This is a genomic window from uncultured Pseudoteredinibacter sp., assembly GCF_947500695.1.
GTDB lineage: Bacteria > Pseudomonadota > Gammaproteobacteria > Pseudomonadales > Cellvibrionaceae > Pseudoteredinibacter.
This window is the reverse complement of record NZ_CANMSS010000017.1, coordinates 1-50677: the sequence shown is the minus strand read 5'-3', so window position 1 is coordinate 50677 and position 50677 is coordinate 1. Positions and strand designations below refer to the sequence as shown.

Sequence of the window (50677 nt, the reverse complement as noted above, 5' to 3'; positions counted from 1 at the left end):
ATGGTGGGTCGTACTGGATTCGAACCAGTGACCAATTGGTTAAAAGCCAACTGCTCTACCAACTGAGCTAACGACCCAAAAGAGGCGCATATCTTAATGATTTAACGGCAAAAGACAAGGCCTTTTTTTGAGATTTTTAAGATTTTTTTCACTGAAAAACAATCGCTTATACAAAAGCGGGGCACTAAGCCCGATATAAGGTCGCATCTTCGACGCCAGCATCGATAAAACCTTGGCGACGTAAGCGGCAACTATCGCAGACAGAGCACGCTCTGCCCTGATCGTCAGCTTGGTAACAAGACACGGTGCTGCGGTAATCTACCCCCAAAGCACTTCCCTGCTGAATAATCTCAGCCTTTGTTAGCTCGAGGAGCGGCGTTTGAATGATGACCTTTTGCCCCTCTACTGCGGCCTTAGTCGCCAGATTCGCCATCTGCTCAAAGGCTTTAATATACTCGCCACGACAGTCAGGGTAGCCAGAGTAATCCACGGCATTAACTCCGATAAAGATATCCTGAGCCCCCAAAACCTCTGCCCAACCCAAAGCTATTGAAAGAAAGACCGTGTTTCTAGCTGGCACATAGGTAACTGGAATACCCTCACCCTCTTCTTCAGGAACATCAATAGAGGTATCGGTTAAGGCCGAACCACCGATGGTACCAAGATCAAGACGAACCACCTTATGCTCTTGGGCCCCCATTAGCGCTGAGGTTCGTTCGGCGGCCTGCAACTCAGCTCTATGGCGCTGCCCGTAATCAAAACTCAAGGTATAGCACTCATAGCCCTGACTTTGAGCAATTGCCAACACAGTAGTGGAATCCAAACCACCCGATACCAAAATTACAGCTTTCTTTGCAGTCATATAAAACTCTGATCAAACCCTCTATTCAGCTACCTAGCGGCTACAATCGGTACAGCAATCTCCAAAGAAGATTCCCGCAACACATTAGCTGCATTATGAAGCTGACTAATTTCTTTTAACTTGTCCCAATGCTTCAGGATCGCTCGCTTAGTGGCCGCTTCAATCTCGGCCTTGTTGACTGAGCTCAGGCGAGATAGAAAAACCGAGCCCTGCACGCTATTTAAATATTCTGCGCGCACACCTGGCACCTGCTCAATGCCCAGCTGTTGCAATGCATATTTATAGGCGGGAGCGGTTGTTACCAACATATGCAGGCGCTCACGCCCTAACATCCCCACACCTTGGGCTACCGAATTAACCGTTACCCACTGCTGTGCTTTTACCGGCAGGGAATCCGCACCGTAAAAGCCCAAACGTAATCTCCCCACCTTAAGATTTTGCTTATGTTGCAGATCTTCAAGCGTTAAGTCTTCGCGCATCACCATAATTACGTCGACCTTCGGTAATGGCAAAATACGATGCGCCGCCTCTTCAGAACTAGGGGAGTCAAACAGCACACTAAGATCAGCTTTACCCCGCTCTATATCTCTGGCCACCCTGGCATAGGGCATCACCTTTAGCTGGTAGGCTTTACTCCACTCACGACCAATATCGCGCAACAACTCAACGTGAAGACCTTGAGCCTTACCGTCTTGCAGATATCCCCATGGAGCAATATTGGTGACAACCATTTGCAATGAGTTGTTACCATCTACTGGCGCGACCTCTGATATCTCTTGAGCTCTCGACAAGGAGCTCATTAAAAATAAACAGATAATAGCGGTGAATAGATACGGACTGATCTTCATACTAGCAATAACCTACTTCAGGGCTGGTCGCTTATAAGCGATAGCTTCTTTAGCGAGAACGCGCTTTACTTGATACTAGATCCATCTGGTACGTAGTTTAGGGGCTAAAATCCTGGCTGATCTCCCCACAAAAGCTTATGCAACTGCATTTGAAACCTTACCGGCAAGCGATCAGCGACGATCCAATCGGCCAGATCCCGATGAGGCAATTCCTCGTGGCTTGCAGAGAACAATACCTCAGCAACTCTTTCCGGTAAATTATATTCTGCTAATTTAAAGCGAGCCCACTCATAGTCTTCACGGCTGCAAATCACAAACTTAAGCTGATCATTACTCGTTAGGTGCTCAATATTCTCATAGCGATTGCGATGGGACTCACCCGAAGCTGGGGTTTTAAGGTCCATTACCTTGATAACCCGTGGGTCCACGCTATCTACCGGCATGGCGCCACTTGTCTCCAAAGAGACTTCAAAACCCGCATCGCATAAAACACTAAGCAGCGGCAAACAGTTCGGCTGGGAAAGTGGCTCACCACCAGTCACGCAAACGTGCTGAGCACCATAGGATTCAACCTTATCCACAATATCGGCCAGAGACATTTTTTCGCCACCGAAGAAGGCGTACTCAGAATCACAGTAATTGCAACGCAATGGGCAACCCGTCAGCCGCACGAATACCGTGCGCAGGCCCGCACTCAAGGCCTCACCTTGTAAAGAGTGAAAAATCTCAGTAATTCTTAACTGCTTGGAATCCATACTTCTCGCTGTGCATTTTTTAGCCAGACAAACAAAGGGCGCAGATTCTACAGAAATCTGCGCCCCTATACCAGCTCAATCCGATGCCAGTGCGATGACCGTTTCGGTGCTATTAGCGGAAATTCTTCGCTAGATAAGCCTCAGCCAGCTTGCCAACAGAACCACTGTCTTTGGCAGCCTGCTGCAAATGTGGCACTGCACTGGCATTATCACCAAGCAAATGATACGCCTTACCCAACTTAAACACGGCATCAATATACTTATCGTGATCTGGGAATTGCTCTTTCACGATTAGAAAGCGTTGCTTTGCTTGCTCGTAATCACGCTTGATTAAGTAGATCTGTCCTAACCAGTATTGTGAGTTCGGCAAAAATTTACTATTAGGGTAGTTAGCAATATGTTGCAGAAGTAGCTTTTCACCCTGATCGTAGTCTTGCTTGTGCAATACCAGGTCGATCGCTGCTCTATAATCTTGTAAATCACCCGCCGATACCGCCTGAGTTGCCGCAGAAGCAACATTCGCTACGGTACTGGGAGCACTTACCAATGAACCCGGAGTGCTTGTCGGCGCTGTCTTCGCTAGCGAAGCAAGGCGACGATCCAAATCTAGGTAGTCATCCATGCGCTGCTGCTTGAAGCGCTTAAGCTCGAAGGCCTGCTCTTCCACTAAACCACGTAGTTGCAACACTTCTTGCTGCAACTGCTGCAGCTGATAGAAAACCTGCGCCTGACTGTCAGCGGAGGAATTAGATACAGGAACAGACTGAGAAATAGCTGGGCTGCGGTTATCGACAATAGGCTGAGTATCAACGACCTGAGCCTGAGCAAAGGATAGCTGGGCGGCAGATAAAGAAACCGCTGCAAGAGCAGCGGTTAAATATGGAGCTTTCATCAAAATAACTTACTTAAGTTCAACGCGACGGTTTTGGCCACGAGCATAATCGCTAGTGCCATCTTGTGCAGGACGCTCTTCACCGTAGCTAACAGTCTCTAGCTGGCTAGCGCTAACGCCTTGTAGCAACAAGAAATCACGAACCGCATTAGCACGACGCTCACCTAGAGCCATGTTGTACTCGCGAGTACCTCGGTCATCTGCGTGGCCTTCCAAACGAACATTGTCGCCAGAAGATTTCAAGCGCGCAGCATGGCCAGTCAAAGCTGTGCGAGACTCAGGGCGCAATAAGCTCTGATCAAAGTCGAAGTAGAATACAGTGTCTAGCTCAGCATACTGATCGCTGTTATCGCCACTGCTTAAACCGTTGTTATCCGCAGTACCCGTGGCTACGCCAGAGTCAGCACCATTAGTAGATGTGTTACCAGCATCATCTTCTTTAGTATCACCAGTGCTGCTACATCCAGCCATGGCAGCTACGATAATGGCCAAGCCCAAGCTATTTTTAATTGTTTTAAGTGTCATAGTTAACTCCCAATAATCTTTATACGCTCGCTGCGCAAAAATCAGTCAATTTAGGTACCGCAAAAAAATACATATAATGTCGTGCAATCGGGCCCAAGCCGCTATTTGGTGACAGGAACCTTCTTCTTGTTAGATAGCCACCAATCTATTGGTCAGATATCAGACAATGGGATATTAAACCCTGTCACTATTACGATTCGATTATAGCTCTCAAATCTTCCTATGAATACCGGCTAAAGCAGCTAAGGTCAAGGCCTAGACCACAAAGCTTGCACTTATTAATTAAAATATGGCGACCAAGCGGGTTCTCGCACATCTCCGCGCTGAGATGGCAATCTAAACTTCACCCCTGCATCTAGAGAGACGGCTGCCAAAATACCTTTGCCGCGATGACGAGTGGCGTACATCAGCATGGCGCCATTTGGCGCAATCGTTGGCGATTCATCCAAACGGGTTTCGGTCAAGATGCGCAGATCACCAGTCTCTAAATCCTGTGCGGCGATGTGGAATACCCCATTTTGGCGATTCACTACCACCAGAGTTTTACCATCAGGCGACAATCGCGCGCGCGCATTGTAATCACCTAAGAAGGTAAGACGCTCAACACGGCTTGAGGCCAGTGTCTTTTGATAAATTTGCGGCTTACCACCTCGATTCGAGGTAAAGATGATCCCTTTACCATCAGCCGTCCAGCTCGGTTCGGTATCAATCGCAAAATGATTGGTTACTCGAGTTAATCGGTGAGAGGCAATTTCTAAGACGTAAATCTCAGGGTTACCATCCTTAGATAAGGTAATCGCCAGCTTCTTACCATCTGGCGACCAAGCCGGCGCACCATTCAGACCTTTAAAATTGGTCAGCTGCTCACGCTTAGAGGTCGCCAGCTCCTGGCGGAAAATTGCCGGGCGACCGGTTTCAAAAGATACATAGGCAACCTGCTTCCCATCGGGCGACCAAGCTGGCGACAGCAATGGGTCATCAGACTCCAATAACAAGCTTGGGCGGGCGCCATCGACATCGGCGCGATTCAAACGATAAATCAGCTTGCCCTGGCGATTACGATTCGCTTCTACATAAATCATCTTGGTAGAAAAGGCTCCACGAATACCGGTGACCGCCTCATAAACCTCATCGCTGGCAAAGTGAGCCATATCGCGTAAGCCTTTAGAGGTTACCGTAACATTCTTATTGAGCATGCGACGCTGGCCCAGCACATCAAATAGCTGAAAATCTAAACGATAGCCATTGGTGCCCATAGCAGACAAGCTTGGTTTAATTGAGCCAATGAGTAAAAATTCGGTACCCAAACGCGCCCAATCACGAAACAGGACTTCTGACTCATCTTGTGGGAAGGACAGCATATCCCCTTCAGGAATTGGATCAAACTGGCCGCTACGCAGCAAATCGGCCGATACAATATTGGCGACGTTCTCCGGCAGAGGGCCACTGCCAGACCAAGAAAAAGGCACAATGGCAATTTTTGCTGGGTTATCGACGCCCTGTGTAATTTCGATGGTCAATTCCGCTTTGGCTAGGGCCGTAATGCTCAATAGAATAAGCACTGCCAATGATTTAATGTGTTGATGGATAGTCATCACAATCTCAAGTCCTTAGGATTAAATACCAATCGTAATTGGCGAAAATTTCGTTCAAACACCGCTGGTGGTAATTGCTTAAGTTCTGGGAACTGCTCGGCCTTTTTTACCGCCTGCTCAGCAGAGCGATCAAAGGCCGCATTACCACTGGATTTAACCACGGTTACACTGATTACGCGGCCAGTAGGCACCAACTGAATACGCAGTTCGCATTGCATACCCTTACGAGCTGAAGCAGGGCGAGACCAATTATTTTCTACTCGTTGAGCGATCAAACCAATAAAACTTTGGGCTACCATCTGGTCTTCTTCAGCTTGCTGCTCGGCCAACATAGCCTCTCGCTCAGCTTGCATCTCTTGATCAATTTGACGCTGCAATTCTTGTTCGCGGGCGACCTGCTCAGCTTTTTCTCTAGCCGCCTTTTCCTTTGCCGCTTTCTCGCGAGCAGCCTTTTCACGCTCTTTCTTTTCTTTCGCGGCTTTATCTCTCGCCGCTTTGGCCTTGCGCTCTCGTTCCGCCTTTTCGCGCGCTAAGCGCTTTGCTTTATCACGCTCTTGTTTTTTACGGCGCTCGGCATCACGGCGTTTTTTAGTTAGATCTATAACTTTTTGTTTAGGCTTTGGAGTGGCCTTTGGGGTAGCCTTGGGTTTAATTTCTACCAGTTTTGCCTGCACATACTTAGGGGTCACTCGGCGCTTTTGAGGCTCTTCACTGCTTTCCCAGCCCCACAGAATAACCACCACTAATAAGGCATGTAAAAGCACGCTAACCAAAATGCCAATACCACCAAAGCCGCCTTGACGCTGCTCTAAACCCTTCTGATTAGCGCGCATTGCTCTCCCTTGGGGCCTCAGTCACTAATCCCACCGAAGGTGCGCCAGCTGCTTGCAACTGAGTCATCAAGCCAACAACCAAACCATAATCAACATTATGATCACCCCAGACTAACACAGGGGTATTCGGTTTTTGTCGCAAAATCTTGGCAACTGTATCCGTAATTTGTGCGATAGGCTTGGCAACCTTGTCGTCTTTACCTAGATTCAGATAATAGAGACCGGCCTTATCTACAGAAACAATTAAAGGCTCATCTTGCTTTTCATCCAATGGGGCCGAAGGTGCTTGGGGCAAATCTACTTTTACACCCTGCATCAACATCGGCGCTGTTACCATAAACACGACAAGCAGAACCAACATCACATCGATATATGGCACAACGTTGATTTCCGCCATGGGTTTCTTTTTAACCCTGCGCTTCCAACTCATGGCTATACCTACTTAGCGTGCACTTGGCGATGCAGAATTGATGAGAACTCTTCAGCAAAGGTTTCATAGCTATTGCTTAAAGTCTCTGCTCTGGCTGAATATCGGTTGTAAGCCAATACCGCAGGGATGGCCGCAAATAAGCCCATCGCCGTTGCCACCAAGGCCTCAGAAATACCCGGTGCTACGGTAGCCAAGGTCGCTTGATGGACATTTGCCAGGCCACGAAAGGAATTCATAATCCCCCAAACCGTACCAAACAATCCGATATAGGGGCTTACCGAGGCCACACTGGCCAAGAAAGGTAGGCTTTGCTCTAACTTTTCCTCTTCACGGGCAAGCGCAACACGCATTGCTCTTTGCGTACCTTCCATAACCGCATCAGGATCTGCACTCACCTGCTGGCGCAAGCGAGTAAATTCTTTAAAGCCGGCGCGAAAAATGCTTTCCACACCATCGACCTTACCACTGGCAGAGCGACTATTGCTCTGTCTAAACAGCTGGTTTAGATCGACTCCCGACCAAAATTCGCGCTCAAATTGAACTAGCGCACGCTTAGCTTTGCTCTGATACAAACCGCGCTGCACAATCATGGCCCAAGAGACAACAGAGGCTAAGAACAATAGCGCCATAACAAGCTGAACCAGCAAGCTGGCATTGGCAATTAGGCCCCATATAGATAAGGGTTCGGCAGAGTGCATCTTGTTACTGTTTCCTTATTGTGTATTTAAAATTCGTTGGCCGCCCAAACTGGGAACGGCAATCTTGCCTTAAGCAGATTGCAGACTTAAGTCCGATAAACAGTGTATACCTGCTTAACTACTCGCCCTGACTCAAAGCGTCTTGTATTGCCTGCGGCATCGCTTTGGGCTTCATGTTGTCTGCATCAACACAGGCAACTTTTACCTCGCCCTCACAGAGCACTTCATTACTGCCCTTGAGCCGCACTTGCTGCGCAAATACCAAATAACTGCGACGCAGCTGAATGACCTTTGCGCTTACCTCAAGCTCATCATCTAAGCGCGCAGGCCTGCGATAATTAACATTGGCCGAGTGCACCACCATAAGCTGCCCATCACCACCGACGGCAGCCTTATCAAAGCCTTTAGAACGCATAAACTCGGTTCGCGCTCGCTCCATAAACTTCAAATAATTAACGTAATAAACGATACCACCAGCATCTGTATCTTCGATATAGACGCGCACAGGCAGGGAAAATTCCCCGGATTGAATTTCTTTCAAAATCTCTCCATCCTCGCTAGCGAGAAGCGAGCTAAATTACTCGAACCAAAAGGCCGCAGTTTAGCCCAATGTGGAGGCTCTTAGTAGGGGAAGTTAAGCTCACGGAAAAGAGGAAACTATAGCGGTCGTAGCTTACGACCGCTATAGCTCAATTTTTAGGTTCTGGCGGAATCATAGAAAAGTGTTTATAGGCGAGATCTGTCACCATTCGCCCTCTTGGGGTTCGCACCATATAGCCCTGCTGAATGAGGTAAGGCTCGAGCACATCTTCAATGGTGTCACGCTCTTCACTGATTGCAGCAGCAAGATTATCCACCCCAACGGGACCACCACCGAACTTCTCAATCATGGTCAGCAATAAACGCCTATCCATATGATCAAAGCCATGATGGTCTACATTCAACATATTCAAGGCTTTGTCAGCTACCTCTTTACTGACATGGCCATCGCCTTTCACTTCCGCAAAATCTCTTACACGGCGCAACAGGCGATTGGCAATACGAGGGGTACCGCGACTACGACGAGCCACTTCATGGGCGCCCTCATCTTGCATATCGATACCCATCAAACGAGCAGAGCGAGCTACAATGCTGCTCAAGTCAGCGACGCTATAAAATTCCAAGCGCTGCACAATACCAAAGCGATCTCGCAGCGGTGAGGTGAGCAGACCAGCTCGCGTCGTTGCCCCCACCAAAGTAAAAGGCGGCAAATCTAGTTTTATCGAACGCGCAGCCGGGCCTTCGCCGATCATAATATCCAGCTGGTAATCTTCCATTGCTGGATACAAGACCTCTTCCACCATAGGGCTTAGGCGATGTATTTCATCAATAAACAACACATCACCCGGCTCGAGATTGGTCATCAGGGCAGCTAAATCCCCAGCTTTTTCCAAAACTGGACCAGAGGTGGTCTTAAGATCCACTTCCATTTCATTGGCAATGATATTGGCAAGGGTGGTCTTACCCAAGCCAGGTGGCCCAAATACCAAGGTATGATCCAAAGCTTCGCCACGCTTTTTGGCCGCCCCAATGAAGATCTCCATCTGCTCACGCACTACCGGCTGACCGACATAATCACCCAAAGTTTTGGGGCGCACAGCCCTGTCCACCACTTCTTCTTGCATACGAGCTTGCGGGGAAATAATTCGCTCAGATTGCAGGTCGTCTTTTTCAATCATGGGGGTTCAGTTCACCAGTTCCGAGGGCTAAGCCGCGGGTAAATTCAAAGTACGCTTTAATGCTAAACGGATGAGATCTTCAGCGCCGTTAATTTCTTCAGCAAATTGCTTACTGGTCGCCATAACCATTTTGCTGGCATCGGCAGGCTTGTAACCCAAGGCAACCAAGGCACTCTCCGCTTCTTCTTGCGCAGCATTTGAAACCTTTGCCGCACTGGCAGCCTCTAGCTCAGCGAGCGGCATGCTGGGCAATTCCCAATCCTTTAATTTATCACGCAGCTCAATGATCAGTCGTTCAGCCGTTTTTTTACCCACCCCAGGTACTTTTACCAAGGCACTCACGTTATCACTCATTACGCAATTGACGAGATCTGTTGCCTCCATGCCGGACAGAATCGCCAGGGCCATTTTAGGGCCCACGCCATTGATCTTGATAAGAATACGGAATAACTCTCGATCTTTCTTTTCTGCAAAGCCAAACAACTGCTGAGCTGTTTCACTTACCGATAGGTGGGTATGTAAAATCGCTTCATCACCAATAGCTCCTAAGCGATAGATACTGGTCATTGGCACCTGTACCTCGTAAGCCACACCTTGTACATCAAGCAGCACGATGGGTAGCTGCTTTTCCAAGATTCGCCCATTTAAGCGACCAATCATAAATCTTCCTTACTTGTTAATTTCGCCATCTTCATATCTAAGAACCTGCATCAGCACCAAAACAGCCATTAAACCACTCGCCCACGACGGTATTGGCGAGCATCACCAAGCTGAGAAAAGTGCCGGCGAGAGTTAATATGACAAAGTGCGACAGCCAAGGCGTCAGCCGCATCTTCTTGGGGAACATCAGACAATTTTAATAAGGTTTTGGTCATTTGCTGCATCTGCTGTTTATCCGCGGCGCCACTGCCCACTACCGACTGCTTGACCTTCTTAGCTTCGTACTCCGCAATAGGGATATCTCGAAAGGTGCCAGCCACAATCGCAGCCCCCCTCGCCTGCCCCAGCTTCAAAGCAGAACCGGCGCTTTTAGACATAAAAACCTGCTCCACCGCAATTTCGGCAGGGCGATATTCATCAATGACTTCCAACATAGAGTCAAAAATTATCTTTAAACGCTCGGGTAAGGGGCGATCGGCAGGCAGGCGAATGACGCCTGAGGATACATAGGCATTGCGGCTGCCATGTACATCAATGACACCAAAACCGGTTTTTAGTGAACCTGGGTCTATACCCAACACTCGCAATGCTCGAGACATATCTACCAGAGTTATCGAAGTGCCCTGTGCTTAAGCCTATATATCGTCTATACGTCATCTATACATCTGTATATCTAGACATCAACAGCACACTGTTAATTTATCCAGTAGTTTCCCCGATAGCGGCCTCTGGGTCAATAGGAAGAATCATGGTGAAGCAACAGCCGCCACTTGGCGCTTTTTCACAACGTAATTCACCAAAGAGCTGTTGGCTAACCTTTAGATAGGCGACATGAAGCCCCAAACCTGAGGTATCAGCCGAATCATGAAGCGTGTAAAAGGGATCAAAGATTTTGGCGCGATCAACTTCAGAAATGCCCCTGCCATTATCTTCCACGGAAATGAAGACTGAATGTTCATCACTGGCAGCTCCCCCCCAAGAGATATGCAACTGCGCTTGTTCAAAGTGATTACTATCCGCCCAGTCTTTGGCCCAAGCATGACACAGGGCATTCTCAATGATCTCCTGCAAAACCTGATGCACGATATTGGAGTTTGAGACTATATTGAGCCCGGACTCTCCAGAAGTACGACAATGCACCCCTTGTAGGCGCTCATCTAGGCTTCGCAAAGAACTATCAATTAAAGCATCCAACTCAAACTTCTTAATCACTGATACATTTTCATCCGGAGCCAATTCTTTAAATGTGCTCACCAAACCAGCAATGCGATCTATGTTTTTCCCGATCATTTCAAAACTGGTGGCCAAGGGCTTGCCTGTTTGCTGTTGAATGGAGTTACTAGCATTAGAATGTAAAACTTCTGCTTGCTCTCTTAAGCTAGAAGCAGCCATTTTTATTACTCCCAGCGGCGTATTAATTTCGTGAGCCACACCACGCACCAAACGACCAAGCGATGCCATCTTTTCGCTAACCAGAAGCTTTTTCTGTGTCGACTGCAGCTCGCTCAAGGACGCCTCTAACTCTTGGGTTCGATACGACACCAAACCCTCTAACTCTTGCTGTTTACGTCGCAACTGTTTAACCCGCCAACGATAAACAAGCAACAACAGGCAAACAATTGACAGCAGCGCGAGAAGTGTAAACCACCATGTTTGATACCACTTGGGCATCACCTTAAAAGCAATTACTGCCTGTTCGTTACTCCACAAACCATGGCGATTACTTCCCCTTACCTGAAATTGATATTCCCCCGGACTTAAATTTGTATAGGTTGCCCGACGGTTTTTATAATCAACTTCGGTCCAGTTTTCATCATAGCCCAGCAACCGATAAGCATATCGGTTGGATTTTGGAAACGAATAATCTAACGCACTAAATTCAAAGCTCAGTGATTTCGAATGCGCCGGAAAGCTAAATTTTTTCGTACTGCCATCAATTCTTTTACCATCGATAGTATAAGAACTTATATTCACTGGCGGCTGATAGACCCAGCGTTTATAGCGACTCGCCTTGAGCATGACCACCCCATATGGCGAGCCATAAAGATAAGTATCTTTTGTAGTTTTATCTAAGGAAAAAATCCAGCCAGATGTCATTGGCATGCCATCGGCCTCACCAAAACGCCCCTGCTCCCAAGTATTTGTATTTGCCCACTGCCCGTAAGCCCACCAAACACCCTGATCATCTTCAAAGTGGTCTAGTTTTCCGTAGGATTCATCCAGGACCAATTCAAATATAGCCCTGTCAGCCTCAACAACACTGGCCAAACGAAGTAATTTGCCACCTTTATACATATAAAACTGACCACTTTTTGAATCCCGAATACCAAGCGTTGAGCCTTGCGGTAGGGGCGAGCCATCAAGCAAACTTAGTGAAAGTTGCTTAGCTTTTGAGGAGTTTGCCGAAAGAAAGTATTGGCGGTCCATGCCGTTTAACCAAACATCGCCATTTTGACGCTCATAGATATTCAGAATTGAATACCGTAAGGGAGAGTTTTCTTCTTCCATCATAAGAGGCGTAAAACTTTCACTCCCTTGTTTCTTTACCACCACTCCACGCTCACCAGCGACTAGCACATCGCCATTTGAACGGAAAAAAACATGTCTCAACCTACCACCTAATACCCCATCTTGTTCAAAGTAATGTTCAAAGCTATCGCTGCCTTTTAGATAACGAAAAACACCATTGGATTGACTGGCTAACCAAATGGTACCGTCAGCCTCCTGATCTATGGATAAAATATGAGGCCCCTGCAATGCACCCTTCACACCAGCTTGGTGCCGATACGATCGGATTAATCCCTTTGTTTGATCAAAGACGTCGACACCATTACTTGTCGAGCCAAACCATACCTCCCCATCAGCCATAACTTTTACAATGTGAATATTGGCAACACTTAAACTGTTAGCCTTCTCTGGAGAAGGAAACAATAAACGAAAGGAATTCTGACTGGGAACAATAGTATTGAAACCATGCCCTCGTGTACCAACCCACAAAATGCCCGACTGATCATAAAGAATTGATTCGAGCTCATCATTATCTAGCGTTGATGCAACATTGCTATCGTGACGGAAACTTTCAATAAACTCAGCAGTCCTCCTGTCATATACTTGCAACCCCTTTGAATAACTAGCCAACCATAATTCATCTTCTGTTACTGCCAACTCAGCCGTTGCTAAGCTACCCACTAGGGGCTTTACCTGGCCATCAGGGTACACTCCATATACTGCTGTGTTTTCACTGCTAACGCAAATTACACCATCGCTATCAGAACGGATTGAAGAAACAGAAATATCATCAATTAGTAGCTCTATACCCGGAGAGTCAGCGTTACTTTTAAGCGCCTCAATCAATTCCTTTTCAGGTATAAACCCAAACTCATTCTGAGTGCCAAACCAAAGTCTATCGCCCTCTAGCCAGAGTGACCTAAAAAATCGCTGAGGAAGCAAAGCAAGCTTTACTGCGGTGAAAGTTCTGGATTTTGGGTCAAATAAGCACAGACCACTATCTGTACCCACCCAAACAGCGCCAGCCGATGAATCAGCAAAAGCCGATATTCGCCCACTGCACGCTTTCGGCAATGAAGCCTCCTCGATATTGAAAGCAAGCCATTCATTGCTCGAAATATCCCAATAGATAAGGCCTGCTGCTGCCGTTCCGGCAAATAGATCGCCCGCCTTCGAAAACCAGATTCTTTTTATATATTGGCGATTGTAGGATTTGAACCGTTGTTTATAGCCCTCTGGCCGAAGATAGTTATACCCATCGAAATAAAACAATCCCCATTGACTGCCTTTCCAAATTAGACCATCAGGACCTTGGGCTATCGAAGTAATAACAGAGGAACGAGCGCCATTAAGAGACACGCTCTGAAAATGCCTGTCACCTAAATCAAATATATCCCCAGCTCGGCTCACCTCAGCAACCAAAAACCAACTACAGAAAAGCCGTAGCAGGAATAGCTTCATTCAATTCACCCATATGAAACCCATGATATTTTTGAGTATAGGTGAATTTAAATCTAAGCTAGCTTGCAGCGAGCGTTTTTAATGGAAGAAATTAGTGATTAGGCAATAGCAAGAACGCAAACCATTGTGTTTACTCGCGATCGCTCGATAAGACAAAGGGTAATTACTTCAAAGCGCTAAAATAATCTTTTGAAAGTCAGTATTTGGGTTGGCGCTGCATACGTCATTAAGACCTTCCAGCATTGTAATAAGCGCCATCGTCTTTTGAAGTTTATCCATAGCTAGTAAGGCTTTAATCGGGGGATCCATCGTCAACTTAGCGCTTTCGGTCTTAAAAACATTTTTCTCTAAACTATCTTTTAGCGGAAAATAGCTTTCAAACCAGGTGACGATTTCAAAATTGATTGGAACTGGCATAAAAAAAGCCCCGCGCAGACACACGGGGCCTTTGTGAAGTCGCCGAGTCTTACTCTGCGCTTTCAGGCTTCTCTTTTAACTTCAGCTTGATGTTAAGCTCATTCAACTGAAGGGTATTTACCGCACCTGGGGCGTCAGTCATAACACAAGCTGCAGTCTGAGTTTTCGGGAAGGCAATCACGTCACGGATAGAGGCAGAACCAGTCATCAACATAATTAAGCGATCTAAACCAAAAGCCAAACCACCATGCGGAGGCGCACCGTACTTCAAGGCATCCAACAAGAAACCAAATTTCTCTTCTTGCTCTTCGCTTTCAATACCTAAGATTTCAAACACGGTCTGCTGCATATCTTGCTGGTGAATACGAACCGAACCACCACCTAGCTCAGTACCGTTCAATACCATATCGTAAGCTTGCGACAACGCTGCACCTGGGTTAGCTTTTAGCTCTTCTGGACCGCAGGAAGGCGCAGTAAATGGGTGGTGCAAGGCTGTCCAACCACCTTCGATCTCTTCGAACATTGGAAAATCAACAACCCAAAGCGGCGCCCACTCGCTGGTATATAGATCCAAGTCTTCACCCAACTTGCAACGCAATGCACCTAAAGCTTCACTAACTACCTTCGCTTTATCAGCACCGAAGAATACGATATCGCCATTCTTCGCGCCGGTACGCTCCATGACATTCATGGTCACTTCGTCGCCCAAGAATTTAATGATTGGCGACTGCAGACCTTCTATGCCTTTTTCGATCTCGTTAACTTTGATCCAGGCCAGACCTTTCGCACCGTAGATACCAACAAATTTGGTGTACTCATCAATTTGCTTACGAGATAGCTGAGCGCCACCATCCACTTTCAATGCGGTTACGCGACAAGCCGGGTCATTAGCAGGGCCAGCGAAAACTTTAAACTCAATATCCTTAAGCAGATCTTTGATTTCAACAAGTTGCTGCGGAAGACGTAGGTCTGGCTTATCTGAACCGTACTTTTCCATTGCTTCAGCAAATGGCATACGTGGGAATTCACCTAGATCAACGCCTTGAACATCTTGGAACAACTTGCGAATCATGCCTTCAGTTACCGACATAATTTCCTCTTCGCTCATAAAAGAGGTTTCCAAATCGATCTGAGTAAATTCAGGCTGACGATCGGCACGCAAATCTTCATCACGGAAACATTTAGCAATCTGATAATAGCGATCAAAACCCGAAACCATCAGCAGCTGTTTAAATAGCTGTGGCGATTGCGGTAATGCGAAAAATTTACCGTCATGAGTACGTGAAGGCACCAAGTAGTCACGCGCACCTTCTGGTGTGGCGCGAGTTAGAATCGGCGTCTCGATATCTAAAAAGCCATTATCATCAAGGTAGTTACGGATGGCGTTAGTTACCTTTGAGCGCAAACGAAGATTGTTTTGCATCTCATCACGGCGCAAATCCAAGTAGCGATACTTTAAACGAACATCTTCACCCACATTGGTGTACTCATCCATCTGGAATGGTACTGGCGCAGATTCGTTCAGGATTTCCAACTCGGTACCGTAGACTTCAATCTCACCGGTAGCCATATTGCTGTTTACTGTTTCTGGGCTGCGGGCACGGACCTTACCTTTTACCTGCAGTACAAACTCACTACGCACACGCTCTGCACGGCTGAAATCATCCTGGCCATCAGGGTCAAATACCACCTGTACAATACCCTCACGATCACGCAGATCGATAAAGATAACGCCACCATGATCACGGCGGGTATCGACCCAGCCACACAAGGTTACTTCTTGATCAATGTGTGAGGCGTTTAGAATGCCTCCGTAAATAGAACGCATGTTGCTTTCCTGTAAGTTCGGCTTTTGGCCTAGGTTAAATTGCTGTGAACGTCTCGGCTTTGCAGCCTTTAATCAGAACCAGATGCTTGGGCATTGTCGCCAGCCAGGTTCTTCTTTTTGCCAGATTTAAAGTCAGTCTCGTACCAACCACTGCCTTTTAGGCGAAAGCCAGCTGCGGATATTTGCTTTTGCAACTGGGGCTGCTGACAGGCTGGACAGTCTTTTAAGGGCTCATCGCTGAGTTTTTGCAGAGCTTCCATTTGGTGCCCACATTCCTGGCACTGATACTCATAAATCGGCATAAATCTCTTTCATCGGCCAAACGGCCAACTTCCTCTAACAATAACTACTTGCTGGTGCTTTTTGCTGCGCCTTGTTCTGGCACATACAAATGGCCGGGCTCAGTTTAGTCTGCCCCGCTCAAAAAGCCGGCAATTATACCCCAGCATAACGCGCTGACAAACACCCAAATGGGCTGATTTGCCCTTAAAAGCCAATTCAGCGGTGGCTTTTTGAGCGGCTGGGGCAGCCAAAGGATTTCGGCCCTAGTCGGCCAGTTATTCACTCTAGGTTAAGACTAGCGAGCAAGAGCGGATGCAGATACCGCTTAATATCAAATAAATGGGGTTTTAAGCACATTTATGGTTGCTAGGGCCGTTTGAATACTATATATATAGGCTCAACCGCTTAGGCGGTACATTAAAGACTGTATATATAGGCTTTTTTGGCTCTCTGAGACCTGCTTAGAATCCAACAAGGCCTAAATGATAAATAAGATACCCAAATATTATAAAGGAACGGATTATGGCTGCTCGCAAACCTGCTAAAAAGGCTCCAGCTAAAAAAGCTGCTGCGCCAGAGCGTAAAATTAAAGCGGTGAAGGAACGCTACAACAAGACTCAAATCCTTACTCAAATCGCCGAAAATACTGAACTGAGCAAAAAACAGGTATCCGCTGTACTGGAAGAGCTATCAGCAGTAATCGAAGGTCACATCAAAAAGCGCGCCTGTGGCGAATTCGTTCTGCCAGGCCTGATGAAAATCACCACTGTGAAAAAGCCAGCTAAGAAAGCTCGCAAGGGTATCAACCCATTCACTGGTGAAGAAACCATGTTTAAAGCTAAGCCAGCTTCAATCCAGGTGAAAGTTCGCCCATTGAAGAAGCTAAAAGAGATGGCTGAATAAGCTACCTGCTTTACAGCTAGAATAAAAAAACCGGCCTAAGCCGGTTTTTTTATGTCTTAGTAACTCGTTGCTCAATGCAACCCTAGCTCATCTAGCTACCAGCCAAACTATCTACCATATTGCGCCTGAGCGTCCTCAAACTCACGGCGAGCTTGATAGACCTCTTCGTGTAAATCACGAATTTTTTCCTTTTCTCGGTACAAATCGCGCTTTAAGTCTTCGATTTGGTTATATAACTGACGGCGTCTATCTGCAGCTGTCTTGTCATCCAATAACTCTTGCTCGCGATTGCGAATATCTCGCTCAATACGATCAATGCTGTTTTCCGCACCATTGAGCTCGGATTCAGCACGATTAAATCGCTGCTCAGCCCGAAATACGATACGGCCTTCTTCATAAGGGCCTACAAAAGCCGGCTCTAGATCAGCAGGACAAACCCCTTTATATATATAACCTCTTCGGCCCGCTTGGAACGCTGAAGCAGGTTGGCAAAAATCTTTCAAACCGATGTTTCGGCCGTATTTATAACGCTCTAGATCTACCTTGATCGCATGTTTGGCGCAATCTTCTCGATAGTCACCCACTTTCTCTAAACCCTTACCGACCACCCCATCTTCAAAGCCAATGGCCTCCCAATCCGCATTCATACATTCTTCTTGGGATAGACCTGAGCAGGACGCCAATACCAATACACTGCAGATCAACAAAAATCGCGCCATCTGAGAATTCCTTATTATTCGATTGATTCGCTTGTTTCTGAAATGATTAGACGAAGCTATTTAATCTAGCGCGCTTCAATACTTACAGCGCCAATAACTTTTCTACGGTAGTTTTTAGCACAGCTCCCTGGCTGCTGCCATCACCATCAATAGTAATATCCGCATAACGGCGATATAACTCGGTGCGCTCGGCAAAGACATCCTCAAAACTTTGATCTTCGCGACGTGCAATACCTCGGCTTTCGTAGTTATGGATACGTTGGCGCAACTCATTCAAGCTCGCTTCTAGATAGACAATGGGCCCCAAAGTTGCCAAGTGCTTCATTGCAGCCTCACAGTAGACCGCACTGCCTCCAGTGGCAATGACATGATTATGGTAGTGGGCATTTTGAATGACATCAGATTCGATATCACGTAGGTGAAGGTAGCCGCCTTCATTCATAATCTCTTGTAAGGTGGCATTTTCGCGAGACTGGATAAGAATATCGGTATCAATAAAATCTTTGGCCAATTCTTTAGCCAACATCACACCAATAGTGCTTTTACCAGCACCTGGCATACCAATTAAAACAACGCTCTTACCGTCCAGCATAATGACCTCTTTGTGACTTTCTGCCCCAAATAAAACAGGGTAAGAAGCCATTATGCCAGAGCATGTCGCCTAAGGGTTAGCCCTTGGCGACTGTTAAGCTAGCTATATTCGTGATACTGAACACCCGGCAGTACGCAGAGCATTTCGTACAATAAATTAGCAGCGACAACCGAAGTGTTATGGGTAGTGTCGTAAGGCGGTGAAACTTCCACTAAATCACCACCCACCACATTTAAACCTTTACAGCCACGCACGATTTCCAAGCCCTGATGAACCGTAAGCCCGCCCACTTCAGCGGTGCCGGTTCCCGGAGCATAGGCTGGATCCAACCCATCGATATCAAAGCTAATATAAACCGGGCCATCACCTAGCTGCTGACGAACTTCCGCCATCAATGGCTCAAGGCTTTTATGCCAACACTCTTCAGCCTGAACAACGCGGAAACCCTGATCACGAGACCACTGATACTCATCAGGCGAATAGCCGGTTCCACGCAAGCCAATCTGAACAACTCGTTCGCCGTCTAGCAGGCCTTCTTCCATGGCTCTTCTAAAAGGCGTACCGTGGGCGATTTTTTCACCAAACATATGATCATTAATATCGGCATGAGCATCAACATGGACCAACCCAACAGGGCCATGCTTTTTCTTCAAGGCTCGCAAAATAGGCAACGCAATTGTGTGATCACCACCCATGGTGAGCGGCATAATATCTTTAGCCATTACGTCATCGTAAAACTCTTCGATGATGCTGATGCTCTTTTGCAGGTTAAAGGTGTTAATTGGGACATCACCACTATCAGCAATAGTTAGACTGTCAAAGGGAGCGGCACCAGTAGAGACATTAAAAGGACGTAGCATACGCGATTCATCACGAATCTCACGCGGCCCTAGGCGAGCCCCCGGGCGATTCGACGTACCGATATCAAAAGGCACACCAAGAAAAGCCACATCTAGGTGCTCATCCAAATCCACGGCCGGCAAGCGCATAAATGTCGCAGGCCCACCAAAGCGGGGCATATCATTACCACCAAGTGGTTCGTACAAAACCTTATCTGTCATAAATCACCTTTATCAGTTCAAGCTATTCTTGTTTTGCTGCGGTTTAACCGAGACATAAATTTTAACCGAGACATAAATTCGATAAAGGCCTACAATAAAACCATTAGGTTGAAAAAATCGAACTTTATCGGATATTGCTGCTAGCAAATAGAAGAGAGTAGCTGCACGAATTACACTATAAAAGGTTGTTTATGAATGCCGACATTAAACTACTGAGAATATTTGTGACTGTCGTCGATAATGGTGGTTTTGCAGCGGCCGAACGCGAGTTAAATCTGGCCAGATCCACCATCAGCAATCATATGGCTGAGTTAGAGCATCGTCTGGGTACTACTTTGTGTCGCCGCGGGCGAGCAGGCTTTGCACTCACCGTTGCAGGAGAGTCTGTTTACCGTGAAGCCTTAAGCTTGCTGGCAAGCGCCGAGGCCTTTGATCGCCATATTGATAGCCTCAAACACTCATCGCTTAGTGGTGAACTGAAGCTTGCTATAACCGACGGAACCTTAAATGATAAAAACTTAAAGCTGCACGCCAGCCTAGCGCGCTTTCGAGAGCAGGCACCCGATGTATTCTTAAACCTAAGCAACGCCAGCCAAATCGATATAGAAACGGCTTTAGCCAAAAAAGAGATAGATTTAGGCATCATTGCTCACCACCGCAGCCTACCAGATTTTAAATATCACCATCTCTATCAAGAGCAGCACTTTCTATTTTGTGCCAACAATCACGCCCTCTATGAAATTGCAGATAAAAATATCACAGAAACAATGCTGGCCGAACAAGCTTTTGTGCACGCCGACTATCAACTAAACCCAGATATTCAAAAGCTCACCCATAACTTTAATGGCCGGGCCAGCGCTGGGCATATGGAAGCTAGGGCACAGCTAATCTTATCAGGGGCTTTTATCGGCTTTTTACCTGAACACTTTGCAGCCCCCTTGGTTGCTGCGGGAAAAATTCGTACACTAAAAGCTCGCAGAAAATCTTATCGCAGCGACATTAGCGCGGCACACCGCAAAGATGCCATCAGCGATCGCCTGCTAACCCTTTTTCTAGCCCAACTAAAAGAGCAACACCATGTCATTGCAACGCAAAATTAACGATGTTGACGTTCGCCTGCTAAGAATTTTCAAGGCCGTCGCTGAGTGTGGTGGCTTTAGTGCAGCAGAAACCGAGTTAAACATTGCCCGTTCTACTATCAGTACTCATATGGCTGATTTAGAAGCGCGTTTAGGTTTAATTTTATGTCGCCGTGGCCGCAGCGGCTTTGCGCTAACCGACGATGGCAAGCAAGTTTATCAAGCTTGCCTGCAACTACTATCGGCTCTTGAGGGCTTTCGAAGTCAAATCAGCGCCCTGCATAACCAGTTAAGTGGCGAACTCAAAATCCTCTGCAGTGATGCCATTCTGGGAGATAAAGAGAATTTTTTATTAACCGAAGTATTAAGACGCTTTGCAGAACAAGCGCCTGATGTGGAAATTTCTATCGCCACCGAAGTGCTACCTGAAATCGAGCGCGCCTTATTGGCCGGCCGAGCCGACATCGGCTTTATACCCTGCCACCGAGAGCTTGGCTCAGTAAGCTATTTACCTTTGTATAAAGAGCAATATCAACTTTACTGCGGCAAAGAACACGCTTTGTTTAACACATCGAGTGAAGTCATTAATGCTGAGCTTATTAAGCAACAACGCTTTGTTCATCCCGGCATCCAGACCAACCCACAAGCCAGCCAAGTAATTAATAAATTACAGCGTCGCGCTACGGCTTATCATTACGAAGCACGTTTAGCCCTTTTGCAAACTGGTTTGTACATCGGCTACTTCCCTGAATACTATGCCAATGAACTGGTCGCGAAAGGCGAACTGAAGAGGCTTGCTGCCGAGCGTTTTCACTATCAAGCAAATATTGCCGCCTGCTTTAAGAACAATAGCGGTAACAAAGCGCTGTCTGTATTTTGTCAGCATTTAAAAGAAGCATACGATCTCGCCGAGTAAGGGCAAAGCTAGCTAAACTTTCAAAGCCTGTTTTTCAAGAAAACGAATAGCTAACGGAAAACAAAAAAGCCCAGCACTAAAGCTAGCACCGGGCTTTTAACGGTATTTAGGTTTTCTAAGTAGTATTTACTTATCAATACCACCCATACACATATACTTCAGCTCTAGGTAGTCATCCATACCGTACTTGGAACCTTCTCGACCAGAGCCAGACTCCTTAACACCACCAAACGGCGCCATCTCATTGGAGATGATACCTTCGTTGATACCGACAATACCGTATTCCAAACCTTCACCTACACGCCATACACGACCAATGTCGCGAGTATAGAAGTAAGCTGCTAGACCAAACTCAGTATCGTTAGCCATCGCGATGGCTTCTTCTTCTGTGCTGAATTTAAAGATTGGCGCAACGGGGCCAAAAATTTCTTCACTGAAGACGCGCATATCTTGCTTAACTTCAGTCAGAATTGTTGGCTCGTAATAACACTCACCTAGATCTGAGCGCTTACCACCGGCTGCCAATGTTGCGCCTTTATCAACGGCATCTTGCACCATTGCCTCAACATCATTAACGGCTTTGGCATTTACCAAAGGTCCCATCGTTACATCTTCACTAAAGCCATCGCCAACATTAAAATCAGAAACGGCCGCTGCGAGCTTCTCAACAAAAGCATCGTACACACCCTCTTGCACTAGCATTCGGTTGGAACAAACACAGGTTTGGCCTGCGTTGCGATATTTAGAAGCGACAGCGCCAGCTACCGCGGCATCAAGATCGGCATCATCAAAAACGATAAATGGCGCGTTACCGCCCAACTCCATAGATGTCTTCTTAACCGTAGCGGCACACTGCTCCATCAAAACTTTACCCACTGGCGTTGAACCTGTGAATGTCACCTTCTTCACAATGGGGTTGCCTGTCATCTCCCCGCCAATAGCTCGCGAGCTGGAACCCACCACCATGTTCATTACACCAGCGGGAACACCGGCCTCTTCAGCCAGCACACATAAGGCTAATGCAGAAAGCGGGGTTTCAGTCGCGGGTTTACCTACCACCGTACAGCCCGCCGCAATCGCTGGCGCTACCTTGCGAGTAATCATGGCATTCGGGAAGTTCCAAGGAGTGATCGAAGCAACGACACCTACCGGCTGCTTGATAACCACAATACGCTTATCCCCAGATGGGGCAGGGATAACATCACCGTCTACACGCTTGGCTTCTTCGGCAAACCACTCCATATAAGAGGCGCCATAAGCAATCTCGCCCATGGACTCTGTCAAAGGCTTACCTTGCTCAGCCGTTAGGATTTTGGCCAAGTCTTCTTGATTGGCCATAATTAAGTCGTACCAAGTGCGCAACACTTTGGCGCGCTCTTTACAGCTGGTCTTTTGCCAAGCCTTCATAGCCTCTTCCGCACACTCGATAGCGCGGCGGGTTTCCACCTCACTTAAGCTGGCAACAGTGGCTACAACCTCACCACTAGAAGGATTTCGAACTTCAACGGTGGCGCCATTATCGGCATCTACCCACTGGCCATTGATAAAAGATTGGGTACGCAGTAAATCGGGACGCTTGAGATCAAGCATAGGTGTCTCCTTAAAGTTGCTGAGTGTCGGCAAAGCCGTACTACTATAATAGGCAATTTCAGCATAACGGGAGACTTAAACCGCCAATCCCGCAGAGATTTTGCTAATTTGTGAAGATAAGCCTAGTTTGCACCAAAGCCTATGTTCGTAAAAGTCTAATTTATTAGACTTAAGGTTATAAAATATCAACCTAAGTATTCCTTTACAGCCTAACCCACATTAACAACATAGAAAACTATCAAGCAGATATATTTAATTAATTTTAACTAATCAAAGATTTTGCCTATAGTTATCCCACTGAAGAGTTAAACCGTTTGAGTAACAGCTACGTAAGGGGAATGACCATGAGCCAGACCAAAAGACAAGCTATTAATATTGGTATTAACGATCAAGATCGTGCCGCTATCGCTAAAGGTTTAAGCCACTTGCTGGCCGATAGCTACACCTTGTATCTGCAAACACACAACTTCCACTGGAATGTAACCGGCCCACAATTCCGTGAGTTGCACTTGATGTTCGAAGAGCATTACACCGAACTGGCCACTGCAGTCGATGAGATTGCCGAACGTATTCGTACCCTTGGCTACCCTGCGCCAGGTACTTATAAGGCCTTGGCTGAATTAAGTTCAATAAAAGAGGTAGACGGCGTCCCCGCAGCAGGTAATATGTTGGTGCTATTAACCGAGGCTCACGAACAAGTGGTGAGAACTTGCCGCGAAGTCTTAGTTCTAGCCCAGGAAGCCGATGACGAATCAAGCGCCTCACTGATTTCCGATCGCATGGTTATTCATGAGAAAACCGCTTGGATGTTGCGCAGCATGCTGTAATACGCCAGCCCTCCTCAAAGGAGGGCTTGTTTTTATTTGTTCGTCTCGCTGCACGACTACAACAGCATCTACCTTTATAGCATTCATTCACTTTAATTCTCCCACGCTTCCTTATAACATTATCAGGCCCTGTGATTACAATCGTGCACAAGGGATAAGCCTGTAATCAAATCAACGAAATTCTACTTTCCCCCTTTAACATGGAGCAAATAATGCAGCAAAAGCGATTGAGTGGATTAATGATCGATTATAAGGCCTGGGCAGATAAAAGAATTTTAGAGACGCTATCTGATCTCCCTGATGAACTTTTAGCTCAACAACAGAAGATTATTTTTGGCAGCATTCTCAACACGATGAATCACATCTACAGAATTGACTTGATATGGAAAGGACACTTAGAAAGCAAGCCAAATAGCTTTCGATCGAAGACACCTTCCTGCCCAGCGGGTATCAGCACACTGCTAGCGGAAATGTCAGAGCTCAACCAATGGTTTTGCAACCATGAAGAAAACTTAAGTGATAAGCAACTAAGAGAAGTGCTTGAATTCTCTTTTATCAACGGAGAAAAAAGTGCAATGACAAGAGAAACCATGCTTCTTCACGTCTCGAATCACTCCACTTATCACCGTGGCCATATAGCCGATATGCTCTATAACCTTGGAGAAAAGCCGCCGGTTACCGATCTGCCAGTTTATATTCAAAGCAGCCAATGAAAGACATTGACCGTCAGCTGCCTAAGAGTTTATTCGATTACACCACTCGCCTTCAGACGCGCAAGCTCTTCAACGCCTATACCTAACTGCTGAAGTACCTCATCATTATGTTCACCTAATTCCGGCCCAACCCATTCGGTGCCACCAGGGGTACGATCGAGTTTTGGCAAAATAGCTGGGATATCTAAGGGTTTACCGTCGATTTCAACTCTCTCAAACATTCCACGCGCTTGATAATGTGGATCTTCCAGCATATCTTCCACGTTGTAGATTGGACCTGCGGGAACTCGCTGCTCCGCCATTACCGCTAAGACTTCATTGATCGGCCTCGCTGAACACCAGCCCGATAGAATTTGATCAATTTCGTCTTCATGCTCTACTCGGCCAGCGTTATTCGCAAGGCGCAGATCAGCTGCCAAATCAGGGTGACCAATGCCACTCATCAAGCGTTTGAAAATAGAATCGCCATTGCCACCGATAACGACAAACTTGCCATCTGCACAGCGGTAGGTATTAGTAGGTACGATGCCTGTTACCGTAGTACCGGAAGCTTCTCGTACTTTACTTGCGCCGGAGTATTCTGGTACTACGGCTTCCAACAAATTGAACATAGCTTCATACAAGGCAACATCAATCGTTTGCCCTTCGCCTGACTTCTGTCTCTCGATTAAAGCCAGTGCTATACCTAGTGCAGCATGAATACCCGCTATGGTATCGCCAATACTTAAATTAGGCCGCACCGGAGCTTCGCCAGGGAAGCCATTAACATGACGAAAACCAGAATACGCTTCACAGACCGATGCGAAGCCTGGCTTTTTAGCATTGGGGCCATTTTGCCCATAACCTGAAATTCGAGCATAAACCAAGGCTGGATTAAACTGTTTAACGTCTTCAGGTCCTAAAGCCCAGCCTTCCATTACACCGGGGCGAAAGTTTTCAACTAGTACATCAGCATCTTTGAGAAGCTCTTTTAACAAAGCCTGCCCTTCGCTTTGTTTTAGATCGATACAAACACTCTTTTTATTACGCGCTAGGCTGTACCACCAATAAGAGGTGCCGTTATTTAATTCTCGCCAGCCACGAATAGGGTCGCCACCAGGCGGCTCCACCTTGATGACCTCCGCGCCAAAATAAGCCAACATGGAGCCAGCGAAAGGACCCGCCAATAACTGCCCCACCTCGATTACTTTGATGCCTGCTAATGGCTTGCTCATATGCTTACTCCAATCTGGCGGTACAATATAAAGTTACGGTCAGGATAAAGTTACGGTCAGGGTGAAAACTTACAATCAATTGCTCAACGTTTTAGCTGAATTGACTCATGCCCTAATATACTCAGCAAAGGGTTTTTTCTGTGTACCCAGTCCTTTAATAGTATTGCGAATAACAAACCAGCCGCGAACCCTGCGATATGCGCGGCGTAGTCCATACCATCATCAAAAAACAATAAGCCTGCAACATTTATTCCCAGCCACAAGGCAAAAAACCATATCACCGAGAGTTTTTTCTGATAAACAATAAACATAAAACTTAAGCTGGCATGGCGAAACCAAACCATATACATAGCGAACAAACCAGCAATCGCACCGCTCGCGCCTAAAGAAGGTATATCAGAGCCGTATCGCCACATCATCGTTCCTAGCGACGCTAAGACACCGCATGTTAAATAGAGCAGAAAATATGGAATATGTCCGAGAGCATCCTCTAGGTTGTCCCCAATAATGGCCAAAAAGTACATATTACCTACGATATGAAATACCGAACCATGTAGGAACACACAGCTCAACAGTGTCCACCACTGACCTTCAGCTGCCACTATAGATGGCGTCATTCCGAACTGAGTTATTACCCAGTTATAGCTGTCATCGTTAAAGAAATAGGCCAAGAAGATAGCGATATTTAAAGCCAGCAGCGTGTAATTCACATAAGGTGTTTTTTTTGCCTTGATATTAAATTCAACGGGCAACTGAGAGAGCAACTGGAAAAAATACGTCTTCCAACTTAGTCCCTTGTTAAGTTCCTTTAGGTGCGTGTCAAGCTCAGGACTTTGCTCTACAGGTGGCAATTCCCCCCGATCCAACCAGCTGCCATTGCACTCAATACATATATCTATTTCTAAGTGAAAATGCTCCAACAAATGGTGTCTTTGCATATTCACCTGGCAGCTCGGGCAATCAATCTCTGAATCCCCTAAGCTTTCACCAAAGCTCTCACTGAAACAGCCCAAATCAACATCGGGGTTCTTAGAGCGAATAACGGCATTGACCTCGTCTTTATCAAACCACAAACCACCACAAAGTCGGCACAGGTCCAGCTCTTGTTGTTCATAGCGATGCTGTATCAATATTTCATCGACACAGCGGGGACATTTCTTATGGGCCATAGCGATCTCTATTGCTATTTTGGGTTGCTAATTTAGAGTGGCTATATTGAGTTGTTATTTGGGCCTGCTCTTTATAGCTTTTTTTAATTTGCGCTTTTCTTTATTAGCTGCTCTTACTCTACCGCTAAAACAACCTTACCTATCAGTGCATTAGACTCCATTAATTGATGGGCCTCGGCGACGTCCTGAATAGGAAATTCTTTAGCCAGTAGAGGTTTAAACTTGCCAGCTTCTATCAAAGGCCAAACGGTTTCTTTTAAATTATTAGCAATCGCGGCTTTCTCTTGATCCGTCTGGGGACGCAAAGTAGATCCCGTTAAGCTTAAGCGTTTAGCCATTACCGGTCTAAAATCAAGCTCCGCTTTCGCACCGCGTAAGAATGCAATGCTAACAATACGACCATCTCTAGCTGCCATAGTCATATTTTTTTGAATGTAATCACCGCCAACCATATCCAATATGACATCAATGCCCTTAGCTTCACTGGCCTTTTTTGAGAGCTCGACGAAATCATCATCTTGATAATTCCAAACGACATCAGCACCTAACTGTAAACAAGCTTGTTTTTTTTCTTCGCTGCCCACCGTGGCAAACACTTTAGCCCCTAAGGCTTTCGCCATTTGAATGGCCGTAGTGCCGATCCCACTTGCGCCACCGTGAACCAAAAAGTTCTCACCAGTTTGTAAGCGCCCGCGATCAAAAACATTGGTCCATACAGTAAAGCAGGTTTCGGGTAATGCAGCGGCCTCGGCCATGCTCAACCCCTCCGGCACCGGCAAGCACTGCTCAGCAGGTACGACAACATGCTGAGCATAAGCGCCACCATTGCACAGCGCACAGACCTTGTCTCCAAGCTGCCAGCCTGTTACTCCTTCACCCAAGGCAATGATTTCACCTGAGGCCTCCAAGCCCATAATTGGGCTCGCACCTGGCGGAGGCGGGTATAAGCCAAGGCGCTGAAACACATCAGGGCGGTTCACACCAGCATACGCAACCTTGATTAAAACTTCACCGGCCTTAGGGCTGACATCCCCAACCTCTTGCCACACCATATTTTCTGCTGCGCCAGCTTCTGTTAAGCCTATGCCCCATATACTCATTATCTACTCCTATTGAAAGGTTTTCGCCTTTGCTGTTTACCCTAATTTTACGGGGCTTATAATGTTGCAGCAAAGGATCTAGGTCCTGCTAACACTTATTCGGCCGTCACTGTTAGAGCTAAAATTGCCTTAATCACGGCGCGAGGCGCGTAGTTTGGTCGCTCCAAATAAGCAACGAGCAACACCGAGTAAGGCAATTTTAGCCTAACCCGAAGGGCCGACTTATTTCATCGCTCGGCTGTATTGGTGCTCGCTATAGAGGAATCACTACAATATGCTCACACTACCTTGCCAATTCGACGAAATAAGTTCGGCAGTGATGGCAGAATAAGTGTTAACAGGTCCAAAAATACCTCTAATGTATAACATAGCCTGAAGGAAAACTACGATGCTCAGCGATGTAATGCACGGCACGGCCGCTCTGTTTATCGAATATGCTGCCTTGTTACTACTGCTTGCGCTAATAACGCTAATTGGCGTGATTGTTTATATGTACTGGGTGGATGTTACTCAAACCCGCCACGCGATACGCCGCAACTATCCAGTGATCGGTCGCTTTAGATATTGGTTTGAACATCTAGGTGAGTTTTTTCGCCAGTATTTCTTTGCCATGGATAGAGAAGAGCTGCCCTTTAATCGGGCTCAGCGTACATGGGTTTATCAAGCCGCCAAAAATATTGATACCACGACAGCTTTTGGTTCTACCCGCCCACTAAACCAAGCGGGTGACATCGTATTTCTTAATGCCCTATTCCCAAAACTAAAACATCAGTTTAGTGATGCCGCGCCAGTTGTTTTTGGCGAGGGCTTCGCTAAGCAAGCCTATGCGGCGAATAGCGTATTCAATATTTCCGCGATGAGTTTTGGCTCACTGTCTTCAGTAGCCGTTACGGCTTTATCCAACGGCGCCCAAAAAGCTGGAATTTGGATGAACACCGGAGAAGGCGGCCTATCGCCCTATCACCTTAGTGGCGGTTGCGATATCGTGTTTCAAATTGGCACCGCCAAGTATGGTGTGCGTGATGAACAAGGCAATTTGAGTGACGATAAATTACGAGAAGTAGCTGCCCATCCAGAAGTTAAAATGATCGAACTAAAACTTGCACAAGGTGCCAAGCCCGGCAAGGGTGGCATTTTGCCGGCCGAGAAGGTAACGGCCGAAATTGCGGCAATCCGAGGGATAAAAGAAGGCCAAGCTTCGCTTAGCCCTAATGGCCATCTTGATATTGAAAACCTTGATCAGCTGCTCGATAAAATTCACCACATTCGCGAAGTCAGCGGCTTACCAGTTGGCTTCAAGGCCGTCATTGGACAGAGCCACTGGTTACGGGAGCTATGCGAGCTTATTCACCAAAAAGGCTTTGAGTACGCACCCGATTTTATCACCATCGACAGCGGTGATGGTGGCACAGGTGCCGCCCCACAATCATTGATTGACTTTATGGGCTTACCAATAAAGCGTAGCTTGCCCTTACTTATCGATACATTGGTGGAATACGGTTTACGCGATAGAATTCGTGTGATCACTTCAGGCAAGCTAATCAATCCAGCCAATGTGGCCTGGGCCTTGTGTATCGGTGCCGACGTTGTGGTTTCAGCCCGTGGCTTTATGTTTTCTTTGGGCTGCATTCAAGCGCTACAGTGCAATAAAAATACCTGCCCAACTGGCATTACCACCCACGACAAAGAACTACAACACGGACTAGACCCTACAAACAAAGCGGAGCGTGTCGCTCACTTTGCCAAAAATATGCTTAAGGAGCTAGATGTAATAGCGCATTCCTGCGGAGTGGAAAATGTTCGGCATTTAAACCGTAGCCACGCTCAAATAATCAATGAACATGGCCTGCCAGAGCCTATGGAGTTAGTCTTCCCTGAAGCTAAATCTAAGACAGAATTTCAAAAACACTAGGATATAAGCTCGAGTCCAGTTGTTAGTGATGATTAGTTACAGCAACTGGGCTTATAAACTCTCTAAGGCGCTAGGCGTTTAATATCCCAACTACCTACTTCTGCTTTTCGATACTCAAAGCGATCATGCAATCGATTAGCGCCGCCCTGCCAAAACTCAATTCGCTCAGGCACAATTCGATAGCCGCCCCAAAAATCGGGCAGTGGAATTTTACCAGCGGTAAATTTTTCCTTCATTGAAGCAAATTGCTGCATTAATAACTGTCTTGAAGAAACGGGTCGGCTTTGCTCGGAGGCCCAAGCAGCTAGCTGGCTTTCCTCTGGGCGGGACAAAAAGTATTTTAGCGATTCTTGCTGACTGACTTTCTCAGCGCGCCCAGCTATCTTTACTTGACGCTCTAATGCATGCCACGGAAAGTGCAAACTAACCCTTGGGTTTTGTGAGATTTCCTGCGCTTTGCGCGAGCCATAATTGGTATAAAAAACAAAACCCGCTTCGCTAACGCCTTTAAGCAAAACAATACGCTGGCTGGGCTGGCCTTCTGAATCTACCGTGGCCACTGTCATTGCAGTTGGATCTTTAAGCCCAGCATCAACAGCTTGCTTTAACCAGTGCTCAAATTGCGCTATGGGGCAATCCTTAAGCTGATCACGGTTTAAACCCCCTTGCAGGTACTCTCGTCTTACTTGGTCAATGGATAATTCTGCCACTGTATTCCTCGCCCCAGCTCTTCTAAAATCACTATCGTAACAGCTAGATTATAAACCAGTGCCACCCTAATTGGGGTAGCCGAGATCAAGTAGAGCCCTATGTCGAAATTCAGACTAGTATTGACCAAGCTAAACCAGAGTAGACCATCGTGAACTGTGCCAGTGTCATATTATGTGGTGGTGAAGGGCGACGGATGAAACAAGCCTTTGACAACAAGGCCCTGGCCCAATACCAGGGCCGCAGCCTCTTGGAACATGCGTTGGAAAAGCAAATGGAAGGCATCATCTTACTAAGCTGCGGCCCCAAGCCTTTCAGCACAGCGATAGAAAAGGAGCTTGAAACTGTAATTGGACAACTGTCGCTGGAGCCCAGCTTGCTTTACGACGCAAGTAAGGAACATTATGGTCCTTTAGCCGGGATTTTGAGTGCTTTAGAGTATTGTGCCTATCAGCAACTAGAAATTGACGCGCTACTCGTTTCCCCAGTTGACACCCCCAGACAAACGCCCTCACTGCACAAGCAGCTTTTAAAGGAAGCGGAGCTAGGCAATTCTGAGCCGCGCAGTGATATCATACTAGCCGAATGTGCCGGCCGCTCACACCCCTTGCATAGCTTATGGCCTTTAAGCTGCCTTGCTGAGTTAAAAACCTACCTTGAATCCGGCGAACGACGCGTTATGGGTTTTATCCGCCAATGGGGCTATCGCAGCGTTAACTTCGATAACGCTGAAAGCTTTAAAAATATCAATAGCCCTGAAGACCTCCTTTAAGCTGGATTAACAAATTTTGACCATTTCGACACTGGCAGCCGAAGTCACTTGGGTTAATATCAAGCTATGACACTTAGCGACTCTTTTGGCAGACAGATTGATTATTTACGGCTTTCCCTGACGGATCGCTGTGATTTTCGCTGTGTCTACTGTATGGCAGAGGATATGGAGTTCCTACCCAGAGCCCAAGTACTGAGCCTAGAGGAATGCGAAACCCTAGTAGAAACCTTTGTACAGCTAGGGATAAAAAAGGTTCGCTTGACCGGCGGCGAGCCCCTGATCCGCAACGGGGTAGTTGATTTAGTCCGACGTTTAAAGCAAATACCGGGCTTGGAAGAGTTACTGCTGACCACCAATGGTTCGCGTCTAGAAGAACTAGCACCCGCCTTAAAAACAGCCGGTCTAGATCGTATCAATGTCAGCTTAGATACCCTAGATGCGGACCGATTTAAAGCCTTAAGTCGTACAGGCAAGCTCGAAAAAGTGCTAGCAGGTTTACAAGCTGCCAAGGCTGCTGGTTTTAAAAGAATTAAACTCAACAGCGTTATTCTGAAAAACCGCAACGCCGACGAACTAGAAAACTTAGTAGAGTTTGCCCTGCAAGAGCGCTTTGACATTTCTTTTATTGAAGCTATGCCACTGGGCCATATTGACGATCACCAGCGCAGTGAAGAGTTTATCAGCTCTGCAGATATTCAAGATGTTTTGCAAAAACGCTGGCAGCTAAAAGATAGCAATTACAGCACAGGCGGCCCGTCGCGTTATTGGCAGATAAATGACAGCCAAATCGGCTTTATTTCCCCCCATAGCGATAATTTTTGCGCCAGCTGTAATCGTATACGCGTAACCGCAGAAGGGCGCTTATTATTGTGCCTCGGCAATGAGCACTCACTCGATTTAAAAGCCATTATGCGGCGCTACCCTGGCGAAACAGAGCGTCTAAAAAACAGCATTATCGACGCAATGGGCAATAAACCCGAGCGTCACCACTTCGACATTAATGAGACTCAAATCGTCCGCTTTATGAATACCACTGGCGGTTAATTTGGTCTGTAAGGATTTTTCATGAGCAAACCAAGCCCAAGCGACACAGCTATTCCATTGCGCATTGCCGTACTGACCGTTTCCGACACCCGCGATAGCAGCAACGATACTTCTGGCGATTTATTAGTAGAACTGCTGGAAAAAGCCGGCCACACCTTGCAAAGCAGAGATTTAGTAAAAGATGATATTTACCAGATTCGTGCCGTTTGCTCCCAGTGGATTGTTAACCCCGAAGTTCAAGTAATTTTAATTACCGGCGGCACAGGGTTTTCAGGTCGCGACAGTACTCCGGAAGCCATAAGCCCACTATTGGATAAAGAGGTGATCGGCTTTGGCGAAATGTTCCGCTACATTTCTTTAGAGCAAGTCGGCAGCTCTACCATTCAATCTCGGGCCATGGCTGGGCTCGTGAATAAAACCCTTATCTTTTGCTTACCAGGCTCTAATAATGCTTGCCGTACTGCTTGGGACGGAATTCTACTTGAGCAGCTAGACAGCCGCCAAAGGCCATGTAACTTTGTGGGTCTATTAAGCTAAGTACGACAGTGAACCCAAACTCATAAAAGATAGCCAGAGACTGGAGGCCTAGGTGAATTTAAATCAAGTTACCATTGACGCTCACGATTTAGCGGCCTCGGTCGCCTTTTATCAACTGCTCGGCTTAAATCTTATTGTCGATACCGATCACTACGCCCGCTTTGAATGTCCAAACGGCGAAGCTACATTTTCACTGCATAAGGTCGACGCAAAGCCCCCTGCTAATGGCAATGTCATTTACTTTGAAACCGACAAGCTCGACGAGGAATATCAACGCCTCAGCGCAGCGGGTGTCGAGTTCACCCAATCCCCTAAAGACGAGCGCTGGCTGTGGCGCGAAGCGCGCTTATTCGATCCCAGCGGCAATCATATTTGTCTATTCTGGGGTGGAGAGAATCGCAAAAATCCTCCCTGGCGCGTAAACTAGTCCCAAGCAAGAAACCTATTTTTAGATTCAGAGATAAGCATGGATAAACAAAGCCAAACCGAACTTGAAGCGGCGACTTTTCGACGCTTGTTAAAACACTTAGATGAGCGTAAAGACGTTCAAAATATAGACCTTTTGATTCTGGCGGGCTTTTGCCGTAATTGCCTAGGCAAATGGTACCAAGCGGCAGCCGATGAGCAAGGCATTGAGTTAGAGGCCGAACAAGCACGAGACATTGTTTACGGTATGCCCTATGCTGAATGGAAGGACAAGCACCAAAAAGAGGCCACCCCTGAACAATTAGAGGCCTTTGCTGCACTACAAAATAAGTAAGCTACTGCGTCATTAGTTACAGGGCCACCAATTAAGGAAGTTGCATGCCACGCGTTCGAGTCACCGATCTTTTTATCTACCCGGTTAAATCACTGCGTGGCATCGCCCTGAGTCAGTCTAGCCTAACTTATACGGGCCTCTTACACGACCGTCGCTGGATGATTGTTAGAGCCGATAACGGCCAGTTTGTCACTCAGCGACAACTTCCCAAAATGGCCTTAATCGCCACGGCGCTCGATGAGTATCATCTTCACCTTAAAAGCCCAGAGCTGATGCCCTCGACACCTACTGTTCAAATCCCGATTGAACTACCTGACGGCCAAGAAATGAAGGCAAAGGTATGGCGAGATGAATGCCGGGTCCTAGATGCTGGCGATGAAGTAGGCCATTGGCTCAGCCAAGCCTTAGCGAGCCCTAAGCCCTTGCGCCTTGTCGCGATGGCTCCAGACTTCAAACGTCTGCAAAGCCAAGCCCATCGCTTCGGCGATCAAGCGGCAATATTTGCCGACGCCGCACCCTTTCTTTTTGCCAACCGCGATTCACTAGAAGTGCTAAACCAGCGCCTCGCGGCCGAAGACAAGCCTACGGCAGTAATTGAGCAATTCCGCCCCAATATTGTCGTTGCCGGGTTAGAACCCTTTAGTGAGCATGACTACAAACGTATTCACAACTCCGGCGGTGAATACACTCTGCAGCTTCATGATCGCTGCGAGCGCTGCAGCATGATCAGCGTAAACCCCAAGACCGGCGAACGCTACCCTGAGCAGGAACCCTACAAAACCCTAGCACTCTATAACGCCATGCCCGACAAACCCCAGGCCGCAGCCTTTGGTGAAAACGCCAGCTTAATGCGCGGTGATGGTCAAAATATCGGCGTTGGCGACTGGTTATCGATCGATCGAGAGCTGGAAGATTAACCAACCCTATTAGGGTATATACGCCCCAAACAATCTATCGTACTGTGCCTGCTAAAGTGATCATAGCTGCCCAATTGCTGTGCATAGCAACAGGCTTTACTACACAGTGCGGCGCCGTCTAGACGAGGAGTATTTGATGAGTAAATTACACGATAAGTTTTATATCAATGGCCAGTGGCAAGATGCCAAAGGCCAAGGCCGTCACGATGTGATTCACCCTGCCACCGAAGAAGTGGTCGCTACAGTTGCACTGGGTAATCAAGAAGACGTAGATAGCGCTGTAACTGCCGCACGTGCCGCCTTCGATAGCTGGAGCACCAGCAGTGCTGATTTTCGCGCTGACTTGATCCGTAAAGCTGCCGCCCGCTTGCGTGAGCGTCGTGACGACTTAGTGGCTGCCGTATCCCAGTCCATGGGTTGCCCACCGCATATTACTCCTTGGCTACAAATCGATGGTCCAGTAAGTGCCTTTGAGGGTTACGCCGATCGCTGTGCTGAAATGGAAAAAGTTAAAGAGGTGAATAACTCTTTGGTAGTTAAAGAGGCCGCCGGCGTATGTGGTTTCATCAACCCGTGGAACTATCCGCTTAATCAGCTAATGGGCAAAATTGCACCGGCCCTAGCCGCCGGCTGTACTATAGTGGTTAAACCTTCAGAGCAAACCCCATTACAGGATATCGTCGTAGCGGAAGTGTTGCACGAAGTAGGCTTCCCTACGGGCGTGTTCAACCTAGTTATTGGCCTTGGCCATGAGGTTGGTGCCGCACTGTCCAGCCACCCTGAGATCGATGTGGTTTCTTTCACCGGTTCTACTCGCGCAGGCATTTTGGTCGCCGAGGCCGCAGCTCCATCTGTTAAACGAGTTACCCAAGAGCTTGGTGGTAAGTCTGCCTTTATCATCACTGAAGATGCCGACTTAGAAGCTGCCGTTAAATGTGGCGTTGACGACGTCATGATCAACACCGGTCAAACCTGTACTGCACTAACTCGCATGTTGGTACCTGCGAGCAAGTACGATGAAGCTGCCCAAATCGCTAAGGCTCACGCTGAATCTTTAGTTGTAGGCTATGAAGGTGAAGAAGTTTTTGTTGGCCCGATGTCATCTGCTCGCCAAAAAGATACTGTGCAACGCTATATCGAAATCGGTATGGAAGAAGCAACTTTATTGACAGGTGGTCTGGGTGCACCTGAAGGCCTAGAGAAAGGCTTCTATGTGAAACCAACCATCTTCCGCGATGTAAACAATGAGATGCGTATCGCTCGTGAGGAAATCTTTGGCCCTGTTATCGTTATGATTCCTTATCAGGATCTAGATGACGCAGTAGCCATCGCTAACGATACCCCTTACGGTCTTTCTAGCGGTGTTTACGCGAAAAATAAGGAAGACGGTTTGGCAATCGCTCGACGCTTTAGAGCCGGTCAATGCTATGTAAATGGCGGCGGTTTCAACTACGACGCTCCATTTGGTGGCTACAAGCAGTCTGGTAATGGTCGCGAGTGGGGCGATGAAGGCCTACACGAGTTTGTGGAAATCAAAGCGATCCAACTGTAAGCCACTGAATAACGACTAGCTCGTTTCGTTATAGCTTTTGAAATCCGCTGCTAGAGATAACAGCGGATTTTTTATTTAAGGCCAGAAGTGTAGTAGCTGGCAAGCGGCCTTGCTTTAGATTTGCCCAGAAAAACTCGAAGCCACCGAACCAAACAGCTATTCCATCTACAATTGATCTCTCTAAAAGCAATAAAACATCAGCAATGTTAAAATCACCCCATTTAAAGCTAATTAGAAAAGGGGAACGGACTATGCATCATACGCTTGTGATTTATGCTGGCGGCACAATAGGAATGGCCCCCGGCCCAAACGGCCTTGCCCCGAACGCAGAGCTAGAAAGTAATCTACGTCACGCACTAGCTGCCCATGAACAAATGGCTGATTTCGATTTTATTAGCATGAGCCCACTGATCGACAGCTCAGACGCTACCCCTAGCGATTGGCAGCGCTTAGCAGACACCATCAAAGCCAATAGCGACTACAAGGCCTACATCATCCTTCATGGTACAGATACCATGGCCTTCGCTGCAGCGGCACTATCTTTTATGTTCACTGGCAGCCCTAAAACCATCATCTTCACAGGCTCCCAAGTACCTCTACTGCTACCAGAGAACGATGCCGTAGATAACTTTATGGGTGCCTTGCGCAGCCGCGATGGTGGCTACCAAGGAGTTAGCCTTTATTTCGGAGACCAATTACTGGAAGCCAACCGCTGCCACAAGGCCAGCAGCCAGGACTTTCATGCCTTTGTAAACAACAATGGCAAGGGAACAAAACCAGCTACAGCCTTTGTTTATGACGGCCAGATCACCCCAGAACAGCATGGTAGTGTAGGGTTGATATACTTCTACCCAGGTATTAGCGCCGCAAGCGTTCAACAAGCATTGTCCTCTAAAGACCTAAAATTAGTTTTGTTGCTAAGCTTTGGGGCAGGTAATATACCTGCCGCTGACTCTGCCCTAGTCGCCGCATTAGCTGAAGCCAAAGGGAGAGACATCTGTCTTTTCAACATCAGCCAATGCCGCCACGGCAGAGTGCAACAGGACAATTATGCGACTGGCAGTGTATTGAGCCGCGCAGGCGTAAGGCACGCTAGCGACATCAATCTCGAGGCCGCCTTTGCAAAAGCCCATGTACTCATAGCTCAAGGATTACAAGGCCCAGCCCTAGCCGATGCAATGTGCGCCAACCTTGCCGGAGAGATTGGCGGCAATAGCCAAGAATGAATTTTTAAATCACGACATCAAGTACAACAAATACAATAGGAAACACCATGGCAACACCTTTTTACCCGCCGACGAGAACCCTGATGGGACCTGGCCCCTCCGATGTAAGCCCGCGCGTATTAGCCGCCTTAGGCCGCCCAACTATTGGTCACCTTGACCCAGAGTTCGTTACCTTAATGGACGAAATCAAAGGCCTATTGCAAATGGCCTTTCAAACCAAAAACCAATTAACTATTCCGGTATCCGCGCCAGGCTCTGCTGGCATGGAAGCTTGCTTTGTTAACCTGCTCGCGCCAGGCGACAAAGCCATTGTTTGCCAAAACGGTGTATTTGGCGGGCGCATGAAAGAAAATGTAGAACGCTGTGGCGCTACCGCCATCATGGTGGAAGATGACTGGGGTACCCCAGTAAGCGTCGACAAGGTAAAAGCCGCCTTTGCCGAGCACCCAGATACCAAAGTACTGGCCTTTGTACACGCGGAAACCTCTACCGGCGTAGAAAGTGATGCGGCTGCTTTGTGTAAAATTGCTGCCGACAATAACGCCCTTAGCATTATGGATGCCGTAACCTCTCTTGGCGGTATTGAGCTGAAGGTGGACGAATGGGGCGCCGATGCCGTTTATTCTGGCTCACAAAAATGCCTGTCTTGTGTACCAGGCATTTCTCCCGTTACCTTTAGCCCTAAGGCGGTTGAAGCCATCAAGAATCGTGAGCACAAGGTTCAAAGCTGGTTCTTAGACATGCAACTCGTGATGGGTTATTGGGGGGGCGATAGCAAACGCGCCTATCACCACACCGCACCTGTAAATGCCATGTATGCCCTGCATGAATCATTAGTCATGCTGGAAGAGGAAGGCCTAGATTTAGCTTTTGAACGCCACCAGTTCCACCACGAAGCTCTGGTGAAAGGTTTAGAGGCCATGGGGCTAAATATGTTGGTAGACGAATCTTGCAGACTGCCACAATTAAATCTTGTGCAGATTCCAGAAGGTATTGAAGACGCCGCTGTTCGCTCAGCCTTGCTATCACAATACGATTTGGAAATCGGTGCGGGCCTTGGCGCTTTTGCAGGTAAAGCCTGGCGCATCGGCCTAATGGGTCAAGCTTGTTATGAAGAGAACGTACTGCTTTGCTTGAGCGCGCTAGACAACATACTAGCAGCGCAAGGCGCTACACACGAACGTGGCGCGGCTGTGACAGCAGCCATGTCACATTACGACAGTGTTGGCGAATAGTTTAAAACGACACTGTTATCAAACGAGAAGCCTCAGCAATTGCTGAGGCTTTTTTATTTGCGCTCAAGAATTATTGGCTTGCTAATTGCTCTCATTGCTTGAACCTACGGAATACCATTGTTTTCTTCTTTTTAAAAACCACTTTGCGTTTAATACTGGGGCACTACAGCACACCAAGCACTAAAACAGTGCAAACAATTAACATAGAATATCTAAACACTACTTTAAGGACTATAGGTGATAAGACAAGAAACTGGCTGCCCAGAAGATATCGTAGAGCTACTGCAGCAGCACCGACTGGAAATGCTTAAACACTCCCCGGAAGAAAATGTGCATGCTTTAAACCAAGAAGCTCTACAAGGCAAATCAGTTTCATTTTTCTCCTACCGAGAAGATAAAGAACTCGCTGCTTGTGGCGCTATAAAACAATTTTCAAACAACGCAGCCGAACTGAAATCAATGAAAACCAAAGACGGTTTTTTAAGGCGCGGCATTGCTCAGTTACTTCTTGCCCACATAGAAAAATATGCGATAGAGCAAGGTATTGAAGCACTTTATTTGGAAACTGGCAGCGCCGAAGCATTTTACCCCGCCGTCGCCATGTATAGAAAAAATGGATTTACTGAATGCGGACCTTTTGCTGATTACCAAAGCGATCCGCATAGTTTGTTTTTTAAAAAGTGTATTTAATCATTAAGATTTCAAGCGATGTTGCTTAAACCCCCACCACAAAGCTTGCTGTAGTCGTAGCGCTACCACCAATATTTAAAGTGGCAATATTTTTTGCACCATACACCTGGTAAGAATCCGCTTGCTGACTGGCTTGCTTATAAGCATCCAGCATCATACGCACGCCGGTTGCACCGACTGGATGCCCCAAACCAATTAAGCCACCGCTTGGATTAATTGGCAGCTTGCCGCCCATTGCAATATCACCAGCTTCGATAGCCTTCCAAGATTCACCTGGCTTGGTCATTCCAAAATGATCGATAGCCATATACTCAGTCATCGCGAAACAATCGTGAGTTTCAATGGCGTCGATCTGCTCCAAGTTTACATTCGCGCGAGTAAATGCTTGTTTGATGGCTTGATTAACATGAGGGAAAACCAGCTCTTGATGTTCACTGGCAAGGATTTTATCACTATAAGCTATGCCTGCTGTTGTGTGCCCCCAGCCTTTAATGCGCGGAATTGCGTTAATATCCAGCCCATTTTTAGCGGCATACGTTTCAGCAAATTCTTTTGACGCTAGGAATACAACCGCAGCACCATCGGTAATTTGACCGCAGTCATTACGGCGTACTCGCCCACTGATAACCGGGTTTAATTCGTCGTTTTCGGTAAAGGCTCCTTCAGCAAACTCCCAGGCACGTGATTGAGAATTGGGATTTAACTTGGCATTATCATAATTAATACGAGCTATTTCGCCGAGGTGCTGATAATCGATGCCATAACGTTTTTCATACTCTAAGGTAAGCTCGCTAAACATATGGGGCCACATAAAAGTAACGCCCTGCCCTTCGTGCCCAGTGTATGCCGCTGAACCTAGGTACTCCGCCCCTTTATCGCCCGGCACATTACGCATATATTCAACACCAACGACGCAGGCTGTTGGATAGCGGCCCGATTCGATATCGGCCATTGCGGCAAGAATAGCCATGCTGCCCGAGGCACAAGCCGCCTCATGACGCGAGATAGGAAGCCCTCTGAACTCTGGAATTTTTTGGGCCAATACACCACCCAACATGCCCTGACCACAAAATAGCTCGCCAACAAAATTACCGACATGGGCGCTTTGGATATCCGCTGCGTCTAGCTGGCTAGAGGCAAGGCCATCGCGCACCACCTCTTCCATCATATCGCCTACTTCCAACCCCTGACGGGACCAATTACGGGCAAAGTCTGTCTGGGCTCCTCCCAGTATAAAAACATCGTTTGTCATTATTTTCTCCCGGCTAGAGTGCAAATTCACATTAGGGACGCCACATCAATGCCTGTAGCTTTTACTATGAGACTTAGGTTAACTAAAAGCCTCCTGGCTATCAAGCACTATATCGCCGCTTAAAACCCAAAGCTAAATCCACTAGGTTTTACTACTTAGGCCTTATTGAATACGCCCCTTTCCAAAACTAGAGTCAGTACATTATTAAAAGAAGACGATAAGGAATACAGTTGAGCAGAATAATCCTTGTGGCTATTGCCACTTTACTCATGTCTTGCACAGACAAGGACGCAAGATCAGTAGCATACTCTGCAATTTCAAAAACAGCCCCCATCTACCCCAAAGAAGCACTGCTTATGGGGATCGAGGGTCACTGCATACTATCTTTTACGATCACTCGAGAAGGGTACACGGCGAAAATCAAAACCGTAGAATGCAGTAATAGTGTTTTCGAGTTGGCCGCGATCAAAGCGGTGAGCGAATATCAATATTCACCCAGAAAAATAGACGATGAAGCGGTAGAAACAGCAAAGGTAGAAGAAAAGTTTAGCTTTCGAATTCAAGAAGAGATTTAAGTCGTCTCAAGCAAGGAAAGCGCATATAGCAAGGCATCTTCACGCCCCTGTTTCGTACACGGATAGTAGTTGGGGCGACAACCTAACTGGTGAAAGCCTAATTTTTCATAGAGCTTGATAGCGGGCACATTCGACGCGCGCACCTCCAAGAAAACTTCGCTAGTATCGGCCTTCAACTTAGAGATTAAGTGTTTTAGAAGTTTAGCCCCCAAGCCCTTTCCCTGCAGGCTCGTATCAACCGAAATGTTGAGCAGTTCGGCTTCACCGGCAACCTCTGAAGCTAGATAGTAGCCGCAAATTTTATTTTCTATTAGTAAGACGGCATGAAGGTGGCGGCTGCAATCTAGACGCTTAGAAAATTGATTTAATGGCCAAGGATGACTGTGTGCCGCTTGCTCTATTCGGAGCATGGATGCCAAATCAGTTTCTTGAATTGCACGAATTAATTCAGTCATGCTTTCTATTCGGAAATTAGCTGCCAGAGGACATAGTTTGCTTCATGGCTTGCCAAGCTTTCGCTTTTAGCTGCGGGCGCTCCAGCATCTCTGCAAGACTAGGCATGGTAATTAGCTGTGCAGCCGGGCTAACGCTAGCCCCCTGCAATTGTTCAGCCTTAATAAGCTGAGCATAACCGTTATGCTCTTTCGCTAAGGTTTCAGGCGGAAGTAAATGGAATGCATCAGTACCCATAAGCCACCAATCCTGCAACGGCTTATCCAGTAAGGTCTCTAAGAAGGCACCCAACATTTCGCGCGCCGCCTCTGCCCCGGTTTCAGCCTGAGGCATATCAAACATGGGCCACTGCAGAACTTGGGGCTTGGGCAGGTTCCCCAGCTTTAATCCGTACGCTTGCAACATACTAAGCAGTAATTTTTCCGTGGGCAGGGCTTTTTCACTATGACGACTATCGACAACCAATAGCTCATCAAAACGCCATACGCTTAAGCTGAAACGTAAAGCCTCAGCTGGCTGCTCAATCAAACTGCTTGCTGTTTTGGTCTCTTTAGCTTTGCTTGGGGAGCTTTTCTTGCGAGAGTTTTCAGGTTCAAAGCCAGCCAAGAGCTCAGCGGCACCCGCACCACCTTTCGCTGGTCGCTCCACAACAGCATTTTCAACAGGAGCGATATCTGAGTCACTGCTAACAGTTGCGGCAAGATTTGCCGAAGAAGTGTAGCCCTCAACCGAGGCCGCCCCTTCTATAACTGGCTGCCCAGCTGACTCAGCGCCCACCCCAACAGCAGCCGTAGGCCATTCACACTCAAAGGGTGCAGGCGCATTCGGCAATAAGCAACGCGGCATATAACTGTCGATGCCCATGGCGGCCAGGTATTGGTGGCGTGTAGTTTCGTACATTAGCAGGTCAACTGGTTGTTTGGAGGGCTATTCTAACCTGATCGGACGGATACGAAAACGCCCGGATGACATTCATGCCGGGCGCTTTATTTTTCAATAGCTAATGCGGTGGAAATTTACATTTCCACCTAGATGCAGTCTCGACACTTTAGCTGCTCTACCAGCTTATACACCGTGCTGTGGGTGAGAACGCACTCCAGACTCTAGCAAGTTTAAAGCATGCAGATAGGCTTTCGCGGAAGCAGCTACCACATCGGTATCGGCACCCACACCATTAACCAGCTGACCATTGCGCTCTAGGCGGACAGTTACGTCGCCCACAGCCTCGGTGCCTTGGGTAATCGCATTCACTGAATATAACAACAAGTCCGAGCCGCTTTGGAACTGCTTTTCAATGGCCTTAAACACCGCATCGACTGGGCCGCTACCTTCAGACTCAGTTTCGATCAGCTGCTCGCCAACTCGAATCGCCAATTTTGCACGGGGCGACTGACCGGTTTTACAGCTGACTTCCATACTTTCAAAGCCATAGGTTTCCTCAACCTCTTGAGCCTCGCCCACCAAAGCCTGCAAATCTTCATCGAAGATCTCATGTTTCTTATCAGCTAACTGCTTAAAAGCTTGGAATATCTGATTGAATTCACCATGCTCTTCAAACTGTATACCCAACTCTTCATAGCGAGCCTTCACTGCTGCACGGCCTGAATGCTTACCTAGAACAAGCTTATTGGTATTCCAACCGACATCTTCTGCCTTCATGATTTCATAGGTTTCACGATGCTTTAACACACCATCTTGGTGAATTCCTGATTCATGGGCAAAAGCGTTGGCCCCAACAATGGCTTTGTTTGGCTGAACAGGGAAGCCTGTGATGCTGGAAACAAGGCGCGAAGTTGGTACGATATGTACCGGATCAATATCGGTATATACCGGCATGACATCATGGCGCGTTTGTACCGCCATCACCAATTCTTCCAATGAGGCATTACCCGCACGCTCACCCAAACCATTGATGGTGCATTCCACCTGACGCACGCCATTCATTACCGCCGATAGTGAATTGGCGACAGCTAAACCTAAATCGTTATGGCAGTGGGTCGAAAAAATTGCCTTATCTGCATTAGGTACATTTTCGATCAGGCGCTTAAACATCAAACCATATTCAGCTGGCTCTCCGTAACCTACGGTGTCTGGAATATTGATCGTGCCCGCACCCGCATCGATAACGGCCTCAATAACTCGGCTAGCAAATTCAAACTCCGTGCGAGAGCCATCTTCCAATGAAAACTCCACATCATCGGTAAACTGTCTAGCGCGCTTAACGGCATCAATCGCTTGAGCCAAAACCTCTTCAGGCTCCATTTGCAACTTGTACTTCATATGAATAGGGGAAGTCGCAATAAAGGTATGGATGCGACCTGAGTTCGCATTCTTTAATGCCTCGCCGGCACGTAGAATATCCGGCCCCATAGCGCGGGCTAAACTACATACTGTGGAATCTTTTACGGTTTCGGCGACAGCCTTAACGGCCTCGAAATCACCTGGGCTGGCTATCGCAAAACCCGCCTCAATTACATCTACTCGCATCTTTTCTAGCATCTTAGCGATACGAATCTTTTCTTCTTTTGTCATGGATGCGCCGGGGCTCTGCTCCCCATCGCGCAAGGTAGTATCAAAAATGACCAATTTGTCCTTAGACATGGCTTATCACTCCAATGAAATCCTAGGCTTTTGCTATGGTTGCAACCTAAATAATAAATAGAAATTGTGTATAAAAACGGGGGAAATCAATATTAGCCGCGCAGCGGCAGTCGCTGCAGCTGGAGGCGCAGAGAAGCTAGCTCGAAAGAGCTGATGCGAGTATTTTTAGAAAAATGGCAATTCATGGCTAATACTGTTTGTGGCTACCTTATGTAGGAAGCATTGCTTACAGGCCACACATAGTACAGGCAGCCTAAAAACACATCAACAGCCATCCTAAAAATCAGACTTATTTAGGATAAAATTGCAAAAAGTAACGCAAAAACCCACCACAGGAAAAGGATTATCCTAAAATATGGAATTAATTAGGAAAATGAGTCTATCAGAGCATCCAGGTTTCCCGACAAAGCTTCCAAATCTAAGCCTTTAGTCCTTTCCCCCTCTCTAGCAAGCTGCATCCAGGCCAAGGCTTTTTCACGTATAGCGATAGCCTGATCTGTCAGGCGAATATGCCTTTCTCGCTCATCTTCTAGTCCCCTAAAGCGCTCCAACAAGCCTTTTGATTCCATGCGCTTTAGCAAGGGCGTCAAGGTACCTGAGTCCAACTGCAAACGCTGCCCCAACTGCCCTACCGTAGAGCTTTCTTGATCTTTGTCTTTCCACTCCCACATTAACATCAACACCAAATATTGGGGGTAGGTAATATCCAACTCTTTAAGCAGGGGTTGATATGCCCTTATGATTAGTCGAGAAGCCGTATAGAGGCGAAAGCAAAGCTGCTGATCTAAATAAAGCAGCTCAGTTTCAAGGGTTTCTTTAGGCATAGGCCTTCGTTGTCCAGAGTATTTAAGTATTTACAGTAAAGCTTCAATGGCCGCACGCATTGATTCTGGCTTATCTTTAGGCGCAAAACGCTGAACGGTTTTCCCATCTTTGGAAACTAAGAATTTCGTAAAATTCCATTTTACCTTTTTAGTACCCAAGATTCCTGGTGCCGCTTGCTTTAAATCTTCAAATAGCGGGTGAGCATTATCGCCATTCACATCAAGTTTCGCGACCAATGGAAAGGTAACGCCAAAATTCAACTCGCAGAACTCACTGATTTGGGAGTCGTTACCCGGCTCTTGGCTCGCAAACTGATTACATGGACAGCCAATAATGACTAAGCCTTTGTCTTTATAGTCCTGATATAGAGCCTCCAGCCCTTTATATTGTGGAGTAAAACCGCATTTACTGGCCGTATTTACGATTAACAGGACCTTGCCCTCATATTGAGACAAATCCAATGGCGCGGCGCCCGCTTGATTCAAACTGTGCTGAAAAATATTGCTCACTATATGCTCCTGATGTATTTGGGTTAAGCATTAACATTGCCAACAACTATATTGCGCACAATATAATAACTAAAAATAAAGCCCAGTACTAGCGTACTGGGCTATTTGAGAAACCCCACCGAATCGATAATCCCAAAGGCCCCTTAAAGCGGCCTAAGCCGCTTTAAGGTCAATTAGCTAGTGATCAAGTAGCGACTTCTGAGTATCAACCAAGCCCTGAATCATCTCGACATCGATATTTTCTTGGCCGACTAAGCTATCGAAGTAGCAGATATTAGCTTTATCTTGGCCCTCTAGTAACTCAGCAGGGATATCTCGGGCTTGCGAAAGCTCGGGAATTTCTACCTCAGCATCCTGGATAAGATCCATGATTTCGATAGCCTCACTATTATCCGCAGCACCAGAATCATAGCCAAACCAGACGTCATCAACACTTAGGTCATTACCGTCCTTATCCGTATAGCTCGAACTCAAACCAATGATATTGCCATTATCGGTTTCATCATTAGTTTGCGCATCCAAGTTAATACTGATAACACCAGCTTCATCCAAACCAAATAACTCGCCATCCTGCACTTGGCCATCGCTATTGCGGTCTTGCCATAGCTGCAAGTGAGAATAAGCGTCGTCATTTGCATCGAAAACACCATCCTGATTGCTGTCTAGTTCACGCAGAGCTTCAAAGCCATCTTTGGCTAAAGTGCCATCGGCTTTTTGGGTTGCTGCACCAAACAATTCTGAGCCATCGTTAATCTGCTGATCTTGGTTGCGATCGTAAACCAACAAAGCATCATCACTTGCAACCCAGCCGGTGACATCCAATTTGCCATCTGCATCGATGTCAAACTTCACTCCCTGAGTTTTAGAGATGGTTTCAGTACCATCGCCATCTAGATCCAACACCAGAGGAGTAATTAGCTGGCTCGCATCTGCACCGGCTATAGCGATAGTATCGATAGATACTGTTCTTTCGACACTGGCGTCAGGGGCAATATTGCTAATTCGTACCTTGTACTCTCCAGCCGTATCAGCATTTATCGAGATATCCACATCGTTTTCAGTTTTGCCATTGAACCTAATAGTTTTCTCTTCGATAACATTGTCATTCGGGCCTAGCACTTCGACTTTTACAATCTTTTTGTTCCCAGCTTCTTCATCAACCGAAATGGATGCTGTTAGCTCGTAAGTTTGCCCTGCTACAGCTTCAAAGCTTGTAACAGTAGAAGTAACGTTAGCACTCGCCGCCAATACTTGAGCATCACCATCAGGAGTAGAATCGCCCGTCCAGCTACCACTCAATACATTAGCGGAGTTTTCATAGGTTTTATCCGAAACTTCAATATCGAAATCCATTTCCTTTTCACTACCATCTGAGGACTCAGCAATAACTTTAATAGTTTTAGTACCCAGATCTGAGCTTTCCACCTCACGGGCTAAAGTTACAAGGCCTGACTGCTCGTTAATTGTAAACAAACCGCTGGCGTCATTATCTAATCTATAAGTTACGACGTCATTTGTATTCTCATCTATGGCCCTTGCCGTAACTCCTACCTCGTCACCGATTGAGGCATCACTGTATACGCTGTCATCCTCACCATCCTCATCGGTAATAGGGTTCAGTTCTACATTTTCAGCAACACTAACAGTAAATTCCTTCGAAGCACTTCGCTCTTCCCCTGTTGTAATAATTAGGGTAGAAACCTTAATGGTTAAATCGTGAGACCCGATATCTGCTGCGGTGGCATCCCTTGCTAAAGTCACCTGCCCAGTAATAGGATTAATCTCAAACAAATCACCATTATAATTTTCGAAACTATAACTAGTAGTGATTTCATTCGCTTTCAGATTTGTAGCCGCGGCCGTCACTCCAACGGACTGCCCCGCTTGACTAACATCAGTCACGACATTATCGGCATCATCATTATCTTTAAGGCTCAACTTTCCATTATCAATATCGATGTCAATTCCACCAACAAGAATAAAGTCTAATACGTCACTTATGTCACTCTCACCATTACCCGCCTCGTCAGTTTGAGTAACAAAAACTTTATAAGGCACTTCTTCATTTTTTATAAAGAACAGCGTTTCCTGGAAGCTCCAATCTCCGTTGTCATCTGCAGTAGTCGTTCCCAGTTTCTCAATGGTTCCATCAGCTTTTTCATTATAGATATGCACTGTAGCTCTCGCTTCAGCCTTACCACTAAAGGTTGGGGTTGTATCATCTATAGTAGAGCCTGGTACAACGAAACCAGTTTCCTTTCCTTGGTCGTCAAATGCGCGCAAACTTAATGGAGGCTCAGGAATCTCTGTATCAATAGTGATTGTATAAGGGCCAGTAACAGGGCTCGGCGTGCCACCACCAAAGACAGCATCCGCATAGAAATCATGCTTACCATCTGCCAACGGAGAGTTATCCTTAACCGTATAACTCCAAGTGCCGTCAGCTAACACCGTAGCAGTATCGATAAGAACTCCACCGCTGCTTGGATCTCCGTCGTAAATACGAATAGTAGCACCAGAAGGCCCTGTCCCTTCTACCGTTGGGGTTGCATCATCGGTTAAACCCTTATGAGCCACTTCATCTGTACGACCACCGGTGTTATCAACATCATCTAACACCCGAACAATACTTGGCGCCCCTGGGGTCGCAGTGTTAATAGTAAAGGTTAGGTCATCCGAAGCTGAGGATTCATTCCCTGCTTCATCTACAACAACGGCAAAAACCGTATAAGTGCCATTACCCAATGCCGGGCTCGGGTCGTACGTCCATGCTCCTGTTTGGTTATTTACAGAAATATTATCGTACTCTATTGGATCCCCGCCCAAACCATCATCCAGATAGAGCTTAACGTGCACTCCATCAGCTGCGTCCGAGAGTTTTACGGTTCCTTCAAATGTAGGCGTATTATCATCAATAACGGAGTTGTCCGCGATTTGTTCATAAGTGCCCACATCATCAAAGCCGGCGAAACTAGTTACTGCATCTGGCGCAGTTCTATCTACCGTGATTGAAAACGGCCCCGTTTGCGCCGATTCATTACCCACATCATCCACACTGCTCGCCGTGTAGACATGCTCACCTTCGGGCAAGGCTGTCGTCGGTGTGTACGTCCAACTGCCATCCGGTTGAACCGTCACTTCATCAACAAAGCTACCGTCTTTGTAAATACGGATGGTTTCACCCGCGGTACCGGTACCATTAATCTTCGGCGTGTTGTCATCGGTGTGATCACCGTTGTTCAACTTACCTTGAACATTACCCACGTTATCGTCCGCATCGGTGATTACAGGTACCGCGTTTGGCGTGGTATCAATAGTGATGGTGAAAGTATCTTCAACTTCATTACCCGAAGCATCTTCTGCCGTCGCTTTGAAGGTCACCGCGCCTTCCGGTAAGGCATCTGGTATTTGAATTTTCCACTCACCATTACCATCAGCGGTAACCGGACCATAGGTTTGACCGTTCACCTTTAAGGTAACTTCCGCACCCACTTTAGCACTGCCCACAATCAGTGGAGTAGTGTCATTGGTTTTCTCACCTTCGTTAATATCTTTAGTGGTATCCGCAGGCTCACCTGGGTTAGGTACGTCATCCACGGCTTTATCAATGGTGATAGTGATCGCCGTCGTATCCACAATAAAGCTAAGAGGGTTACTTGGTGCGCTTGGGCCATTACCCGCCTCATCTGTTAAAGCAATCTGAACATTGTGCTGACCATCCGTTAACGGCGGCTCTGGCGTATACTCCCAATTACCTTGGTCATCCACGTCCACGGTTGCCGTACGTTCATTCGGGGTACCGCCATCTATAATCACCGTCACCTTACCGTTTGGCTCTGTTACCGTGCCATGTAAACGCGGCTTAGCATCGTCAGTGGTGTCGCCTTCGTTAATTGGGCCGATTTGATCACCCTGATCATCTTCCGCATTTAAAGTGCCTGTGATCGTAATATCTGGCGGATTCGGAACACTGGTATCAACAGTTATAGTGTAAGGGCCTGTAGATGGGCTGACTTGTCCATTAGCACCACGTGCATCAGCATAAAATGTATGGACCCCATCATCCAAATCGGAAGGTGTTATATTCCATTTACCATCGCTACCGGTAGTAAAGGTCCCTAAGGCGATAGCAGCTTTATCGGTATCACTTAGACCGTTTGGATCGGCACTATATAGAGTAATTGTCGCATTACTCGGGCCGGTGCCATGAACTGTTGGAGTATCGTCATTAGTAATGCCACCATCGCTAATATCAACCTCATCTGCTGGATCATTAACATCATCCACAACACGCACAATACTAGGCGCGCCCGGAGTAGCTGTATCAATCACGAACTCAATAGGATCCGTTTCGTTAGATTCATTACCTGCTTTATCAACCACCTTCGCGGTTACTTTGTAACTGCCATTGCCTAGTGCTGGGCTTGGATCCGTACTCCATGTGGCTGGGTCACCTGGATTTGCACCCGCAGCCAAAGCGACATTAGTAATGGTTTGAACCACATTGTCGTTCTCATCACGGATAATCACCGTAACCGTAGAACCCATCGCGACTTCCGCCGCATTCACTTCACCGCTGAAGGTTGGGGTCGCATCATCAATCGTCGAGTTATTAACGATGGTGCCGGTTACCAAACCGACATCGTCTGTACCGATAAAGTTAGTAATGTCATCTGGCGACGTACGATCAACCGTGATCGAGAACGGACCGGTTTGTACCGATTCGTTGCCCACATCATCCACGCTGCTCGCGGTGTAAACATGCTCACCTTCTGGCAAGGCTGTCGTCGGTGTGTACGTCCAGCTGCCATCTGGCTGAACCGTCACCTCATCAACAAAGCTACCGTCTTTGTAAATACGGATGGTTTCACCCGCGGTACCGGTACCATTAATCTTCGGCGTGTTGTCATCGGT

The 50677-nt window shown here is 47.0% G+C and carries 49 protein-coding genes and 1 tRNA gene; 17 read left to right on the top strand and 33 right to left on the bottom strand.

Translation table 11 applies throughout. The annotated features are described in order from the left end of the window. Nucleotide 1: 1 nt before the first annotated feature. From Q1A08_RS20900 to Q1A08_RS20815, 18 genes are all read right to left on the bottom strand, one after another. A tRNA-Lys gene (locus tag Q1A08_RS20900) sits at nt 2–77 on the bottom strand. A gap of 107 nt (nt 78–184) precedes the next feature. Beyond that, the gene (gene queC / locus Q1A08_RS20895; RefSeq protein WP_299776343.1) at nt 185–862 is read right to left on the bottom strand and encodes a 7-cyano-7-deazaguanine synthase QueC; all 678 of its coding nucleotides are present in this window, start codon (nt 860–862) and stop codon (nt 185–187) included. A 29-nt stretch (nt 863–891) separates the two neighbouring features. Next, entirely contained in the window at nt 892–1710 is an 819-nt protein-coding gene (locus Q1A08_RS20890) for a transporter substrate-binding domain-containing protein (RefSeq protein ID WP_299776342.1), read from the bottom strand. Between the two features lie 104 nt (nt 1711–1814). After that, on the bottom strand, nt 1815–2465 hold the full coding sequence (gene queE, locus Q1A08_RS20885) for a 7-carboxy-7-deazaguanine synthase QueE (RefSeq protein WP_299776341.1): 651 nt from the start codon (nt 2463–2465) through the stop codon (nt 1815–1817). Nucleotides 2466–2577: 112 nt separating this feature from the next. Further along, nucleotides 2578–3357 (bottom strand): YbgF trimerization domain-containing protein, encoded by a 780-nt coding sequence (locus Q1A08_RS20880; RefSeq protein ID WP_299776340.1) that lies wholly within the window; start codon nt 3355–3357, stop codon nt 2578–2580. Nucleotides 3358–3366: 9 nt separating this feature from the next. Continuing rightward, nucleotides 3367–3882: an OmpA family protein gene (locus Q1A08_RS20875; protein WP_299776339.1), complete on the bottom strand. Its 516-nt coding sequence runs from the start codon at nt 3880–3882 to the stop codon at nt 3367–3369. A gap of 278 nt (nt 3883–4160) precedes the next feature. Beyond that, the gene (gene tolB / locus Q1A08_RS20870; RefSeq protein WP_299776338.1) at nt 4161–5477 is read right to left on the bottom strand and encodes a Tol-Pal system beta propeller repeat protein TolB; all 1317 of its coding nucleotides are present in this window, start codon (nt 5475–5477) and stop codon (nt 4161–4163) included. Further along, complete coding sequence (gene tolA / locus Q1A08_RS20865; protein WP_299776337.1) at nt 5477–6310, bottom strand: cell envelope integrity protein TolA; 834 nt, start codon at nt 6308–6310, stop codon at nt 5477–5479. The genes tolB and tolA overlap by 1 nt, the downstream gene beginning before the upstream one ends. Next, a complete protein-coding gene (gene tolR / locus Q1A08_RS20860) occupies nt 6300–6740 on the bottom strand; it encodes a protein TolR (protein ID WP_299776336.1) in 441 nt (146 codons plus the stop codon). The genes tolA and tolR overlap by 11 nt, the downstream gene beginning before the upstream one ends. A gap of 8 nt (nt 6741–6748) precedes the next feature. After that, nucleotides 6749–7438, bottom strand: a complete 690-nt coding sequence (gene tolQ / locus Q1A08_RS20855; protein ID WP_299776335.1) for a protein TolQ — start codon at nt 7436–7438, stop codon at nt 6749–6751. Nucleotides 7439–7556: 118 nt separating this feature from the next. Continuing rightward, nucleotides 7557–7979 carry a tol-pal system-associated acyl-CoA thioesterase gene (gene ybgC / locus Q1A08_RS20850; protein WP_299776334.1) on the bottom strand — a complete coding sequence of 141 codons (423 nt, stop codon included), beginning with the start codon at nt 7977–7979 and terminating at the stop codon, nt 7557–7559. Nucleotides 7980–8127: 148 nt separating this feature from the next. Further along, a complete protein-coding gene (gene ruvB, locus Q1A08_RS20845; RefSeq protein WP_299776333.1) occupies nt 8128–9156 on the bottom strand; it encodes a Holliday junction branch migration DNA helicase RuvB in 1029 nt (342 codons plus the stop codon). A gap of 27 nt (nt 9157–9183) precedes the next feature. Then, entirely contained in the window at nt 9184–9816 is a 633-nt protein-coding gene (gene ruvA, locus Q1A08_RS20840; protein WP_299776332.1) for a Holliday junction branch migration protein RuvA, read from the bottom strand. 68 nt (nt 9817–9884) lie between these two features. Next, nucleotides 9885–10415: a crossover junction endodeoxyribonuclease RuvC gene (ruvC, locus tag Q1A08_RS20835; RefSeq protein WP_299776331.1), complete on the bottom strand. Its 531-nt coding sequence runs from the start codon at nt 10413–10415 to the stop codon at nt 9885–9887. A gap of 100 nt (nt 10416–10515) precedes the next feature. Further along, nucleotides 10516–13785, bottom strand: coding sequence for a sensor histidine kinase (locus Q1A08_RS20830; RefSeq protein WP_299776330.1), 3270 nt, complete (start codon nt 13783–13785; stop codon nt 10516–10518). A 168-nt stretch (nt 13786–13953) separates the two neighbouring features. Then, nucleotides 13954–14202: a YebC/PmpR family DNA-binding transcriptional regulator gene (locus Q1A08_RS20825; RefSeq protein WP_299776329.1), complete on the bottom strand. Its 249-nt coding sequence runs from the start codon at nt 14200–14202 to the stop codon at nt 13954–13956. A 49-nt stretch (nt 14203–14251) separates the two neighbouring features. Beyond that, complete coding sequence (aspS, locus tag Q1A08_RS20820; RefSeq protein ID WP_299776328.1) at nt 14252–16030, bottom strand: aspartate--tRNA ligase; 1779 nt, start codon at nt 16028–16030, stop codon at nt 14252–14254. A 68-nt stretch (nt 16031–16098) separates the two neighbouring features. After that, nucleotides 16099–16332, bottom strand: coding sequence for a zinc ribbon domain-containing protein (locus tag Q1A08_RS20815; protein WP_299776327.1), 234 nt, complete (start codon nt 16330–16332; stop codon nt 16099–16101). A gap of 502 nt (nt 16333–16834) precedes the next feature. Here Q1A08_RS20815 and Q1A08_RS20810 point away from each other — a divergent pair. Then, complete coding sequence (locus tag Q1A08_RS20810) at nt 16835–17215, top strand: HU family DNA-binding protein (protein WP_299776326.1); 381 nt, start codon at nt 16835–16837, stop codon at nt 17213–17215. Between the two features lie 107 nt (nt 17216–17322). Here Q1A08_RS20810 and Q1A08_RS20805 read toward each other — a convergent pair whose 3' ends face one another. From Q1A08_RS20805 to speB, 3 genes are all read right to left on the bottom strand, one after another. Beyond that, a complete protein-coding gene (locus Q1A08_RS20805) occupies nt 17323–17934 on the bottom strand; it encodes a DUF2799 domain-containing protein (protein WP_299776325.1) in 612 nt (203 codons plus the stop codon). A gap of 82 nt (nt 17935–18016) precedes the next feature. Next, on the bottom strand, nt 18017–18526 hold the full coding sequence (locus Q1A08_RS20800) for a shikimate kinase (protein ID WP_299776324.1): 510 nt from the start codon (nt 18524–18526) through the stop codon (nt 18017–18019). 98 nt (nt 18527–18624) lie between these two features. Beyond that, entirely contained in the window at nt 18625–19587 is a 963-nt protein-coding gene (gene speB, locus Q1A08_RS20795; RefSeq protein ID WP_299776323.1) for an agmatinase, read from the bottom strand. A gap of 191 nt (nt 19588–19778) precedes the next feature. On the opposite strand from speB, the gene Q1A08_RS20790 reads away from it, so the two are divergent. After that, a complete protein-coding gene (locus tag Q1A08_RS20790) occupies nt 19779–20687 on the top strand; it encodes a LysR family transcriptional regulator (protein ID WP_299776322.1) in 909 nt (302 codons plus the stop codon). Next, nucleotides 20665–21582 carry a LysR family transcriptional regulator gene (locus Q1A08_RS20785; RefSeq protein WP_299776321.1) on the top strand — a complete coding sequence of 306 codons (918 nt, stop codon included), beginning with the start codon at nt 20665–20667 and terminating at the stop codon, nt 21580–21582. Before Q1A08_RS20790 ends, Q1A08_RS20785 begins: the two co-directional genes overlap by 23 nt. 126 nt (nt 21583–21708) lie before the next feature. Here the strand turns inward: Q1A08_RS20785 and Q1A08_RS20780 are convergent, their stop codons facing one another. Next, nucleotides 21709–23172 (bottom strand): NAD-dependent succinate-semialdehyde dehydrogenase, encoded by a 1464-nt coding sequence (locus Q1A08_RS20780; protein WP_299776320.1) that lies wholly within the window; start codon nt 23170–23172, stop codon nt 21709–21711. 344 nt (nt 23173–23516) lie between these two features. Between Q1A08_RS20780 and Q1A08_RS20775 the strand changes: the two genes are divergently transcribed. Then, on the top strand, nt 23517–23999 hold the full coding sequence (locus Q1A08_RS20775; RefSeq protein WP_299776319.1) for a Dps family protein: 483 nt from the start codon (nt 23517–23519) through the stop codon (nt 23997–23999). A 212-nt stretch (nt 24000–24211) separates the two neighbouring features. Beyond that, nucleotides 24212–24712, top strand: coding sequence for a DinB family protein (locus Q1A08_RS20770; protein ID WP_299776318.1), 501 nt, complete (start codon nt 24212–24214; stop codon nt 24710–24712). A gap of 29 nt (nt 24713–24741) precedes the next feature. Here Q1A08_RS20770 and Q1A08_RS20765 read toward each other — a convergent pair whose 3' ends face one another. The 3 genes from Q1A08_RS20765 to Q1A08_RS20755 form a co-directional block, all read right to left on the bottom strand. Then, nucleotides 24742–25926 carry a CaiB/BaiF CoA-transferase family protein gene (locus tag Q1A08_RS20765; protein ID WP_299776317.1) on the bottom strand — a complete coding sequence of 395 codons (1185 nt, stop codon included), beginning with the start codon at nt 25924–25926 and terminating at the stop codon, nt 24742–24744. An 83-nt stretch (nt 25927–26009) separates the two neighbouring features. Continuing rightward, nucleotides 26010–27095 carry a rhomboid family intramembrane serine protease gene (locus tag Q1A08_RS20760; protein ID WP_299776316.1) on the bottom strand — a complete coding sequence of 362 codons (1086 nt, stop codon included), beginning with the start codon at nt 27093–27095 and terminating at the stop codon, nt 26010–26012. Between the two features lie 113 nt (nt 27096–27208). Then, on the bottom strand, nt 27209–28195 hold the full coding sequence (locus Q1A08_RS20755; RefSeq protein ID WP_299776315.1) for an NAD(P)H-quinone oxidoreductase: 987 nt from the start codon (nt 28193–28195) through the stop codon (nt 27209–27211). 388 nt (nt 28196–28583) lie between these two features. Between Q1A08_RS20755 and Q1A08_RS20750 the strand changes: the two genes are divergently transcribed. Continuing rightward, nucleotides 28584–30107 (top strand): FMN-binding glutamate synthase family protein, encoded by a 1524-nt coding sequence (locus tag Q1A08_RS20750; RefSeq protein WP_299776314.1) that lies wholly within the window; start codon nt 28584–28586, stop codon nt 30105–30107. Nucleotides 30108–30169: 62 nt separating this feature from the next. Here Q1A08_RS20750 and pdxH read toward each other — a convergent pair whose 3' ends face one another. Continuing rightward, nucleotides 30170–30817, bottom strand: a complete 648-nt coding sequence (gene pdxH, locus Q1A08_RS20745; protein WP_299776313.1) for a pyridoxamine 5'-phosphate oxidase — start codon at nt 30815–30817, stop codon at nt 30170–30172. A gap of 149 nt (nt 30818–30966) precedes the next feature. On the opposite strand from pdxH, the gene Q1A08_RS20740 reads away from it, so the two are divergent. The 10 genes from Q1A08_RS20740 (at nt 30967) to Q1A08_RS20695 (ending at nt 39548) form a co-directional block, all read left to right on the top strand. Continuing rightward, entirely contained in the window at nt 30967–31587 is a 621-nt protein-coding gene (locus tag Q1A08_RS20740; protein WP_299776312.1) for a molybdenum cofactor guanylyltransferase, read from the top strand. A gap of 66 nt (nt 31588–31653) precedes the next feature. Next, the gene (gene moaA, locus Q1A08_RS20735; RefSeq protein ID WP_299776311.1) at nt 31654–32631 is read left to right on the top strand and encodes a GTP 3',8-cyclase MoaA; all 978 of its coding nucleotides are present in this window, start codon (nt 31654–31656) and stop codon (nt 32629–32631) included. 21 nt (nt 32632–32652) lie between these two features. Then, on the top strand, nt 32653–33168 hold the full coding sequence (gene moaB / locus Q1A08_RS20730) for a molybdenum cofactor biosynthesis protein B (RefSeq protein WP_299776310.1): 516 nt from the start codon (nt 32653–32655) through the stop codon (nt 33166–33168). Between the two features lie 52 nt (nt 33169–33220). Further along, the gene (locus Q1A08_RS20725; protein WP_299776309.1) at nt 33221–33595 is read left to right on the top strand and encodes a VOC family protein; all 375 of its coding nucleotides are present in this window, start codon (nt 33221–33223) and stop codon (nt 33593–33595) included. A 39-nt stretch (nt 33596–33634) separates the two neighbouring features. After that, a complete protein-coding gene (locus Q1A08_RS20720; RefSeq protein WP_299776308.1) occupies nt 33635–33928 on the top strand; it encodes a DUF1244 domain-containing protein in 294 nt (97 codons plus the stop codon). A gap of 44 nt (nt 33929–33972) precedes the next feature. Continuing rightward, complete coding sequence (locus Q1A08_RS20715) at nt 33973–34845, top strand: MOSC N-terminal beta barrel domain-containing protein (RefSeq protein ID WP_299776307.1); 873 nt, start codon at nt 33973–33975, stop codon at nt 34843–34845. Between the two features lie 136 nt (nt 34846–34981). Then, on the top strand, nt 34982–36397 hold the full coding sequence (locus Q1A08_RS20710; RefSeq protein ID WP_299776306.1) for an aldehyde dehydrogenase family protein: 1416 nt from the start codon (nt 34982–34984) through the stop codon (nt 36395–36397). Nucleotides 36398–36648: 251 nt separating this feature from the next. After that, complete coding sequence (locus Q1A08_RS20705; RefSeq protein WP_299776305.1) at nt 36649–37623, top strand: asparaginase; 975 nt, start codon at nt 36649–36651, stop codon at nt 37621–37623. Between the two features lie 47 nt (nt 37624–37670). After that, complete coding sequence (locus Q1A08_RS20700) at nt 37671–38858, top strand: alanine--glyoxylate aminotransferase family protein (protein ID WP_299776304.1); 1188 nt, start codon at nt 37671–37673, stop codon at nt 38856–38858. Nucleotides 38859–39161: 303 nt separating this feature from the next. Beyond that, a complete protein-coding gene (locus Q1A08_RS20695; RefSeq protein ID WP_299776303.1) occupies nt 39162–39548 on the top strand; it encodes a GNAT family N-acetyltransferase in 387 nt (128 codons plus the stop codon). A 25-nt stretch (nt 39549–39573) separates the two neighbouring features. Here the strand turns inward: Q1A08_RS20695 and Q1A08_RS20690 are convergent, their stop codons facing one another. After that, the gene (locus Q1A08_RS20690) at nt 39574–40800 is read right to left on the bottom strand and encodes an acetyl-CoA acetyltransferase (RefSeq protein WP_299776302.1); all 1227 of its coding nucleotides are present in this window, start codon (nt 40798–40800) and stop codon (nt 39574–39576) included. 230 nt (nt 40801–41030) lie between these two features. Here Q1A08_RS20690 and Q1A08_RS20685 point away from each other — a divergent pair, with 230 nt between their 5' ends. Continuing rightward, nucleotides 41031–41375: an energy transducer TonB gene (locus tag Q1A08_RS20685; RefSeq protein ID WP_299776301.1), complete on the top strand. Its 345-nt coding sequence runs from the start codon at nt 41031–41033 to the stop codon at nt 41373–41375. Here the strand turns inward: Q1A08_RS20685 and rimI are convergent. From rimI to Q1A08_RS20655, 6 genes are all read right to left on the bottom strand, one after another. Next, nucleotides 41372–41830: a ribosomal protein S18-alanine N-acetyltransferase gene (gene rimI / locus Q1A08_RS20680; protein ID WP_299776300.1), complete on the bottom strand. Its 459-nt coding sequence runs from the start codon at nt 41828–41830 to the stop codon at nt 41372–41374. The two genes, Q1A08_RS20685 and rimI, sit on opposite strands and share 4 nt — an antisense overlap. Before the next feature lie 16 nt (nt 41831–41846). Continuing rightward, nucleotides 41847–42728 (bottom strand): hypothetical protein, encoded by an 882-nt coding sequence (locus tag Q1A08_RS20675; protein ID WP_299776299.1) that lies wholly within the window; start codon nt 42726–42728, stop codon nt 41847–41849. Between the two features lie 165 nt (nt 42729–42893). After that, entirely contained in the window at nt 42894–44429 is a 1536-nt protein-coding gene (locus Q1A08_RS20670; RefSeq protein ID WP_299776298.1) for a 2-isopropylmalate synthase, read from the bottom strand. Between the two features lie 365 nt (nt 44430–44794). Next, entirely contained in the window at nt 44795–45253 is a 459-nt protein-coding gene (locus tag Q1A08_RS20665; RefSeq protein WP_299776297.1) for a MarR family transcriptional regulator, read from the bottom strand. 30 nt (nt 45254–45283) lie between these two features. Next, nucleotides 45284–45754 carry a glutathione peroxidase gene (locus tag Q1A08_RS20660; RefSeq protein ID WP_299776344.1) on the bottom strand — a complete coding sequence of 157 codons (471 nt, stop codon included), beginning with the start codon at nt 45752–45754 and terminating at the stop codon, nt 45284–45286. 186 nt (nt 45755–45940) lie between these two features. Next, nucleotides 45941–50677, bottom strand: a 4737-nt coding sequence (locus tag Q1A08_RS20655) for an Ig-like domain-containing protein (RefSeq protein WP_299776296.1), incomplete at its 5' end; no start/stop codon positions are given.

What these genes read in the sequence shown, in the direction of transcription:
- aspS (WP_299776328.1), bottom strand. Translation starts at nt 16,030, where the DNA reads ATGCGTTCTATTTACGGAGGCATTCTAAACGCCTCACACATTGATCAA.
- rimI (WP_299776300.1), bottom strand. Translation starts at nt 41,830, where the DNA reads ATGACTGAATTAATTCGTGCAATTCAAGAAACTGATTTGGCATCCATG.
- Q1A08_RS20800 (WP_299776324.1), bottom strand. Translation starts at nt 18,526, where the DNA reads ATGCTGGACGGTAAGAGCGTTGTTTTAATTGGTATGCCAGGTGCTGGT.
- Q1A08_RS20890 (WP_299776342.1), bottom strand. Translation starts at nt 1,710, where the DNA reads ATGAAGATCAGTCCGTATCTATTCACCGCTATTATCTGTTTATTTTTA.
- Q1A08_RS20750 (WP_299776314.1), top strand. Translation starts at nt 28,584, where the DNA reads ATGCTCAGCGATGTAATGCACGGCACGGCCGCTCTGTTTATCGAATAT.
- Q1A08_RS20830 (WP_299776330.1), bottom strand. Translation starts at nt 13,785, where the DNA reads ATGAAGCTATTCCTGCTACGGCTTTTCTGTAGTTGGTTTTTGGTTGCT.
- queE (WP_299776341.1), bottom strand. Translation starts at nt 2,465, where the DNA reads ATGGATTCCAAGCAGTTAAGAATTACTGAGATTTTTCACTCTTTACAA.
- Q1A08_RS20775 (WP_299776319.1), top strand. Translation starts at nt 23,517, where the DNA reads ATGAGCCAGACCAAAAGACAAGCTATTAATATTGGTATTAACGATCAA.
- ruvC (WP_299776331.1), bottom strand. Translation starts at nt 10,415, where the DNA reads ATGTCTCGAGCATTGCGAGTGTTGGGTATAGACCCAGGTTCACTAAAA.
- ruvA (WP_299776332.1), bottom strand. Translation starts at nt 9,816, where the DNA reads ATGATTGGTCGCTTAAATGGGCGAATCTTGGAAAAGCAGCTACCCATC.
- Q1A08_RS20695 (WP_299776303.1), top strand. Translation starts at nt 39,162, where the DNA reads ATGCTTAAACACTCCCCGGAAGAAAATGTGCATGCTTTAAACCAAGAA.
- moaB (WP_299776310.1), top strand. Translation starts at nt 32,653, where the DNA reads ATGAGCAAACCAAGCCCAAGCGACACAGCTATTCCATTGCGCATTGCC.
- Q1A08_RS20785 (WP_299776321.1), top strand. Translation starts at nt 20,665, where the DNA reads ATGTCATTGCAACGCAAAATTAACGATGTTGACGTTCGCCTGCTAAGA.
- tolB (WP_299776338.1), bottom strand. Translation starts at nt 5,477, where the DNA reads ATGACTATCCATCAACACATTAAATCATTGGCAGTGCTTATTCTATTG.
- Q1A08_RS20720 (WP_299776308.1), top strand. Translation starts at nt 33,635, where the DNA reads ATGGATAAACAAAGCCAAACCGAACTTGAAGCGGCGACTTTTCGACGC.
- Q1A08_RS20710 (WP_299776306.1), top strand. Translation starts at nt 34,982, where the DNA reads ATGAGTAAATTACACGATAAGTTTTATATCAATGGCCAGTGGCAAGAT.
- Q1A08_RS20805 (WP_299776325.1), bottom strand. Translation starts at nt 17,934, where the DNA reads ATGGCGCGATTTTTGTTGATCTGCAGTGTATTGGTATTGGCGTCCTGC.
- Q1A08_RS20790 (WP_299776322.1), top strand. Translation starts at nt 19,779, where the DNA reads ATGAATGCCGACATTAAACTACTGAGAATATTTGTGACTGTCGTCGAT.
- Q1A08_RS20765 (WP_299776317.1), bottom strand. Translation starts at nt 25,926, where the DNA reads ATGAGCAAGCCATTAGCAGGCATCAAAGTAATCGAGGTGGGGCAGTTA.
- Q1A08_RS20665 (WP_299776297.1), bottom strand. Translation starts at nt 45,253, where the DNA reads ATGCCTAAAGAAACCCTTGAAACTGAGCTGCTTTATTTAGATCAGCAG.
- Q1A08_RS20690 (WP_299776302.1), bottom strand. Translation starts at nt 40,800, where the DNA reads ATGACAAACGATGTTTTTATACTGGGAGGAGCCCAGACAGACTTTGCC.
- Q1A08_RS20810 (WP_299776326.1), top strand. Translation starts at nt 16,835, where the DNA reads ATGGCTGCTCGCAAACCTGCTAAAAAGGCTCCAGCTAAAAAAGCTGCT.
- Q1A08_RS20760 (WP_299776316.1), bottom strand. Translation starts at nt 27,095, where the DNA reads ATGGCCCATAAGAAATGTCCCCGCTGTGTCGATGAAATATTGATACAG.
- Q1A08_RS20780 (WP_299776320.1), bottom strand. Translation starts at nt 23,172, where the DNA reads ATGCTTGATCTCAAGCGTCCCGATTTACTGCGTACCCAATCTTTTATC.
- Q1A08_RS20675 (WP_299776299.1), bottom strand. Translation starts at nt 42,728, where the DNA reads ATGTACGAAACTACACGCCACCAATACCTGGCCGCCATGGGCATCGAC.
- tolQ (WP_299776335.1), bottom strand. Translation starts at nt 7,438, where the DNA reads ATGCACTCTGCCGAACCCTTATCTATATGGGGCCTAATTGCCAATGCC.
- ruvB (WP_299776333.1), bottom strand. Translation starts at nt 9,156, where the DNA reads ATGATTGAAAAAGACGACCTGCAATCTGAGCGAATTATTTCCCCGCAA.
- queC (WP_299776343.1), bottom strand. Translation starts at nt 862, where the DNA reads ATGACTGCAAAGAAAGCTGTAATTTTGGTATCGGGTGGTTTGGATTCC.
- moaA (WP_299776311.1), top strand. Translation starts at nt 31,654, where the DNA reads ATGACACTTAGCGACTCTTTTGGCAGACAGATTGATTATTTACGGCTT.
- Q1A08_RS20770 (WP_299776318.1), top strand. Translation starts at nt 24,212, where the DNA reads ATGCAGCAAAAGCGATTGAGTGGATTAATGATCGATTATAAGGCCTGG.
- Q1A08_RS20825 (WP_299776329.1), bottom strand. Translation starts at nt 14,202, where the DNA reads ATGCCAGTTCCAATCAATTTTGAAATCGTCACCTGGTTTGAAAGCTAT.
- tolA (WP_299776337.1), bottom strand. Translation starts at nt 6,310, where the DNA reads ATGCGCGCTAATCAGAAGGGTTTAGAGCAGCGTCAAGGCGGCTTTGGT.
- Q1A08_RS20705 (WP_299776305.1), top strand. Translation starts at nt 36,649, where the DNA reads ATGCATCATACGCTTGTGATTTATGCTGGCGGCACAATAGGAATGGCC.
- Q1A08_RS20715 (WP_299776307.1), top strand. Translation starts at nt 33,973, where the DNA reads ATGCCACGCGTTCGAGTCACCGATCTTTTTATCTACCCGGTTAAATCA.
- tolR (WP_299776336.1), bottom strand. Translation starts at nt 6,740, where the DNA reads ATGAGTTGGAAGCGCAGGGTTAAAAAGAAACCCATGGCGGAAATCAAC.
- Q1A08_RS20755 (WP_299776315.1), bottom strand. Translation starts at nt 28,195, where the DNA reads ATGAGTATATGGGGCATAGGCTTAACAGAAGCTGGCGCAGCAGAAAAT.
- speB (WP_299776323.1), bottom strand. Translation starts at nt 19,587, where the DNA reads ATGACAGATAAGGTTTTGTACGAACCACTTGGTGGTAATGATATGCCC.
- Q1A08_RS20875 (WP_299776339.1), bottom strand. Translation starts at nt 3,882, where the DNA reads ATGACACTTAAAACAATTAAAAATAGCTTGGGCTTGGCCATTATCGTA.
- Q1A08_RS20700 (WP_299776304.1), top strand. Translation starts at nt 37,671, where the DNA reads ATGGCAACACCTTTTTACCCGCCGACGAGAACCCTGATGGGACCTGGC.
- Q1A08_RS20815 (WP_299776327.1), bottom strand. Translation starts at nt 16,332, where the DNA reads ATGCCGATTTATGAGTATCAGTGCCAGGAATGTGGGCACCAAATGGAA.
- Q1A08_RS20670 (WP_299776298.1), bottom strand. Translation starts at nt 44,429, where the DNA reads ATGTCTAAGGACAAATTGGTCATTTTTGATACTACCTTGCGCGATGGG.
- Q1A08_RS20880 (WP_299776340.1), bottom strand. Translation starts at nt 3,357, where the DNA reads ATGAAAGCTCCATATTTAACCGCTGCTCTTGCAGCGGTTTCTTTATCT.